The sequence below is a fragment of the Streptomyces sp. NPDC005408 genome, from assembly GCF_040606445.1.
GTDB lineage: Bacteria > Actinomycetota > Actinomycetes > Streptomycetales > Streptomycetaceae > Streptomyces.
Map to the genome: position 1 here is coordinate 1 of NZ_JBEXEX010000033.1, position 56418 is coordinate 56418.

Here is a 56418-nt window from a genome sequence, read left to right on the forward strand (position 1 = left end):
CCCCGTCGGCAGCATGTGCTTGGCCGCCAGGATCGGGGTGACCCCGACCCGTACCACCTGGGCGTGGGGGTCCCCCAGGACGAAGTCTGGGGGAGTTTGAGGCGCGGAGGTCCGGGGGCGGAGCCCCCGGGTCAGATCAGCAGGCGCCCTGGTCGCGCCAGGCCCCCCATTCGCCCGTCGTGCCCGGCTCCTCGCCCTGGGTCCACCACTGGGCCTTCCAGGTGTGGCCCTTGTGCGAGACCAGACCGCCGCCCGTGTAGACCGCGGTGCTGGACCAGGCCGCCGCGGTGCAGCCCGTCTGCGGAGTGCTCGGGGACGGGGTCGGGTTGGACGGGGACGGGGTCGGGTTCGAGGGGGACGGGGTCGGCGTCGGCGTCGGGTCCGGGGTGGCGGAGCCGCCGACCGCCGTCACGATGTCGTTCAGCAGCATCGTGTTCGCGTCCAGGCCGAGCAGCGAGTACATCATCGCGCCCGCCAGGCCGCGGTTGTGCGCGTAGTCCGCCCGCGCCTGGATCGCGCGCTTGTCGAGGCCGGTGAAGAACTCGCCGTCCTTGTAGAAGTACGCCGCCTTCGCCTCGTCGTCCCAGAACGTCGTCGCCGCGTTGTCGACGATCCCGCCGAGCTCCTTGTAGTGCGCGATGCCCGCCTGCTGGCTGACCGGGCGAGCTGTCGACGCACCCGTCGCGGACTGGGCCAGGCCGTTCTTCGCTCCTGCGGGGACGCCCTTCCAGCCGCGGTAGTAGAACTCGTACCCCAGCGTCAGCTTGTTCGCCGGGAAGCCGCCCGCGATGCCGTACGCCGCGTTCCCGTCCAGCCACGAGTCGATGGCGTTGTCGATCGAGTACTTCTGCGTGCCCGGTGCGATCGGGTCCGTCGGGTCGGACGCCGGGGAGTACAGCGGCGACTGGTGGTACGTCGGGCCGTCCGCGTCCCAGGCGCCGTGCATGTCGTACGTCATGATGTTCGCGTAGTCGAGATACGCGCCGATCTTGTCCGTCTCGATGGTCTTGATCTTGTCCTGGCCGGCCGGGAGCGCAGCCGTCAGGAGGTACTTCTTGCCGCCGTGGGCCGTGCCGTACTCGTCGAGCTGCTTACGGAACTCCGCAAGCAGCAGCGTGAAGTTGGCCTTGTCCTCGGGCCCGTAGTGGTTGCCGAGGTGGCCGTTCGCCGAGCCCGGGTACTCCCAGTCGATGTCGATGCCGTCGAAGATCCCGGCGGCGGTGCCGGCGCCGCCGTAGCCGCCCTCGACCGGCAGGTCGCCCGCGATGTACTGCTTGACGCAGGAGGCCACGAACTTCTTGCGGCTCGCGTCCGTCAGCGCCGCGTCGTGGAAGTACTTGGAGTACGTCCAGCCGCCGATCGAGATATTGATCTTCAGCTTGGGGTACTTCGCCTTCAGCTCCTTGAACTGGTTGAAGACGCCCACGATCGGCTGGTCCCAGGTGTCGGCCACGCCGTCGACGCTGTCCGCCGCCGCGAAGGACTTCTGGTAGTCGGCGTACGAATCGCCCGCGCCGTCACCGGCGTTGGGGTTGGCGTCGTCGCCCGCGGCCTTGTTCGTCTCGAAACAGGTCAGGTCCGTGGGGTGGATGTTGCCGAAGGAGTAGTTGATGACATCGAGCTTGCCCGCGATGCCCCGGGTGTCCAGGTGCTTGGGGTAGAAGGCGTTGCCGTACACGCTCCACTGGTCGTAGTACGCGATCTTCACCCCGCCGGACGAGGGCGCGGCAGCGTCGGCCGCCTGGGCCGAGCCTAGGCCGACGGACGCGGCCAGGGCGGCGCCTGCGGCGAGCGCCACACTGGTGAGCGCGGCGATCAAGGGTCTGCGGGAGCGCACGAACTTCCTCCGAGGGGGGTGTGCGAACGGGAGTTGGAGTAGAGATAGCGATCCGGCCACCCCCGCGTCAATGGTCCGAACCAAATGAGGACTAGACCAATTTCTCGACGAAACCGCTTGTCAGGCACCTGCGCCCCGCAGAACGAACCGCTCGCCACCATCGGTGACGAGCGGTTTTAGGACTGCCTTAAGGCCCCTGGAGCGGGCGGTTCAGGAATGAACCACTCCACCCGGCAAGTCGTATGCATCCGCGATCAGTTCGTACGAGCGCAGCCGCGCATCGCCGCCGTGCGCATTGGCCGTGATCATCAGCTCGTCCGCGCCGGTGCGCTTCTGCAGGTCGTCCAGGCCCGTCCGTACCGCGTCCGGCGTGCCGTGGATGACGTTCACCAGCCAGCTGTCCACGAACTCCCGCTCGATGGGGCTGAATTCGTACGCCGCCGCCTCATCGGGCGTGGGGACGAGACCGGGGCGGCCGGTGCGCAGCCGGACCATCGCCAGCGCGCCCGTCAGGACCTGGCGGCGGGCCTCCTTCTCGTCGTCCGCGGCGAGCGCGGAGACACCGATCAGCGCGTACGGGGCATCCAGCACCGCTGACGGGCGGAAGGACTCGCGGTACAGATCGAGCGCCGGGACCGTGTTCTGCGCCGAGAAGTGGTGGGCGAAGGCGAAGGGCAGTCCGAGCACGCCGGCCAGCCGGGCGCTGAAGCCGGAGGAGCCGAGCAGCCAGACCGGCGGGCGGGCGGAGGGTCCTTGAACCGGGCCGGGGACGGCATGGATACGGGCGTACGGATGACCGTCCGGGAAGTCGTCGTCCAGGAAGCGGGTGAGCTCGGCGAGTTGCTGCGGGAAGTCGTCCGCACCCTCGTTGAGGTGGTCCGTGCGACGAAGCGCCGCGGCGGTCGCACCGTCCGTGCCGGGCGCCCGGCCGAGCCCCAGATCGACGCGGCCCGGCGCGAGGGCCTCCAGGGTGCCGAACTGCTCGGCGATCACCAGCGGCGCGTGGTTCGGGAGCATCACGCCGCCCGAGCCGAGGCGGATCCGCTCGGTGTGGGCGGCGAGGTGGGCGAGGATCACGGCCGGGGACGACGAGGCGACGCCCGGCATGGAGTGGTGTTCGGCGACCCAGTGGCGGTGGAAGCCGCGGCTCTCGGCAAGCTTCGAGATGTCCACGCTGGTGCGCAGGGCGTCGCTCGCGGTACGGCCGACGCCGACCGTCACCAGGTCCAGTACCGACAGCGGTACGGGTGCGGTCCCGATCGCCGTGCCTCGAATCTCGTCCACCGGTGGGCCCTCCTGCGCATGAAAATACGTACAGCAGAAGCGAACAGGAGGGCGTCTCCGTTTTATTCCCGCTTCTCGAAGAGCGTGCCGAGCTTCGGGCCGTACACCCATGCCCTGCGCTCCGCCAGCCGCAGCCCCTCCCACACCGTCACCTGGTTCGCCGTGAGCACCGGCTTTCCCACGGTCTGCTCCAGTTCGGCGAGATACGCGGCTGTGTGCAGGGCCGTGTCCGGGAGCAGCACCACCTCGGCGTCCGGGTGGTCACCCGCGCGCGCCAGCTCCAGCACCTCGTCCCGGCCCCAGGTGCCGACCTCGGCCGCCGTGACGATCCCGCTGGCCCGGTCCGCGACCACCTCGGCCCCGGACGCCTTGAGGAACGCGGTGAACAGGGCCGTGATGTCCTCCGGGTAGGTGGCGGCGACCGCAACCCGTACCGCACCCAGCTCCCGCAGGGCGTGCGCGAAGCCGAACGACGTGCTCGACGCGGGCAGCCCCGCCGCCCGGGCGAGGGAGCGGATCTGCTCGTGCGCCCCCTCCCAGCCGTACACAAAGCTTCCGCTGGTGCACGCCCACACCACCGACTCCGCCCCTTCGAGCCGGAGCTCCTCCACGCGCGCCGCGAGCCGGTCCGCCGCGCCCATCCGCAGCAGCGCGTCGACGCGGTGGGCGTCCTCGCCGATGTCGGTGTGGACGACGGGCAGCCTGATGTCGCTGTCGAGCAGCACCTCGAACCGGGGGTAGTCGTCCTCGGCGGAGTGCCCGGGGTAGAGAAGTCCGACCGTGGTCATGTCCAGCCTTCCTGTTCTTCGGGCTGAGCGGGCTGAGCGGGCGGGGCCTGGGGAACGGGCGGCACGTCCGGCTGCGCTTCAGGCTGAAGCAGCAGCCCCTGATAGGGACCTACCGCGTGCACGCCGATCCGGCGCAGCGCCGCCCACATCGTCACCTGATTCGCGGAGAGCACCGGCATCCTCAGTTCCGCCTCCAGCTGCGGGATCGCGTCGTACGTCGGCAGATTGGTGCAGCTGATGAAGAGCGCGTCCGCCGCGCCCACCACCGCCTGCCGCGCCATGTCCACCACCGACCGGTACGGCACCTTCCAGATGTGCCGGGTCAGCCCGAGAAAAGCGCGGCCCGTGACGGTTGCCCCGGCTTCGGCCAGATACTCCTCAAGCGCCTGGGTGACCGATTCCGTATAGGGCGTGACCAGGGCGATACGGCAGGCGCCCAGCTCGTCGAGTGCTTCGAGCAGGGCGCCGGACGTGGTCAGCGAGGGCACTTCCCCCGCCGAGCTCATCGCCTCGCACATGGCCCGTTCACCGGCGAGACCGCCGACGAAACTCCCGGACGTACAGGCGTAGGCGACCACCTCGGGCTCGGACGCGCCGAGCGCCCGTACCGCATCGCGCAGCGTCTCGTGCTCGCTCACCAGGCGTGCCAGATCCAGGGAGACCTCGACGGGCACATAGGGCGTACGGGTCAGACGCAGCGAGACATCGTCGGGGACCCAGCGCCACAGCTCACGGTCCAGCGCGAAGTCGAAAGGGGCGACCACGCCGACACCGCGCTGAGGCTGTGGTCCGCCGAGAAAGGAGACATCCATCGCAGGCCCCCTTCAGGTCCCGTCAGGCAGATGAGGCCGACAGGACCTAGCGTGTTGTTGACGACGTTAGGTTCGGGTGCGAGCGTGGTCAATCCGTACATGTCAGACGTTACGAAACGGCTTCCGCTTGATGTCCGAACCCACTCTTCTGGTGCTGGCGGCCGACCCGCCGCCCCGTCTCGGGCGACTGGCCGGACGGGTCCACGTCCAGTACGCCGACGAACAGACGCTCGCGGCTCAACTCCCACACGCCGACGTCCTGTTGGTGTGGAACTTCACCTCCGACGCGGTACGCACCGCCTGGCCGGGCGAGGGTCCGCGCCCGCGCTGGGTGCACACCCCGAGCGCGGGCGTCGACCGGCTGCTCTGCCCCGAGCTGATCGCTTCCGACACCGTGGTCACCAATGCCCGGGGAGTCTTCGAGGAACCGATCGCCGAGTACGTCGCCGGCCTGGTCCTGGCCATGGCGAAGGACCTCCCCGGCACCCTGGAGCTCCAGCGGCAGCGGCGCTGGCGCCATCGCGAGGGCCTGCGGGTTGCGGGCACCCGGGCCGCCGTCGTGGGCGCGGGCCCCATCGGCCGGGCCGTGGCCCGCACCCTGGAGGCCCTCGGCGTCACTGTGGCGGTCGTGGGCCGGACCCAGCGCCCCGGCATCCACGGCAGCGAGGACCTGGATCCGCTGCTCGCCCGCGCCGACTGGGTGGTGTGCGCCGCGCCGCTCACCGACGCGACGCGCGGCATGTTCGACGCCCGGCGCTTCGGCCTGATGCAGCCGTCGGCGCGGTTCGTCAATGTCGGGCGCGGACCGCTGGTCGTCGAGGACGATCTCGTGGCGGCGCTGAACAACCGCTGGCTCGCGGCCGCGGCCCTCGATGTCTTCGTCTCCGAGCCGCTCAGTCCCGACTGCCCGCTCTGGGACGTGCCGGGGCTGATCGTCTCGCCGCACATGAGCGGTGACACGGTCGGCTGGCGCGACCGGCTCGGCGAGCAGTTCGTGGAGCTGTACGAGTTGTGGGAGGCCGGAAAACCGTTCCCGAACGTGGTCGACAAGAAACGTGGGTACGTCCCCATGCATGACGTCTGAGCTGACTGAGCTGACCGACCTGACCGCACGCCAACTCCTTGCCGGCTACGAGAAGGGTGACTTCACGCCCGTCGAGGCGACCCGCGCCGCGCTGGAGAGGATCGAGGTGGTGCAGCCGCGGGTGAATGCCTTCGTCCGGGTCGATGCCGAGCAGGCACTGGCCCAGGCGCGCGCGTCCGCCGCGCGCTGGCACAGGGGCGAGCCTCAGGGGCTGCTCGACGGGGTTCCGGTGAACATCAAGGACCTGCTGCTGCAGCGCGGCGGCCCGACCCTGCGCGGCTCCAAGAACGTCTCGGAGGACCGCAGCTGGGACGAGGACGCTCCGTCCGTCGCACGGCTGCGCGCCCATGGCGCGGTCTTCCTCGGCAAGACGACAACCCCCGAGTTCGGCTGGAAGGGCGTCACCGACTCCCCGCGGCACGGGGTGACGGGCAATCCGTACGATCCATCGCGGACGGCGGGGGGTTCCAGCGGCGGCAGCGCGGCGGCCGTGGCGCTCGGCGCGGGTGCGCTGTCGATCGGCACGGACGGCGGCGGTTCGATCCGTATCCCCGCCTCCTTCTGCGGCATCTTCGGACTGAAGCCGACGTACGGGCGCGTGCCGCTGTACCCGTCGAGCCCGTTCGGGACGCTCTCGCACGCGGGCCCGATGACCCGGGACGCCGCGGACGCCGCGCTGATGCTCGACGTCATCAGCGGTGAGGACTGGCGGGACTGGTCGCATCTGGGCCCGGCGGACAGTGTGCGCGGCACGCTCGCGGACGGGGTGAAGGGGCTGCGGATCGCGTACTCCCCGTCCCTCGGCGGTCAGGTGGCGGTGCGTCCGGCGGTCGCGTCCGCGGTACGGCGTGCAGTGGGGGCGCTGGCGGAACTCGGCGCGTACATCGAGGAGTCCGATCCCGATGTCGCCGACCCGGTGGAGGCCTTCCACACCCTGTGGTTCAGCGGCGCGGCCCGGGTGGTGCAGCCCTTCGGTACCGGCCAGCGCGAGTTGCTGGACCCCGGGCTGCGGGAGATCGCGGGGCGCGGCGCGCGGTACAGCGCGCTGGAGTATCTGGCGGCGGTGGACACGCGGATGGCGCTCGGCCGGCGGATGGGCCGCTTCCACACCTCGTACGACCTGCTGGTCACCCCGACCCTGCCGATCACGGCGTTCGAGGCGGGGGCGGAGGTCCCGGCGCACTCGGGTCACCGCCGCTGGACGGGGTGGACGCCCTTCACGTACCCCTTCAACATGACCCAGCAGCCCGCTGCGACGGTGCCGTGCGGGCTCGACGAGGACGGGCTGCCGGTCGGGGTCCAGCTGATCGGGCCGCGGCACGCGGATGCGCTGGTGCTGCGGGCGGCGCATGCGCTGTACGAGTCGGGAGCGGCGGCCATCGCCCCGCCGACGCTCCCGTAACCGGGCTTACGTCCGGCGGAAGCTGAGGGTCTCGCCCACCGCGCCCGCCCGCCACAAGTCCTGGCACGCCTCCGCCATCCGGTCCAGGCCGTCGACCACCGTGCCCCAGACGATGCCGGGGACCCAGCCCGTATCGCCGTTGAGCAGCAGGTTGTTGCGCTCGTAGAAGAGGGCAAGGTCGACGGTCACGGGCCGGGAGACGTCGCCGTCGTATCCGTACGCCGCCGTGTTCAACTCCGTACCGGCGAAGGTGAAATAGCACAGATCACCCGGAATCGGGGTCACCGTCGGATTCTCCAGGGGCGGCTCCTGTTCCGCGAACGCCGGGAACAGGGCATAGATCTCATTGCGGGCATACTTCGCGTGATACACGTCCCCCGCGAGGGGCAGCGCGTCCCACACGGCCGCGCAGGTGAGCGGGGCCTTGTCGTCGAGGAGCTTCGCGGTGCAGCGGACACCGCGCTTGTCGAGGGCTACGGTCACATATCGGTCGGCCATCTCGTACGCATACCCAGCGAGGAGCCGGGTAGCCGCGCGGCCATGGCTCGTACAAGACTGACAGGATCAATTCGCAGACGCACAGTGCTGCTCGGCACCGCTGCCGCCGGAGCGCTCGGCGCCGCGGGCGCGGCGGGCTGCAGCCGGGTGCCGTCCGGTGACGCACTGGCCCGGCTCAAGTCCCAGCGCACGGTGCGCCTGGGCATCGCCGGCGAGGTGCCCTACGGCTATGTCGACGACCAGGGCGAGTTCACCGGGGAGGCCCCGGAGCTGGCCCGCGTGATCTTCCAACGGCTGGGCATCGACAGTGTCCAGCCCGTCGCGACGGACTTCGCCTCACTCATCCCCGGGCTCAACTCACAGCAGTTCGATGTCGTCTCGGCCGGGATGTACATCAACCAGGAGCGCTGCCAGCAGGTCATATTCGCCGACCCCGAGTACCAGATGCTCGACTCTTTCATCGTGCGCAAGGGCAACCCCAAGAACCTGCACACCTACGAGGACGTGGTGAAGGCGAAGGCGAAGTTCGCCACCGGCACCGGCTATGCGGAGATCGACTACGCGGTCGCCGCCGGCTACCCGGAGAAGGACATCGTCATCCTCCAGGACCAGGTGGCCGGACTGAACGCGGTCGAGTCGGGCCGCGTCGACGTCTTCGCCGGCACCGCGCTGACCACCCGCGAGGTGGTCAAGAAGAGCCGGAAGGCCGAGGCCACCGAGCCGTTCGCGGCCGTCGTCGACGGTGAGAAGAAGATCGACGGCGGCGGCTTCGCCTTCCGCCCCACCGACACCGAGCTGCGCGACGCGTTCAACGTCGAAATACACAAGATGAAGAAGAGCGGCGAACTCTTCCGCATATTGCGGCCGTTCGGCTTCACCAAGAACGAGATGACCGCGCTCACTGCCGAGGAGCTGTGCCGATGACAGCCGGACTCTGGCAGAACTGGGTACTCCCTGGCATCTGGATCACCGTCCAACTGCTGGTGTACAGCGCGGCGCTGGCCGGATTCGTCGCCTTCGCCGTCGGCATGGCCCGCACCCACCGCTCCCGCTTCGTCCGCTTCCTGGCGGGCTTCTACACCGAGATCTTCCGCGGCACGTCCGCGCTGATCCTGATGTTCTGGCTCTTCTTCGTACTGCCCCCGCTGCTGGGCTGGCAGCTGGTCCCGATGTGGGCCGCCGTGCTGGCACTGGGCCTCTCCTACGGCGCGTACGGCGCCGAGATCGTCCGCGGCGCGCTGAACTCGGTGGCTCCGGCCCAGCGCGAGGCGGGAGTCGCGCTCAGCTTCTCGCCGTGGCAGCGGATGCGGCTGATCCTGCTGCCACAGGCGGTGCCGGAGATGATCCCGCCGTTCTGCAATCTGCTGGTCGAACTGCTCAAGGGCACGGCGCTGGTGTCGCTGCTGGGGGTTGGCGATGTCTCCTTCGCCGCGTACCTGGTACGGCTCGCGACCCAGGAGAGCGCACAGATCTACACCATCAGCCTGGTCATCTACTTCGTGCTCGCGTTCGCCATCACACGCTCCATGAAGGCACTCGAGAAGAAGACCAAGAGCAACATCGGCGTCGCGGTCTCCGGAGGTGGCGCGAAGTGAACTGGGACTGGTCCGCGGTGGCGGACTTCATGCCGCGCTTCTGGGACGGCGTGCTGATCACGCTGCAGATCCTGGCGCTCGGCTCGCTGATCTCCTTCACGCTCGGCCTCGTCTGGGCGATCGGATTCCGCGCGCCCACGCGCTTCGTGCGGTGGCCGGTGAACGTCGTCACGGAGTTCATCCGCACCACACCGCTCCTGGTGCAGCTCTTCTTCCTCTTCTTCGTACTGCCGGAGTGGGGCGTGCAGTTCTCGGCGCTGACCACCGGCACGATCGCGATCGGGCTGCACTACTCGACGTACACCGCCCAGGTCTACCGGGCCGGCATCGAAGCCGTGCCTGCCGGTCAGTGGGAGGCGGCGACGGCACTGAGCCTTCCCGCCCACCGCACCTGGCTCGCGGTGATCCTGCCGCAGGCGATCCGGCGCATCACACCGGCGCTGGGCAACTACGTCATCGCGATGCTGAAGGACACACCCCTGCTCGCCGCGATCGGTGTGCTGGAGATGCTCCAGGAGTCGCGGCTGGAGAGCGCCTCGACGTTCCAGTACACCGAGCCGCTGACCGTGATCGGCATCGCCTTCATCCTCATCGCCTATCCGGCTTCCCTTCTCGTACGAGCCCTGGAGCGCCGCCTTGTCCGCTGACACCACCCCCACCGGCACCACCCCCACCGATACGGCGTCCGCGCTGATCCGCTTCGAGAATGTGACGAAGCGCTTCGGCGACAACACCGTCCTGGACGACCTCTGTTTCTCGGTGAAACCCGGCAAACACGTCACTCTGATCGGCCCGTCCGGCTCCGGAAAGACGACGATCCTGCGGCTGCTGATGACTCTGGAGAGGCCCGACGAGGGCACGATCCAGGTGAACGGGAACCGGCTGTTTCCGGCCGCCGAGAAGGAACGGCGCGAGGCGCGCAAGCAGATTGGCATGGTCTTCCAGCACTTCAATCTGTTCCCCAATATGACCGCTCTGCGAAATATCACCGAGGCCCCGGTGCGGGTGCTCGGCCTGTCCAAGGACGAAGCCGAGGTGCGCGCCAGGGAGCTGCTCGAGCTGGTCGGCCTCGGCGACCGCTGCGACGCGAAGCCGACGCAGCTGTCGGGCGGCCAGCAGCAGCGGGTGGCGATCGCCCGGGCGCTGGCAATGCGCCCGCAGGTGCTGCTCCTTGACGAGGTGACCTCGGCGCTCGACCCTGAGCTGGTGGCCGGGGTGCTGGACGTGCTGCGGGACATCGCGCGCTCGACGGACATCACGATGGTGTGCGTCACGCATGAGATGAACTTCGCGCGGGACATCTCGGACGAGGTCCTGATGTTCGACGCCGGTAAGGTCATCGAGTCCGGATCTCCGGAAAGAATCTTCTCCGATCCGGAGCAGGAACGTACTCGCGAGTTCCTCGGCGCAGTGCTCTGACCTTTTACTCCAGCCCATAAGTGTGACTCTGGCATATGCCAAATGGATGCGCCCCAGCTTATGGGGCTGGGGCGCACCATCAATCTCGCCAACAGCCGCCCCGGAAACGGCTCTTGGCCGCTATCGTGGTACGGAAGCTTGCGGTAACAACCTGCTAGGGGGAAACCGTGGCGCTGAAGCCCGAGCCGACCGCGCCGTTCCATTCGGTGCAATACGTCTTGCGTGTCCTGGAGACGATCTCGAAGCACGGTGGCGGTGTCACCGATGTCCAGATCGCACGCGAGACAGGTCTGCCGACCGGCCATTTGGCTCCCATGCTGGCGATGCTGCGCCGCGAGGGCTATGTGGAGCAGGTCGCGGACGGCGCCTATGTGATCGGCGACTCCCTGATTCTGCTCGGTTCGGGGATCACCCGGCAGCAGGCGCTGGAGGCGAAGATCCAGGAGACGCTCACCGAACTGCGCGACTCCGTCGGTGCCGCCGTCTACATCAGCCGGTACATCGACGGCGAGGTCAGGATCACCCAGTACGCCGACGGTCCGCGCGCCCCGAAGGTCAATGAGTGGGTGGACTTCCGCTCGGCAGCGCACGCGAGCGCGGTCGGCAAGTGCCTGCTGACCCAGCTGGACGTGAACGGCCGCCGTGACCATCTCTCGCGCCACAAGATCGCCCGCCTCACCTCGCGGACGATCACCAGCGAGAAGCTGCTCTTCTCCAAGCTGGACAGCCAGCCCCCGACGGTCCCGATGCTGGACCTCCAGGAGTACGCGATGGGCACGGTCTGCGCGGCGGTCCCGCTGACGGCGGGCGCGTCCGTGGGGTGTCTGGCGCTGTCCATGCCGATCGAGCACGCCCACCGGCTGCGCTCGGCGGCGGACCTGCTGAACCGCAAAGCGGCGCCGGTGGTGCTGTCGCTGGCGATCTAGGCGGGCGTCCCGCGGGTGCCCTCGGGTATGTCAGGGCACCTATCCGGACCAGGTACTATTACTGAGACATCAGCCGCTCCGCGGCGGTGTCACGCGCCGCTAGCTCAGTTGGTTAGAGCAGCTGACTCTTAATCAGCGGGTCCGGGGTTCGAGTCCCTGGCGGCGCACAGACGGAAAGCCCCTCGCGAAAGCGAGGGGCTTTTCAGTAGGTTCTCGCGAGGAACTCCGGGGCTCCAGCCCCGGGAGGAAGTCGCGGGGGTCCGGGGCGGAGCCCCCCACGCGGCGGAGCCGCAAATGTCACAGCGGGCAGGGGCGGGGGAGAAACAAGCTCACCGGCCCAGCAAGTCCTCACGGCCGCGTTCCGCGTACTCGGCCTCCAGGGACGCCAAGCCCTCGCGGCCCAGCAGCCGGTACGCCGAGGACCCCACCGGCCGCCACCACACCGGGTCCCCGCACCCGAAGCCTTCCCTCCGCAGGCCGACCCGGTGGATCTTGTTCGTGGCCGTCACCGGCAGCTCCCGCAGCACCCGCACGAACCGAGGTGCCATCTTCGTCCCCAAATCCGGCTGGGCGGTGAGGAATTCACCGAAACGCACCCCGTCGAACGACGCACCATCCCGCAGCGCCACCGCCGCCATCACCTGGTCGCCGGCCGCCGGGTCGGGGATCGCGTAGACCGCGACGGCCGCCGCGTCCTCCCAGCGGGCCAGGATGTTCTCGATCACCGCGGCGGCGAGGTTCTCGCTGTCGACCCGCAGCCTGTCGTCCGTACGGCCCGCGAAGTACAAGAAGCCCTCCGCGTCGCGGAAGAAGAGGTCGCCCGTCCAGTACCAGCCGCCGCGGGTGCGGGCCGCGTCCGCCTCGGGGTGGCGCCAGTAGCCCTCGAAGGGGTTCGGGCCGCGGTTGACCAACTCCCCTATCGCATCTGTCCCGTTGACCAGCCGCCCGTCTTCGTCCAGCACCGCGGCCGCCCGTTCCTTGCCGGTCTCGGGGTCGACCACCGCGAGGTCGTCGCCGGGACCCGCCCGGCCTATGGCGCCCGCGGGGGTGTCGGGGGTCCGCTGGATCGCCGCGCCGCCCTCGGAGGAGCCGTAGCCCTCGACCAGGCGCACCCCGAAGCGCGCTTCGAAGCGGGCCGCGTCCACGGCGCCCGCCTCGGTGCCGAAGCCGAGCCGCAGCCCGTGCTCACGGTCGTCGTCGCGTTCGGGCGTGGCCAGCAGGTACTGCACGGCCCGGCCGACGTAGGTGAAGTAGGTGGCACCGAAGTCCCGTACGTCGTCAAGGAAACCGGACGCCGAGAAGCGTCGGCGCAGCGCGACGCCCGCGCCCGCCGACAGCGCGGGCGCCCAGTCGGCGATCACCGCGTTGCCGTGGAACATCGGCATGCAGATGTAGTGGACGTCGTCCTCGCGCACACCGAAGTGCGCGACGAGCGACGCGCCCGCCGCCGCCAGCCGCCCTTGCGAGCAGATGGCGGCCTTGGGCGCGCCCGTCGACCCGGAGGTGAAATACAGCAGCATCCGGCTGCCGGGCCCGACCGGACCGAGCGTGGCCTCGCCCGGTTCGGCGGCGGCGTACGGGGCGAGCAGCTCGGCGTAGGCGTCGGTGTCGGTCACCAGCACCCGTGTCCCCGGCAGTTCGAGACCGTCGAGGAGGGGAAGGCGGGAGCGTTCGGTGACCAGCACCCGGCAGTCGGTGTGCAGGATGTCCCGGGTCAGTTCGGGCCCGCGACGGGTCGGGTTGATGCCCGCCACGGCGGCTCCGGCCAGAGCCGCCGCGCTGAGCCACAGGGGAAACTCCGGGGTGTTGTCGAGCAGCACCCCGAGGTGTGGCTCGGCTCCGCGCGGCACCAGGTCCACGAGGAGCGCGGCCCGTGCGGCGGCGCCCGCGGCCACCTGGTGGTGGCTGAGCGAGAGACCGTGGTCTCTCAGCCCCACCCGGTGGTCACCCCACTGGCGCTGTACGAGCTCCGCGACGGTGTCTGCTTCCGCGTTCCTCATGGCGCCGCACGGTAACTGACTACCTGTCAGAACTGAACATCCGAGCAGGCATAGAAGGCGTTGCCGGTGTCGGCCACGGTCCACACCGCGAGGATCAGATGCCGGCCGGACTTCGACGGCAGCGTCCCGGAGTGGCTGAGCGTGGCCGGCGGGCGCTGGCCGTTGTACGGGATGGTGAGGAAGGGCTGCGAATCGAGCGAGGCGCGGGTGAGCTTCTGGCTCGGGTTCCAGCCGTTCTTGGTGACGTAGTACTTGAAGTCGGTCGTCGCGTGCATGGCGGTGAACTGCCACCGGAACGTGTAGTTCTGCCCCGAGGAGACCTTGGTGGTGGGCCAGGTGCCGCCGCGCGGGTCGTCGAGCTGCGCGAAGCGGCTGTTGCCACCGGCGCAGATCGTTCCGTCGGCCGGACCCGCCGCCGGGAAACCCTTGGGGCCCTCGACGCTCTGGGGTTCGTAGATGATCTCGCCGCAGTTGGCGACCGTACGGTTGGCACACAGCTTCTGGCGGCTGATGGGCGAGTCGGTGTAGCCGTGGCTGCTGGCGCTGCCGGTGGCGAGCACAGTGGTGCCCGCCACGACGAGACCGACCACGGCCGCACTTATCTTCTTGCGCATGCTTCGCTCCAGGAGAACGTGGGGGAGTTCGGGCGAGCCGTGCTGCACGCGTGCGGTGGAAGGCGTTCCGGTCTAGACCAAGTTCCAGAGTATTAACGGAACTTGAACATGTCCAGACCAATCACGTACCTTCCACCGGCCCCGAACGCCCGGTGTAGAACGCGATCGTGAGGTCCTTCACCAGAGCCTTGCGCTCGTAGTCGTCGAGCTCGACGAGCCCCCGCTCGGTCAGCCGGCTCACCGTCTCGTCCACCGCGTCCACCACCGACGTCAGCACGCTGTCGCGGTGCTTCGCGTCGATCGCCGCGATCCGCCGGCGCTGCATCGCGGCCGCCACCTCCGGCGCGTACTCGATCCCTGTCGGCTGCGCCGAGAAGACCTCGATGCCCACCGGCGCGCACTCCGCCGACAGCATCCGGGTCAGCGCGTCGCCGACCGCCTCCGCGTTGCGCAGCGTGGGCGCCTCCTCGTGGAAGGCGTCGGCGGGCAGCTGCGACAGCACCCGCGCCATCGCCGCCTCGACCTGCTCGCTCAGATAGTCCTCGTGGTCCTCGACACCGAGCGCCGCCCGCGCCGTGTCCGACACGCGCCACACCACGAGTACGACGACACGCAGCGCGGTGCCGTTGGCGTCGACCGCGGGCATCGGTTCGCTGCGCCAGTGCCGCAGCCGTACGTCGACCCGCCGGCGCAGCACCAGCGGACTCACCCACACCAGTCCCGTACGCCGCACACTGCCCTGGTAGTCGCCGAAGAGCGTGAGCACCCAGGCGTAGCCGACCCGGCCGCGCCCGAGACCGCCGAAGGCGAAGAGCGCCAGGGTCACACCGAGCGCGATCAGGCACCACAGTCCGATCCCGATGCCGTGGTACGGATACGAGGTCAGCCCGAGCAGTCTCGTCACCCGGCCCGGCACCGCCCCCGCGCCCCACAGCACCGCACCGATCCCGCCGAGTGCGCACGCACCCGCGACCAGACCGGTCCAGCCGGGCAGCACGGACGCGGTGCGCTCGCCCAGGTCCGGATCGACGGGCGGCGCGGGCCGCGACGGCACGGCGACCGGGCGCGGCGGCGCGGGCCTGCGCCCGATCTTCGGCTGCTCGCCGGTGCCCTGCCGCCGCCCCACCACGGCGGAGCGCAGGGTGATCGGCTGGGATTCGTCGTCACGGAAGAGGAGATGCACCGGGATCTCGGTGGTCGCCTCCTGAGCGATCACCGGGGTGCGCCGGGGCCCGTCGGACGGCACGCCGCCGTCGGGCTCCGAGGTCGTGGTGTTCATGGCTGCCGCCTCTGCTGAAGTTTTCGGTGCGGGGTCGGGGCGGGTTCGGGGCGGAGCCCCGAGGTGGGCCTCAGGCGAAGAGCCGGCGCCAGGTCTCCGGTCCGGGGAAACCGTCCGCCGCCGCGCCCCGCCAGCCCTGCGCCCGCTGGAAGGCCTCGACGGCGCGCCGGTCCGCCTCGCTCCAGCGGGGACCGGGCCCGGATGTGTAGTGCTTGCCGAAGCCGCGCTCGACCAACTGTCTGCCGAGCCGGGTGACATGGGCGTTGGACCTGCCGGGCCTGAAGTACCCGGTCCCGGGGTACTTGGGCTTCGCCGCGCCCGGGCCGCCCGGGCCGCTCGGGCTGCTCGGGCCCCTCGCGCCACCCGGGCCGCTCACGCCGGCCGCCGGGATGTTCTTGCCCTGCTTGGTGACCAGCAGCCGCCAGGTCGCCGGGCCCGGCAGCCCGTCCGCGTCGGCGCCGCGCCAGCCCTGGGCCAGCTGGAAGGCCTCGGTGGCCAGCCGGTCCGCCTCGCCCCAGGCCGGCCCGGGCCCCTTGGCGGCGTAGAAGCTCTTGGCGCCGCGCGCGATGAGCATCTCGCCGAGCTGGGTGACGTACTTGTTCTTCGCACCGGGGCCGAACGCGGTCCCGCCCGGATACGCATCGGTCGCGACCGGCCCGCTCACGGTGGTCGTCCCGGTCAGGCCCTTGTAGCGGTAGGGCAGATAGCGCTCGGCGTTACTCCAGTACCCCATGGGCGTCACCTGCTTGCGGGTGTGCGGCTTCGTCTGCTCGTACGCCACGTAGTAGGTGTGCGTGTAGTCGGCCCAGCCGCCGAAGATCGTGACGTGGGAGCCCCTGGTCGGATTCTCGGGGTTGTGGAAGAGCAGGATGTCGCCGGGCTCCAGCTGCTCGCGCTTGATCGGGGTGGCGTACTTCGCGAGGCTGCCGGTCCACTCGTTGCCGGCCATGTTCCAGGCCATCGAGACAAAGCCCGAGCAGTCCTGTCGGTACCCGTCCGACCAGTACTCCTCCATGCTGTACGGGACCTTGGCGGCCACCCACTGCTTGGCGCGGTTGATGATCTCGGCCCGGGTGACCGGGCGCAGCGGGGGCGGGGTCGTGGCGGGTTTGCCCGAGGAGCCGGGCAGGGGCCTGCCGTGCAGCGGCCCGGTACCGCCCTGCTCGGTCCCGGGCTCGGGATCCTCGGCCACAGCGGCCGACCCGACCGCCGCGGACCGTGCCCCGGCCGCTCCGGACGCTCCGGACGCTCCGGACGTGGCGGCGGAACCCACCGCCGTCGCCGCGGCCGCGCCTCCGCCGCCTCCGAGGACCACGCCCGCCGCCGTGAACAGGACGAGCGCCCCGCGGCAGCCGCGCGCCGCCGGGTGCTCGCCCGCGGCCAGAGCCCGGCGCTGCTGCGCGCACCCAGCGCAGTCGCAGTCGGCGGCGGGCTCGAACTCCTCGAAAACCGGCACGGTCATGCTTGGCCCCTGTCACTGATCCAACTGTCACGTTTGATCACATTTTGATGGAATCGCGGTAATAAAAGACGATCCGACAGGCCGGAACGATCAGATAATGGTCAGGAGCACCCCCCGCCGTCCGGTAGAGTTCTCCAGGTCAGCAGGCGCCGCTAGCTCAGTTGGTTAGAGCAGCTGACTCTTAATCAGCGGGTCCGGGGTTCGAGTCCCTGGCGGCGCACTTTGCGATTAGGTCGCTGACCTGGGGCTTCTCGGTTTTCCGAGGAGCCCTTTCGCGTTTCTTGATCGTGTGCGGGGCTGGGATGGGTCCGTGTGCCGAGATTGCGTCGGTGGGGGCATCAGCTGGTCGCGAGAGGATGCCCGATATCCGGCATAGATCCGCCTTGCTCCGGTGCCATTCCGTGAGCCACTCCCCGACCGTCATCTGCTCGTCCAGCGGCTGACCGATCAGCACCTTGCGGCGCAGCTGGTCGTAGCCGGGTGGTGCGCCTGCGGCAGGCGGCACCCCGGGCCAGGGGTTTACCGGGACGGTCAAGTAGGTGATTCTTAGCCGGCGTTGAGGCCGAGGAGCGGCCCCACGGGGCGGGGGAGTTGCGGTGTTGAGGGTGGATCTGCTGGGCTCGGTGCAGGCGCACGACGGGGAAGGCCCCGTCGACATCGGCGGCGCACGGCTGCGGATGCTCCTCGCACGCCTCGCCCTCGAAGCCGGCCGCCCCGTCTCCGTCGACCCCCTGGTGGACGGCCTGTGGGGCGAGCAGCCCCCGGCCGACGGGGCCAACGCCCTGCAGGCGCTGGTCTCCCGGCTGCGCAAGGCCCTGCGCGGCACAGGCACGGTGGACTCCGTAGCGGGCGGCTACCGGCTCTCCGTACAAGAGGAGGACGTGGACACGTACCGCTTCGAGGACCTGGCGGGCCGGGGCAGACGCGCCCTCGCGGCGGGCCGTGCCCAGGAGGCTGCGCAGACGCTCACGACCGCGCTCGGCCTGTGGCGGGGCGCGGCCCTCGCGGATGTGCTCGAGGCCCCGTTCGCGGGCGCCGTCGCCGCCCGCCTCGACGATCTGCGGGTGGCGGCCGTCGAGGACCACTTCGACGCGGAGCTGCGAATGGGGCGGTACGCGGACATCCTGGCCGACCTCGAAGCGGCGGGCGCGCAGCGGCCGTTGAGTGAGCGCCTCGCGGGCCTGCGGATGCGCGCACTGTCGGCGGCGGGCCGCCAGTCGGATGCCCTCGGCGTCTACGAGGACCTGCGCGGCAGGCTGGGCGACGAACTCGGCGTCGACCCGTCGGCCGAGGTGCGGGAGATTCATCTCGCGCTGCTTCGTGGTGAGTTGGATCGCCCGGCGGCGCGGCCCACGAGCGCCGCGAGTCGGCTGCCGGCCCGTCTTACCAGCTTCGTCGGCCGCGACGGGGAACTGGACCGGCTCGCGGATCTGATGAGTTCGGCCCGCCTCGTGACCCTGGTCGGCCCCGGCGGCGCGGGCAAGACCCGGCTGTCCCTCGAGGCGGCGACCAGGGACGCCGCACATGCGCGGGACCGCGTCCGCTTCGTGCCGCTTGCGGGCGTGAGCGGCCCCGAGCAGCTGGCCGACGCGGTGCTCGGTGCGCTCAGCTCCACCGACGGGCGCCTGTACGAGGGCGGCGGGACTCAGCAGGCCTCTCAGGTGGAGCGGATGGCCGGGCTCCTCGGCAGCGGCGACGCCCTGCTCATGCTCGACAACTGCGAGCACCTCGTCGAGGCTGCTGCCGAGCTCGCCGATCAACTCCTCGTACGCCTCCCCGAGTTGCGCATCCTCGCCACCAGCCGCGAGCCGCTGGCGATCAACGGCGAGTCGCTGTTCCACCTCGGGCCCCTGGACGTACCCACGGGGTCGCCGGAGCCGGCCGAGGCGATGGAAGCGGCCGCGGTCCGGCTGTTCGTGGACCGGGCCGCCGGTGTCCGGCAGGGCTTCACGCTCGACGAGTCGACCCTGGACGCCATCCTCGAGATCTGCAGACGCCTCGACGGGATGCCGCTCGCCCTGGAGCTGGCCGCGGCCAAGCTGCGCTCGATGGGGGTGGAGCAGATCGCGCGCCGGCTCGACGACCGGTTCCGCCTGCTCGCCTCCGGCAGCAGGACGGCCCTGCCACGCCAGCGCACCCTGCTCGCGATGGTCGAGTGGAGCTGGGACCTGCTCGACGAGCCGGAGCGGATCCTCGCCCGCAGGCTGTCCGCGTTCCCCGGCGGGGCGACGCTCGCAGCCCTCGAAGCGGTCTGCCCGGACCCGGAACTGCCCGCCGACGACGTCCTGTACGTACTCGGCTCACTGATCGAGAAGTCGCTGGTCTCGGGCGTCGACGACGGTGAGGGCGACGAGCGCTACCGGATGCTGGAGACCGTGCGCGCCTACGCGGGCCGCCGGCTCGCCGAGTCCGGCGACGACATCTCCGCCCGCTTCACCGCGTACTTCCTCGAACTCGCCGAGGAGAACGAACCGTTGCTGCGCACGGCCCGGCAGCTGCGCGCCATCAAGGTCTTCGACGCCGAACACGACAACCTGGTGTTCGCGCTGCGGCTGCTGCGCGAAGCGGAAGACCGGGAGACGGCGGTGCGGTTCGGTGCCGCGATGTTCTGGTACTGGGGCATACGAGGCATGAGCAGCCAGTTCGAGACGCACCTGGCTGCCGCCGGCGACTCGCCTCAAGGGGCGGGCGCGGGATCCGCACCCGGTGCGCCGGCCGGCTCGGCGGTGGACCGCGAGTTCCAGCCGGCCGGACTGCTGCTGCGGATGTCCCAAGTGGCCTTCTCCGGCGGAGCATCGGACCAGGGGGTGCCCGGGTTCCAGGAGCTCCTCGACTCGTCCGACCCGTGGGTGCGGGCCAGCGCCCATCTCGCCAGGGACTTCGCCCTCACCGAGCAGGGCGACCTGGAGACCGGCGTGCAGTCGCGCATCGAGGCCCTGCGCGGCTTCGAGGCAGTGGGCGACCGCTGGGGGATCGTCCTCGCCCTGATGCCGATCGGTCGTGACCACTCCCTGCGCGGCGAGCACGCCCCGGCCATCGCGACCTTCGAACGGGCCGTCGCCCTCAGCTCCGAACTGGGCACCGAGGACTACCTCTACCTCAGCAAGGCCAGACTCGCCCGCGAGCGCCGGCGCAGCGGAGACCTGGAGGGGGCCTTCCGCGATCTGCACGCCGCACACCGCCAGGCCAGGGAACGCGGCCAGTTGCGCCTCGAGGCCAACATCCTGGTCGGCCTCGCCAACGTGCACCGGTTGTCCGGGGATGTGGACCAGGCGAACCGGACCCTGGACCACCTGGAGGCGCTGTCCCGCCGTCGCCCCGATCTCGCGGAACTCGCCCACGACCTGATCGTCAGCACCCGGATCGAGAACCGGATCGCCGAGCAGCGGGCAGCCCAGGCGCGTGCCCTGCTGCCCGAGGCGGCCGGCGCCCTGTTCGCGCTGGGGGCCGGGGCCGGGCTTGCGTGGGTCGCCGAACTCCTGGGCGGGCTACGGACGTTGGAGGGTGATCCGGTCGCCGGAGCCACCTCCTTCGGGATCAGCCAGGTCATGCGCGGCGCCTTCGACGCCGGGGAGCCGGAGCTCCAGGGCCATCGGGTGCGGATGGTCGAGGCGCTGGGCGAAGAGGGCTATCGCACGGCGTACGAGAAGGGAGCGGCGATGCCCCGGGCCGAGGCGCGCGACTGGCTGGAGCGGGAGGCATCGGGCGTCTGACGCTGGTGACGGTGGCGCCCGCGGCGTTTTGCGGGTCCGCCGCGTGGGGGGTCCGCCCCGGACCCGCATCCGGCCGTGGCGTACAACGCCCACGCCGCGCAAGCGGGCGGCACCACCCACCGGCCTGCACACGCCGAACCGGCCGGCCACAGTACGTGGTCGACCGGTTCGGGGTGGGTCGGGTGGTCAGCCGTTGTTCTTGCGGTAGGCGCGCATCGCCAGCGGGAGGAAGACGATCACCATGCCGGCCATCCAGGCGAGGCTGCCGGTCAGCGGTGAGGCGATCGCGCCGTCGCCGAGGAGGCCGCGGGTGGTGTCGGCCATCAGGGACACGGGGTTGACGTCGGACCAGGCCTGCAGCCAGCCGGGCATGTCCTCGGCGGGGACGAAGACGTTGCTGGCGAAGGTGAGGGGCAGCACCAGGATGGTCATCAGGCCCTGCACGGAACCCGGGGTCTTGGCCAGCATCCCGAGGAACACCGAGATCCAGGAGAAGGACATCGCGAAGGCGATGAGCAGACCGGTGGCGGCGAGCGCGGCCGGCACGGTGGTGTCGGGGCGGTAGCCCATCACCAGCGCGAGGACGACCAGGGTGCCCAGGCACACGGCGTAGCGGACGAAGTCGGCGAGCACGGCGCCGATCAGCGGGCTCGAGCGGGCGATCGGCATGGAACGGAACCGGTCGAAGATCCCGGTGGCGGCGTCCGCGTTGAGGGAGACGCCGATGCCGATGCTGGCCTGGAACACGGTCATCACCATGACGCCGGGGACGATCATCTGCAGGTAGGCGTCCTGGTTGCCGTGGGAGATCGCAGTGCCGAAGAGGTAGACGAACATCAGCAGGGAGATGACCGGGGTAAGGACCACATCGACCAACTGGATCGGGGACCTGAGGAACTTGGTGGCGCCCCGCCCGGCCAGGGCCAGGCTGTGGTTGATCGTCTGCGCGAGCCCGATCCGGCCGGTCGGCTCGGCATGTGCGGGCATCGAAGCGGTAGCGGGGGTGAGGGTGTCGGTGGCCATGACGGTGAGGTCCTTCCGGGGAAGAGCGGGGCAACGGGCGAGGGGAGGGGCGGGGGTTCAGGCGGCGACGGGTTCGGCGTCCGGGGCGGGCGCGTGGCCGGTCAGGGCGAGGAACACCTCGTCCAGGCTGGGCAGGCGCAACCCGAGCTCGTCCGCGCTGATGCCGGCGCTGTCCAGGTGGCGGGCCACGGCGGAGACCAGCAGCGGGTCCTCGACCGGCACGGTCAGCACCCCGCCATGCTCGGCCGGGGCGTGCCCGGACAACTCGGCGAGCAGTCCGGTGACTCGGGGGACATCGGCCGGCAGGCTGGGGCGGACCTGCAGGATCTGCCCGCCCACGCGCCGCTTGAGCTCCCCGGGCCGGCCCTCGGCGACCTTGCGACCCTTGTCGAACACCGTGATGGAGTCGGCGAGTTGGTCGGCCTCCTCCAAGTACTGCGTGGTGAGCAGGACCGTGGAGCCGTCCGCGACCAGCTGCTTGACCACGTCCCAGACCTCCTGTCGGGCGTGCGGGTCGAGTCCGGTGGTCGGCTCGTCCAGGTAGAGCACCTGGGGCCGCCCGACCAGGCTCGCGGCCAGATCGAGCCGGCGGCGCATACCGCCGGAGAAGGTGGCGATGGGGCGCTTCGCGGCCTCGGTGAGCGAGAAGTTCTCCAGGAGCTCCGCGGCCCGGGCCTTCGCGTCCCGCCGGGACAGGCCGAGCAGCCGGCCGATCAGGACCAGGTTCTCGGCGCCGGACAGCGTCTCGTCCACCGAGGCGTACTGGCCGGTCAGGCCGATCAACTGCCGCACCTTCACCGGGTCCTGGACGATGTCGTGCCCGCCGATGGTCGCGTGGCCCGCGTCGGGTCGCAGCAGCGTGGCCAGGATGCGCACGATGGTGGTCTTGCCGGCACCGTTGGGGCCCAGGACGCCGACGACCTTGCCGGCCGGTACCTCCAGGTCCACCCCGTCCAGGGCGGTGAAGTCCCCGTACTTCTTGACCAGTCCCTCGGCCCGGATTGCGTAAGACATTGTCAACTCCTTGTCAGCTGCCTGCCGTTCTCGATGGGCAAGACTCTGCCGGGGGGAGCTGACAGCCCACGGACAGCACGCTGACAGGGCTGTCAGGTGCGCTGACAGGACGTACGAAAACTGTCAGGAGGCAGGGAAACCACAGGTCAAGACAGTCAGGCCCGTCAGGGCGTGATCTTCAGGGTCCACGCCCCGGAGGGCGACCGGCCCACCACCTGGATCAGGGTCCGCTCGCCCGGCAGCTTGAACGCGTGAGCATCTCCTGGAGCATGGACGTGTCGCGGGCGCGTCGGTGATGGGGCCGGATGCCCCGGAAGGGCGGCGCACGCACCACCGGGGCCCCCTCACCGCGATTGAGGGGGCCTCGGTCGTTTCTACGGCCATTTTCGGCCGCCCGGCACCCCGATACTTGTCTCACGCAAGGCCGCCTTAAATCGTACATATATCCGCTTATAGGTTCGATTCACCCTTGCGATCATGGCTGGGGTCGGAGAACCTATCCATGAGCCAATGCCTCCAATGGGGCATCCGTTTTGCGTAGTTGGGGGTAGGAAAGGAGCATCGTTCCGTTGCGGAAGTGCGGGGAAGGGGACCCCATTCACGATCCGAACACATGACGGGCATGATGCAACCGGCGAGTGACTGTTTCGTGTCTACACGGACGGTGGCCCGCCCACTGATGTGTCCAGGGCAACTGGTCGAGGGGGACCGGGGTCAGGACGTAACGACCGACCACATCACACGCAGCCAGCATGCGTGCGGGGGGATGACTCATGACGTCGACGCCGAACGGCGCCGGGCAGCACCACGACCCTTCCCGAACCACTCAACTCCGGGTGCCTGCGCATCTGCGCACCGGAGGCCACCGGCTGCGCCCGAAAAAGGCGGCGCTGCCCCGTTACGACTACGAGCACTACAGCCGGCTCGCCGGCCCCCTCACCCAGCCCGATCCGACCAAGCCGTACACCGTGCAGTACCGCTCCCTGCTCTCGCAGGAGCCGCACCGCATCCGCGCCGCCCTGCTGCTGGGAGCCGCGCCCCTGGTGTCGCTGGGTCTGTTCGCCTGGCTGATGCAGCCCGAGCACTGGACCGAGCGCGACCCGAACCTCAAGAACGACACGCTGCTCATCCTCGACATCGTCATGCTCGTCTCGATCGGTCTGATCGAGCTCTTCCGCACGATGAACGTCCTGTCCAACGCGCACGCGACGCTGGTGGCGCGTGACCCCGTCCCGGTGGTGCCCGAGTCCGGCACCCGGGTCGCCTTCCTCACCTCCTTCGTACCGGGCAAAGAGCCCCTGGAGATGGTGACGAAGACCCTGGAGGCGGCCGTCAGGATCCGCCATCGCGGGCTGATGCACGTCTGGCTGCTCGACGAGGGCGACGACCCCGCCGTGAAGGAGGTGTGCGCGCGCCTCGGCGTCCACCACTTCTCCCGCAAGGGCGTCCCGCACTGGAACCAGGCCAAGGGTCCGCACCGGGCCAAGACCAAGCACGGCAACTACAACGCCTGGCTCCAGGCGCACGGCGAGGCGTACGACTTCTTCGCCTCCGTCGACACGGACCATGTGCCGCTGCCCAACTATCTGGAGCGGATGCTCGGTTACTTCCGCGACCCGGACATCGGTTTTGTCATCGGCCCGCAGGTGTACGGCAATTACGACACCTTCGTCACCAAGGCCGCCGAGTCGCAGCAGTTCCTCTTCCACGCCCTGATCCAGCGCGCGGGCAACCGCTACGGCGCGCCGATGTTCGTCGGCACCTCCAACGCCGTACGCATCAAGGCGATCAAGCAGATCGGCGGCCTGTACGACTCGATCACCGAGGACATGGCGACCGGCTTCGAGATGCACCGCGCGCGCAACCCCGAGTCGGGCAACAAGTGGCGCTCGGTCTACACCCCGGACGTCCTGGCCGTCGGCGAGGGCCCGTCCGCCTGGACCGACTTCTTCACGCAGCAACTGCGCTGGTCCAGGGGCACGTACGAAACGATCATCAAGCAGTACTGGAAGGGCTTCTACTCCCTGCCCGCGGGCAAGCTCTTCAACTACACGATGATGATCATCTTCTACCCGATGTCCGCCCTCAACTGGATCCTGGCGGCGCTGAGCTGTGCGCTGTTCCTGGGCATGGGCGCCTCGGGTGTGCAGATCGACCCGGCGATCTGGATGATGCTCTACGGCAATGCATCGGCGCTCCAGATCGGCCTCTACATCTGGAACCGCCGCCACAATGTCTCGCCGCACGAGCCCGAGGGCTCCGGCGGACTCGCGGGCATGGTCATGTCCGCGCTCTCCGCGCCGATCTACGCCCGCTCGCTGATGGACGCCGTACTTCGCCGCAAGAGCAAGTTCGTGGTGACTCCCAAGGGCGACTCGTCCAGCCCGGACACCCTCTTCGGCACCTTCCGGATCCATCTCTTCTTCATCCTCGTCTTCGGTGGATCGCTGGGCTCCTCCTTCTACTTCGGGCACAACCATCCGGCGATGATCACCTGGGCGACGCTGGCCCTGCTGATCACGGCGGCGCCGATTTTCGCCTGGCGGCACGGCATCCGCGCCGAGAAGAAGAAGGGAAGAGGGCGGCACGGTGGCGGGCAGCCGCCGGCCGCCCGGCCCGAGGCCCATGTGCCGCAGCAGCGGCCCAGTGCCGCCGCCGAACAGACCATGCAGATCGCCCTTGGGGGACGTAAGAAATGAGCACGCTGCCCGTCCGGCCGAACCACCGCAAGAACCGGGCCCGCCGGATAGCGATTGGCGCCGCGGTGATCGTCGCGGTGGCCGGCTTCAACGGGCCCGCACTGTGGCGCTTCGGCTCGGAGCAGTACCACGACTACGAGATCAACAAGCCCGAGTACAAGGCCGCGAACGGCCACTGGGACTTCCTCGACGTCCCCTCCGAGTACCGCATCAACACCATCCACGCGGCGCTGCTGCACACCGGCAAGGTGCTGCTGATCGCCGGATCGGGCAACAACCAGAAGAACTTCGACGCGAAGAAGTTCGAGTCGGTGCTGTGGGATCCCAGGACGAATGAGTTCAAGAAGATCCCCACGCCCAAGGACATGTTCTGCGCCGGGCACACCCAGCTGCCCGACGGGAAGCTCCTGGTCGCGGGCGGCACCAAGCGGTACGAGAAGCTCAAGGGCGACTCGACCAAGGCCGGCGGCCTGATGGTCGTGCACAACGAGGACCCGGACGATCCCAAGACCCTTCCCGCCGGTACCAAGTTCACCGGCAAGGGGAGCGGCAAGACCTTCGTCTCCAAGGACCCGGTCCTGGTGGAGAAGGCGAAGAAGATCTTCGACCCGGCCACGGGCAGGTTCCTGCGGACCGAGCCGGGCCTCGGCCGGATCTATGTCGAGGCCGAGGAGTCCGGCAAGGACTACGAGACCGGCACCGAGGACAACTACCGGGTGCAGGGCCTCAAGGGCTCCGACGCCCGCAATGTCTACGGCATCGCACAGAAGCTCGCCCTCGACAAGAAGGATTTCCAGGGCATCAAGGAGGCCTACGAGTTCGACCCGGTGGCGGAGAAGTACATCACCGTCGACCCGATGAACGAGAGCCGCTGGTACCCCACGCTGACCACCCTCAAGGACGGCAAGGTCCTCGCGCTCTCCGGCCTCGACGAGATCGGGCAGATCGTCCCCGGCAAGGACGAGATCTACAACCCGAAGACCAAGAAGTGGGATTACACGGGGATCATCAGGAAGTTCCCCACCTATCCTGCGATCTTCCTGATGGACAACGGCAAGCTCTTCTACTCAGGCTCCAACGCCGGGTACGGGCCCGCCAACGTCGGCCGCGCGCCGGGCGTCTGGGATCTGAAGACGAACAAGTTCGACAAGATCCCCGGGCTGAGCGACCCGGACAGGATGGAGACCTCGGCGACGGTCATGCTGCCGCCCGCCCAGGACCAGCGGTTCATGGTCATCGGCGGCGGCGGGGTCGGCGAGTCCGAGAAGGCGAGCGAGAAGTCCCGCCTGGTCGACCTCAAGGCCGCGAACCCCCGCTTCAAGGACGGCGCTTCCCTGGAGAACGGCACCCGCTATCCGAGCGCCTCCCTGCTGCCGGACGACTCGATCCTGGTCACTGGTGGCTCCTCGGACTACCGGGGGCGCGGCGGGTCGAATGTGCTCCAGGCGCGTACGTACGACCCGAAGACCGGCACGTACAAGCGGGTCGCCGACCCCGCGGTGGGGCGCAACTACCACTCGGGCTCGGTGCTGCTGCCCGACGGGCGCGTCATGATCTTCGGCTCGGACTCGCTGTTCGCGGACAAGGCGAACACGAAGCCGGGCGTGTTCGAGCAGCGCATCGAGATCTACACGCCGCCGTATCTCTACCGGGATTCGAAGCCGGTGGTGAGCGGCGGACCGAAGTCGATCAAGCGCGGCGAGTCGGGGACGTTCAAGGTCAAGGACGCTGTGTCCGTCAAGACAGCGAAGCTGCTGCGGCCGAGCGCCGTCACGCATGTCACGGACACCGACCAGCGCTCGATCGCGCTGGACATGAAGAAGACGGCGGACGGGATCGACGTCACCGTGCCGGAGAACCGGGCGCTGGTGCCGTCGGGCTGGTACATGCTCTTCGTGACGGATGAGAAGGGAACGCCGTCGGAGGGCGTCTGGGTCGAGGTCCCGTAAACCCCGCACCTCAATCGCCGACGGGCTCCAAAGGAGCCCGTCCGGCGATTGAGGACTACTTCGTGGCGCGGGCCAGCCCGAGCGCGTACTCCGCCCACCATTCGCCCGCCCGCGGCCCGCCCCTGCACTCGCCGTCCGACTCCCCCGGCCGCTTGACCCACAGATACGCGTCGACCAGCGCGTCGCCCGTCTTCGTCGTCGGTGTCTCGCCGAGCGCGCGGCCCGGCGGATTGCACCAGGGGTCCTGGCCCTCGGTGTACCGGCCGTTGCCGTTGCGGCTGGTGTCGATCACGAAGTGCTTGCCGCCGACCTTCGCGGACAGTTTGCGGCCGAAGTCCTTGCTCGCCGCGGTCGGATAGAAGTTGGAGACATTGACGGAGAACCCGTCCGCCTTGTCGATACCGGCCCGCTGCAGCGGGCCGAACAGCGCGTCCGGCTGGGACCAGCCCGCGTTGCCCGCATCCACGTACACCTTGGTGTTCGGCTGCTGCTTCAGCCGCTCGACGGCTCCCTTGAGCAGATCGAACCGCTCTTCGTGGAACTCCTGCGGAGTGCACTCGTCCACGAGATGCAGCACCGCATCCGGCTCCAGGATCACCGTGGCCCGCCGGTCACCGATGCCCGCCGCGACCTTGTCGACCCACGCCCGGTAGGCGTCGCCGTCGGCGGCGCCGCCCTTGGAGAACTGTCCGCAGTCGCGGTGCGGGATGTTGTAGAGCACCAGCAGCGCATCCCGGTCGGACTTCGCGGCCGCCTCGGTGAAGCCCTTGGCCTGGGCCTCCGGATCGTCCGCGCCGATCCATTCGCCGGTCGGCTGTTCGGCGATCTTCTTGATCAGCTCGGCGTTCTTGTCGTCGCCGTCCTTGCGGTACGCGGCGGCCTGCCGCGCGGCCTTCCCGTCGGGATTGACCCAGAAAGGATCTTTCTCCTTGGGCTGCTGGCTCACCGCCGGCTTCCGGCCATCGCCGTCGTCGGAGGAACAGCCTGCGAGCAGCAGCACCGCCGCCCCCGCCGCGGCCACGCACACGCGGGCGCGCCCGGTGGAACTCCCGTACATCCACTCCCCCTTGGGTGCACTTGCCGGTGTCCGCCCCCCAGGCTTTCTCCCGGACAAGACAGGTCGAATCCATCCTGGCACACCCCCGCAGAGGGGCACGAGTCCCGTGACTTTTGCGTGGAAGAGACGTGACAGACATGTGGGGATACGCTGTGCTCGCTGTTCAGCCATTCTTTGGAGGAGGGCGTGGTCAGTGATCGTATGGCCGCGCTGCTCGACGAGCTGGCGGTGCGTCGCACCGACGGGCTCGACGCCTCGTTCGCCGGGCGATGCTGCGCTGTCCTGGGCGTGGACGGCCTGGCGGTCACACTCTCCAGCAGCGGCTACGAGGGCGAGCTCGTATGGTCTGGCGACCCGCTGAGCGCCCAGCTCGACGACCTGCAGTTCACTCTCGGTGAGGGACCGAGCACGGACGCCGCGCGGGGCGGGGTGCTGATCCTCGAATCCGATCTGCTGCTGGTGCCCGCCGTCCGCTGGCCCGGCTTCCTCGATGCCGTCCGGTCACTGGAGATGCGCGCGGTCTTCGCCGTACCCCTGCAGATTGGTGCCATCCAGGTAGGGGTCTTCACCTGCCGGCGGAGCGAAGCGGGTCCTCTCGGCAATAGTGCGCTGACCGATGCCCTGGTCCTCGCGGATGCCCTGACTCTGGTCCTGCTGGGGGATGTGGCCATCGGTTTCGCCGAACTGGCGGCACTGCACCGCGCGGAGGTGCACCAGGCCACCGGCATGATCTCGGTCCGCCTGGGGGTCGCCCCCGCCATCGCGCTGGTCAGGCTGCGGGCTTACGCATTCGCGGCGGAAAGGCCGATCCTGGATGTGGCGAAAGATGTGGTGGCGAGGAAACTGCACTTCCCCGCGGACGGCACCGCGCGGGGCGAAAATGAAGACAACGGGACGCAACGCCCAGACGGATGTGGGTGACAGGGATGGACAACACCTTGCGCGAACAGAGGATCGCATCGGCATTCGTCGAGCTGGCCGACACGCTTGTCGACGATTTCGACGTGATCGAGTTCCTGCAGAGGCTGTCGGTCCGGTGCGTCGAGCTGCTCGATGTCGGGGCCGCAGGCCTGATGCTCGTCAACGGACGGGGGCAGCTGCAGACCGCGGCCTCCTCCGACGAGCGTGCCTGGTTGCTGGACCTGCTGGAGATCCAGCACCAGGAGGGCCCCTGCCTGGACTGTTTCCGCAGCGGCGCGGCCGTCGGGCCCATCACGCTGGACTCCGCGGAGGCCGTCGAGCGCTGGCCGCAGTTCACCGAACAGGCCCGCAGCTATGAGTTCGCGGGCACGTACGCCGTACCGATGCGGCTGCGCGACACAGTGATCGGCGCGCTGAATCTCTTTGTGACGACCGTCCCCGAGGAGCACGACCCGAGCGAGGTGGCGCTGGCACAGGCACTCGCGGACGCCGCCACCATCGGGATTCTGCAGCAGCGGAACCTCCGGCAGAGCGAGTTGCTGGCCGGCCAACTGCAGTCGGCGCTGACCAGCAGGGTCAGGGTGGAGCAGGCCAAGGGCGTGCTCGCCGAGCGGTGGGACGTCTCCGTGGACGAGGCGTTCGAGACCATGCGGCGCTACGCGCGGACGAACCGCGAGCCGCTGTCCGGTGTCGCTCAGCAGATCGTCCAGGGCTCCTTGCCCACCGACAGGCTTCGACCGTCCACCGATCGGCACTGAGGGCGACGACTTCACGACATGGCGTCATCCACCCCCTAGGCCCGGCCCGCGGTCCGCTCTAGAGTGTCCGGCAACGGCCCCGGCCCCAGGCCCGAGCGCAACCGGACCCACCAGAACCTCCCGTGCCGGTGCCGGGCTTCTCCCGCAGCCCGGGCGCCCGCGGTCGAGGACCGGCTCGGCCGACGGCTCTGGGGGGAGCATGTCGTCGGTCGAGCCAGGTTGGCCCCAGAGCCCCGCTCCCCGCTCCAAACGACTACTTCTCAACCGCCGCGGTGAGATAGGCCGAGACGACGACATTGGCGTTGTACGTGCCCGTCGCGCGGTCGAATCTGCCGCCGCAGGTGATCAGCCGCAGCTCCGCGCGCCCGTCCTTGCGCGGCCCGTAGACCTTCCGGGCATCGAAGCGGTCCCGGCCGAAGACCTGCACGTCGTCGATGGTGAACTCCGCCACGGAGCCGTCGGTCCTGGTCACGCGGACTTTCTCGCCAGGGCGGGCGGAACTCAGAGCGTAGAAGACGGCCGGTTTTGTCTCTGTATCGACATGACCCACGAGCAGCGCCGCGCCGGATGCGCCCGGCTGCGTACCGCTGCCGTACCAGCCCACCGTGTTCGGCATCGCGTACGGCGGAGGGTCAACCGCACCGTCGCTGTCCAGACCGCGCGGAACGACAGGGGCGGCTATGCCTATCGACGGTATCTCCACCCGGTCGGGCCGCGCGGGGCTCAACGGGTCGAGGGCGGGCGGCAGGGGCACACCGAGCGGCCGTCCCACCGCCGCCACATCGCCCGTGGTCGGCGCGGAGGTGCCGCCGGAGCCGTCGGCGATCCCCCGGCCCCAGAGCCACAGCCCGAGCAGAAGTACGGCCCAGGCCACACCGGTGAGCAGCCGACCCGTCCCCGCCGAGCGTTCGGCGGAGGACATGTCAGTCCGATTCCGTCTGCCGCCGCCGTGAGCTGCGGAAGGCCACGGCGACCGCTGCCACGCCCGCGAGGACGAGGCCGATCACGGCGTGCGGGGTGCCGGGGCCCTGGCCCTCGACCCGGTCCGTCGCGGCCACGGCGACGAGAGGGGCCGTGCCACCACCGCCCGCGCGGACCGGCGCGACGGGGCTCTTCTGGTCCGTCGGCGATGTCGTCGGCGCCTTCGTGGACTGGTTCTGTACGACCTTGATCTGCCCCGATCGCGGATGGTCCTGGCCGTCGCAGACGACGCTGACCTGGTACGTAGCGAGGCTCACGCCCACTTTCACGGTCGTGTCCCCGACGAGCTGGGAGCCCTTCCGTCCGGAGAGCTCGACCTGCCCGGCGAACGCCTGGGAGGTGACGGCGGCTGTCGTGCCCCCGCATCCCGAGACACGGATCTCCACCTCGTCACCGGGGACGACCGCGGCCGGAGCGACGGTGACCTTCACGGAGTCATCGGCGTACGCCGCGGTGGCGGCGGGCGCCAGGACCAGTACGGTGGCCGCCCATGCAGCACGGAGAGCAATCAACCCTGAACGCATCGTGAACCTCCTGATACGGAAAGATTCACGCGTCTGGGGCGTTTTCGCATCCGCAGGAGCGGCCCAGTGGGCCGTTTGGGCCCCCTGACGTGCCCAAATGCGTCAGATCTGGCAGATCCGGTCTGTCAGATCCGGTCCACGAGATCGGCGATCGAATCGACGACCTTGGACGGGCGGAAGGGGAACTTGTCGATGCCCTCGGGACTGGTGAGCCCTGTGAGCACCAGGAAGGTCTCCATGCCCGCCTCAAGACCGGCCAGCACATCCGTGTCCATCCGGTCGCCGATCATGGCGCTGGTCTCGGAGTGCGCGCCGATCGCATTCAGCCCGGTCCGCATCATCAGCGGATTCGGCTTGCCCGCGAAGTACGGGTCCTTGCCGGTCGCCTTGGTGATCAGCGCGGCAACCGACCCGGTGGCGGGCAGCGGACCCTCGGCCGACGGACCGGTCTCGTCGGGGTTGGTGCAGATGAACCGGGCGCCCGCGTTGATCAGCCGGATCGCCTTGGTGAGGGCCTCGAAGCTGTACGTACGGGTCTCGCCGAGCACCACGTAGTCGGGGTCGTGGTCGGTGAGGACGTAGCCGATGTCGTGCAGCGCGGTCGTCAGACCCGCCTCACCGATGACGTACGCCGTGCCGCCGGGCCGCTGGTCGTCCAGGAACTGCGCGGTGGCCAGCGCCGAGGTCCAGATGTTCTCGACCGGCACGTCCAGGCCCATACGGGAGAGCCGTGCGTGCAGGTCGCGCGCGGTGTAGATGGAGTTGTTCGTCAGGACCAGGAAGGGCTTCCCGGTCTCCCGCAGCTTCTTGATGAAGGCGTCGGCGCCCGGGATCGGAACGCCCTCGTGGATGAGGACACCGTCCATATCGGTGAGCCAGGATTCGATCGGCTTGCGCTCTGCCATGCGGGCGGACTCCTGCCGTACAAGAAACTCGCTGTGCTGGGGACGCCGCGACAACAGTGTGGCGGCGCCCCCAAGACTAATCAGGAAGCTGTGACCTTGACCCCGTCGACCACCCAGTACCAGTTGTTGGAACCGGTGTAGCGGAAGCGGAAGCTGACGCTGGACGCCCCGGAGGGGACGTTCACGGTCAGCGACTGCGGCTGGGAGATCACATCGGCGGTGTAGCTCTTGACGAGCGTGGGCGTACCGCCGTTGAAGGAGGCCAGGACCTGGGCGGTCTGGCTGCCCTCCTGACGGTAGAAGGTGGTGAAGTCCAGCGTCACTTTCGTCGTGCCGCTGACGCTGTACGCCGGGGTGACGAGCGTGGAGTCGTAGCCGCCCGAATGCGCCTTGTCGTCCCACTCGTCGGAGTCGGCGACCGCGAAGACGCCGCGGGAGCGGACGTTGAGCTCACGCGACTGGTCGCGCTGGGCCCTGGACCAGAACTCGTCGGTGGCGAAGGCCCAGCCGCGCCACTCGGTCACCCCGCCGGTGCCCATCGCGCTGTTGATCACCGACCAGCCGCTGGGTGCGGTGTGCGTGAAGCCCAGCACTCCGGCCGGGATTCCGGCCTCGTCGACGCGCCCGCCCAGCTGGGACTGGAGTGTGTCGAAGGGGTCGGTCGACCGCTCCTGAACGGGCTTGCCGTCGAGGCCCCAGGCCGGGTCGGGGGTGATGCCGAGCTGCTTGAAGACGGTGGCGGCGACATCGACGAGCCGGGTGTCGGCGGGCCGGGCGCCGGCGGCGATACCGGGGCCCTGGGCGAGTACGAACGTACGCCGTTCCTCGATGGAGCTGCCGCCGTGGCCGCCCGCGTCGACATGCCCGTGGTCGGTGGCGACGATGACGGTCCAGCGCTCGGTCGCGTATGTGGGGCGGGCCTTGACGGCTGCGAGCAGCCTGCCGAGATATCCGTCCTGGACGTCGATGGCGTCGAGGTATTTCTGGCTGGCGGCGCCGTAGGTGTGCCCGATCTCGTCGGTCTCGCCGAAGTAGACGAACAGGACGTCCGGGTTCTGGTTACGGAGGATGTCCTCGGTCTGGTCGGTGATGACCTTGTCGTTCACCGCGTAGTTGTTGTTGAACACGAGCTTGGCGTCGGCGCCCGGGGTGACGGTGCCATGGGTGTCGAGCTCGGGCCAGTCGACGGCGGCGAAGAGGGAGAGCTCGGGCCGGATCTGGTTCAACCGGGCCAGAAATCCGGGGTACTTGGCGTAGTTCTTACCGGTGAAGGTGTTGTCCTTCACTCCGTGCTTGTCGGGCCACACACCGGTGGAGATGGTCGACCAGCCGGGTCCGGACGAGGTCTGTGCCATGGGGTTCGCGTACAGCAGCGACGTGCCGTACGTCCCGTTCGCCATCAGGGACTTGAGAGTGGGCGCCTTGGCGGCGTCGATCCTGTCGTACCGCAGTCCGTCCATGCCGACGAAGAGCACCTTGTCCTTGCTGGTGCCGTTCGGGAGTGCGGGGGCTGCCTGGGCGGGGGCGGCGAGGCTGCCGGCGGCGGCGACCGCGGCGGTAGCGACGCCGGCGGCGAGTACGGAGCGCCGGGATATGCCGTTGAGCGGCATCTGTTCCTCCGTCAGAGGTCTGAAGTTGTGTCGGCGGGCAGACCGACGCCCCCGATTTCTCGGGGGCGTTGGTTCATACCCGTTATCATTCCGCGACGGACCGGCGCGCAACAGAAGGCGCCGGTGAACTCTTAGCTGCCAGTCGCGGACTTCCACGCGTCGACGTACGACTGGAGGTTCGTGTCGATGTCCTTCCAGTCCGGCTCGAAGACCTCGACGCCCTCGAGCAGCTTGGCGAGGTCGATGGCATTGGCGTCGGTGGCCTTCACGTCACTGCGGGCGGAGAAGCCGCCGCCGATCGCGCTGACCTCCTTCTGGGCCTTCTCGGTGAGCATGAAGTCGAGCAGCTTCTTGCCGTTCTCGCTGTGCGGGGCCTTGGTGACCAGGCCCGCCGCGTACGGCAGGGCGAAGGTGGTGGGCTTGCCGCCGTCCTTAGCCGGGAACCAGATGCCCAGGTTCGGCATGGACTTGGACTGCGCGAAGTTCATCTGCACATCGCCGTTGGCGGCCAGGATCTCGCCCTTGTCGACCTTGGGGGCGAGCTTGGAGGTGGAAGAGGACGGGCCGACGTTGTTGGCCTGGAGCTTCTTCAGATACGCCATCGCCGGCGCCTTGCCGCCGAAGTCGTGCATGGCCTTGATGACCACGGCGGTGCCGTCGCCCGCGACGCCGGGCGTGGAGTACTGCAGCTTGTCCTTGTACGACGAGTCGAGGAGCTCTTCCCACGTCGTGGGCGCCGTCTTCAACTCCTGCTTGTTGTAGATGAAGCCGAAGAAGTTGTTGACGACCGAAGTCCACTTGCCGTCAACGGACTTGTCGGCGCCGTTGACCTTGTCGGCGCCCTGGGGCTCGTACGCCTGGAGCAGTCCCTTGGAGTCGGCCTGCTGGATGAAGGGCGGGAGGGTGACGATGACATCGGCCTGCGTGTTGGACTTCTCGCGGGCGGCGCGCTGCACCATCTCGCCTGAGCCGCCCTCCACGTACTTGACCTTGATGCCGGTCTCCTTCTCGAAGTCCTTGAAGACCTGGTCGTACCAGCCGTCGCCCTTCTCGCCCTTGAGTCCGTCGGCGCTGTAAACGGTGACGACCTTCTCGTCGGCAGCGGCGGAGCCGCCGCAGGCGGTGAGGGAGGCGGCGATGACGAGGCTGCCGGTGACGGCGGCGATCGGCTTGAGGTGGCTGTGCATGGCGTGTGCTTCTCCTAGCGGTAAGAGGCTCTGGTGCGGATACGGGAGAGCGCGAGCAGGACGAGGAGCGTCGTGCCCATCAGGACGACCGCGAGGGCCGATCCGGTGAAGAGGGACCCGCGGTCGGTGGCGGTGAAGATCAGCACCGGCAACGGCATCCAGTCGGGCGGGTAGAGCATCATCGTGGCGCTCAACTCCCCCATGGACAGGGCGAAGCAGAGCCCTGCGGCCGCGTTCAGGGACGGCAGCAGGAGCGGGAGTTTCACCCGGAACAGGACGTACGAGGGGCGGGCGCCGAGGCTCGCCGCCGCCTGCTCGTACATCGGGTCGAGACGGATGATGGCGGCGGCAACCGACTGGTGGGCGAACGCCGTGACAAGAACGGTGTGCGCCAGGATCACGATCCAGCGGGTGCCGTTGAGCAGCATCGGCGGCTTGGAGAAGGCGACGAGGATCGCCAGGCCGACGACGACGGAGGGGACGGCGACGGGCAGCATGAACAGCGCGTCGAGCATGCGCCGCCCGCGCTTTTCGAGCCCGGCGGCCGCGAGGGCGGCCCAGCTGCCGACGGTCAGCGCGAGCAGACTGGCGCTCACTGCCGTGATCAGGCTGGTGGTGAGCGCCTGAAGGGACTCACCGCGCACGGCCGCGCTGTAGTGCTCGGCCGTCGGCCCGGAGGGGAACGCGCCGGACCAGTGCGTCGAGAAGGACGCGGTGACGATGACGAGCAGCGGCAGCGCGAAGAGCGGCAGGAAGAGTACGAGGAAGAGCGCCCAGGCGGCCCACTTCCCCTTGCGGCTATGCACCAACACGGCGGCTGACCATTCGGTAGAGGCTGTAAAGACCCACGGAGATCGCGATGTTGACGACGGCGACGACGCAGGCGGCCGGGTAGTCGGATCCGAGGATCGCCTTGCCGTAGACGAGCATCGGCAGGGTGGTGACGCCCTTGGCCCCGGTGAACAGGACGATGCCGAATTCGTTGAGGCACATGACGAGTACGAGACTCCCGCCGGCGGCGAGCGCGGGCAGCGCCTCGGGCAGGATCACCCGCCGCACGATCCGCGCGGGCCGCGCACCGAGCGAGGAGGCGACCTCCAGCTGCGCGGTGTCGAGCTGCGAGAAGGCGGCGAGGAGGGGACGCATCACGAAGGGCGTGAAGTAGGTGATCTCCGCGAGGAGTACGCCCCAGGGGGTGGTGAGGAAGTGGAACGGGCCCTCGGCCGCGCCGGTGACGTCCGTCCACAGCCCGTTGGCCATCCCGACGGTGCCGTAGACGAAGAGCAGCGCGAGGGTGATGAGGAAGGAGGGGAAGGAGAGGAAGACGTCGATGGACTTCGAGACCGCCTTGCCGCCGGGGAAGGGCACGAAGGCGATGACCAGGGCGAGGACGAACCCGAGGACGAGACACCCGACGGTGGCGCCGACGGCGAGCCAGACGGTCGTGGTCAGCGCGTCGCGGAAGGCTTGGGAGGCGAAGACGTCGGAGTAGGCGCCGGGTGAGAGGGACTCTTGAATGACGAGCCCAAGTGGATACAGGAAGACGAGCGCCAGGATGGCAACGGGCGGCAGGACCCAGAGCACCGTTGTGGGCATACGTTCCGCAGGGGCGATGGGGGCACCCCCCAGGCCCGGAGGGCTCTGGGGGAGGGTGGGCACAACCCCCGGCGCCGGGTGCGCTCTACTCACCGGTCACCCCGCCCGCCAGCAGCACCGCGTCCTCCGGCGCGAAGTGCACCGTCACCTCGTCCCCCAGCTCCGGCGCATCCCGCAGCTCGCGGACGTCCGCCTTGACGCGATGCCCGTCCACATCCACGTACAACCGGTGCGTGGCCCCCCGCCACTGAACCTCCGCGATCGTCCCGCGGAGCGCATTCGGCCCGGCCCCGATACCGACCAAGTGCGGGCGTACGCACAACGTGGCGCTCGTGCCGGACGGAACGCGGTCCGTGGACACCTTGAGTTCGGCGCCGCCGAAGGACACGGATCCCGCCCCCACTGTCACCGGCAGCAGATTCGCGTTGCCGACGAACGACGCCGTGAACTCCGTACGCGGCCTCCGGTACAGCTCCTGCGGCGTACCGCAGTCCCGCAGCCTCGCCCTGTCCATCACCGCGATCCGGTCCGCGAGCGTCAGCGCCTCGACCTGGTCGTGCGTGACGTACAGGATCGAGACGTCCGGCAACTCCCGGTGCAGTCGGGCCAGTTCCGCGAGCATCCCGGACCTGAGCTGCGCGTCCAGCGCCGACAGCGGCTCGTCGAGCAGCAGCACTCCCGGCCGGATCGCCAGCGCCCGCGCGATCGCGACGCGCTGCTGCTGACCGCCGGAGAGCTCACGCGGATAGCGTTGCGCGTACGCCGCCATCCCCGTCATCTCGAGGGCTTCGCCGACCCGCGCCGGTATCTCGCGCTTCGAGACCTTCTGCGCCTTCGACCCCCTCTGCGCCCGGAGCCCGAAGGCCACGTTCTCCGCGACCCTCATGTGCGGGAAGAGCGCGTACTGCTGGACGACCATCCCGATCCCCCGCCGGTACGGCGGCAGCCCGGTGACATCGCGCTCGCCGATGAAGACGCGCCCGGAGACGGGCTCCACGAATCCGGCGACGGCCCGCAGCGCCGTGGTCTTGCCGGAGCCCGAGGGCCCGAGCAGCGCCATGACCTCGCCCGGCTCGACGGTGAGATCGAGGGAGTCGAGCGCTGTGCTCTCACCGTGCCTCCCGTACGCGACCGAGACGTTCTCGAAGCGGATGCCGGTCATCGGTCCGCCCCGGCGAGCAGCCCCGGCAACTCGGCGACAGATCCCAGCACATGGGTCGCGCCGTGCGTCTCCAGCTGCTGCTTGTCGTGCGCGCCGGTCAGGACGCCCGCGACGACGCCCGCCCCGGACCGTACGCCGCTGAGCATGTCGTACGAGGTGTCCCCGACGACCGCGATCTGCTGGACGCCGTCCACCGCGCCGGTGCGCAGGAAAGCGGCGAGCACCATGTCGGGGTAGGGACGCCCGCGGCCGCCCGCGTCGGCCGGGCAGAGGGTGAGCTCGACCAGGTCCTGCCAGCCGAGCGCGGCCAGGATCGCGTCCTGGGTGGTGCGGGCGAAGCCGGTGGTCAGGGCGACCGTGCGGCCCTGGGCGCGCAGCTCTTCAACGGCCTCCCGCGCGCCGGGAACCGGTGCGATGCGCCCGCCGTCGACGAGTTCGCCGTACGCCTCCTCGAAGGCGGCGTTGGCGGCCTGCGCCTTCGTCTCGTCGCCGAAGAGATGACGGAAGACGGAGATCTTCGACTCGCCCATCGTGGCCCGGACGTAGTCGATCATCGCGGCGGGGTCCTCGCCGAGCCGCGCGGCGGCCGCGGCGAAGGCCTGCTCGACAAGGCCCCCGTCGGCGACGGTCGTCCCCGCCATGTCCAGTACGACAAGGTTCAGCTTCGTCAACTTCCTCACCAGCCCAGTTCGTTCGCGGTCGTCTCGGCGATGGCGGGCGAGCACGTCATGCCGCGCCCGCCCGGCCCTGTCACCAGCCACACGCCGTCGCGCACCTGCTGCCGGTGCACGACACGGCCGGTGTCGGTGCACTGCGCGTACACCCCGGCCCAGCGGCGGCGGATCGTCGGCAGCGGCCGGCCGAGGAAGGACTCGACGACCTCGGTGAGGTGCTCGTACGGGTCCTCGACCGTGTCGAAGGCGAAGGGATGCTCGTACTCGTGGGTGTCACCGATGGTCAGCCCGCCGTCGCGGCGCTGCACCATCAGCAGCTGCATCTTGTGCACGGCGGCTGTCGCGGTCTGGTCCTGCCCGGAGTTGAGGGCGTCCAGGGCCTCGCTCGCGTACGCCGGGTAGTAGCGGAAGCTGTCCGCGTCGGCGACCGAGGTGGTGAGCGGCTCACCGAGCGGGTCGGTCTGCATCATCTGCAGGCGTACTCGGCGTACGGGCAGGTCGGGGACGAGTTCGCGAACGAGACCGGAGAGCGCTGCGCCCGGGCACAGGACGACGGCGTCACCGGTGTGTACGTCACCGTGGTCGTCGCGGACGGATCCTTCACCGACCACGTCGCGGATCTCGCGCCCGCCGAGGTAGGTGTAGCGGCCGGAGGCCAGCAGGGCTTGCTTGAGGGCGAGTTGGGCGGGCCGGGGCTCGACCGCGGCGTCCCGCTCGCACCACAGGGCAGCGGTGAAAGCCCCACGCAGGGCGGGGTTGATCCGGCGCGCCTCGTCGGCGGTGACGAGCTTGTAGCCGCGGGCCGCGGCATCGGGCCGCGCGACGGCGGCCTCGGCCACGGCCAGCTCCAGTTCACTGCGTACGGGAGTGAGCGAGCCGATGGCCCGGAAGCCGAGCCCGGGAACGCGAGCCCCGATGGACTCCCACAACTCACGGGCGCGCAGGGCGGTTTCGAGCTCCTCGCCGCCCGCGCGGCCGCTGACCCATATCTGGCCGAAATTGCGCAGACTCGCGCCTCGCGCCTCCGTCTCGCGCTCGATCTGAACGACCTCGTGGCCGCGTTCCACTGCGTGCCAGGCGTGCATGGTTCCCACCACGCCGGCTCCTACGACGATGACTCTCACGACGGCAACGCTCCTGGGAGTTGGTGTCCCGTTCGGGGCCGGTCGGCAACGGGACGGTGAACGGGCCATCAAGCTTGGCCCAGACCCGTTACCTTCTCGTTACCGACGTGATGCGTCCAGAGCGCGTCGTGACGTTTGAGTCAGCCGCCTTGCCGAGGTGAGCGGTGCCGCATCTCCCGGGGGACAACCCCTGGCCCCCCCGCAGAAACCCTCGGCGTTCAGCCCTCAGTTCTGATTGCCCAGGTGCGTGGTGAAGCTGAAGCGGTCACCGCGATAGAGGGTGCGGACCCGCTCCAGCGGCTTGCCCGCCGTGTCCCGCGAGACGCGGTGGATCAGCAGCATCGGCAGAGCCGGGGGCGTGCCGATGAGCAGCGCCTCGCGCGGGGTCGCGAGCACCGTCTCGATCCGCTCGTCCGCGTCGCCGAAGGCGATCCCGAGCCGTTCGCACAGATAGGCGTAGAAGGACGATTCGGGGTCGAAGTCGGCGTCCAGGCGCGGCACTCGGGCCACGGAGACGTACGTACTCTCCAGGCCGACGCGTTCGTCGTCCGCGAGCAGGACCCGCTCCATGTGCCATACGGGCTCGCCGCGCGCCGCGCCGATGTCGGCGGCGAGCGCGTCGTTGCAGGGGAAGCGGTCGAGGCTGATCAGGGTCCGGCCCGGGGTGCGGCCCTGGCGGCGTACGCCCTCGGTATAGCTCGCCAGCGAGAGCGGCTGCTCCAGCTTGGGGCCCGCGACGACGGTGCCGCGGCCCTGGCGGCGCAGCCGGCCCTCCAGGAGGAGTTCGCGCAGTGCCTGCCGCACCGTCTCGCGCGAGACCTCGTACCGTACGGCGAGATCGCGCTCGGTCGGCAGCAGTCCTCCCTCGCCCAACTCCTCGATCAGGAGGGAGATATGGGCCTTGACGGCGTAGTACTTGGGGATGCGTCCGTGCTCCGGAATGCCGGAGCGGACAGGGGCGCCGGGCGCCTGGTCGTTCGGGTAGTCCACCAGGGGATGCTCGCAGACGTATGTGAACGATCAACGTCGGGCTTTACGCATCAGCGCCGGCCGGTGCGCGTCAGCGTCGGCCCCCACGCATCCGGCGCTGCGCGAGCAGCAGGATGCCCGCCCCCAGCAGGACCACACCGACCGCGGCCCCGAGGCGGATGAGCGAGCCGGTGCCCGTGGTGGCGAGTTCGTCGAGGGTGACCGTGGCGCCGGAACCGTCGTCGTCGAGGACGGCGAAGCGGTAGTCACCGGACTCCCCGACCCAGTCGCCGTCGTCGCCCTGACGCTGGACGACCGCGGCGTTGACGGTGACCTGGTTGGGCGGAGTGTCGGCGCCCAGCGCGAGGCGGACCTTGACGGTGAGGGACTTGCGGGCGGGCACGACGAAGCCGGAGCGGCCGTCGTCGAGTACGCCGACGATCTCGTCCTGGGAGGTGGTCTCCAGGGTGACGGGACGCCAGTGGCCCGCCGCGTCGTCGTAGAACTCCAGCGTGAGCCGGGCCGGGGTGAGACCCGGGTCGCGTCCGGTGAAGACGATCACCGGGTGGATGTTGCCGCAGTTCTCGCCGGTGGTGTTGGCGAGGTCCACGGACCACTGCTCGAAGCCGCCGCCCGGGTGGTGGACGGTCGGGCCGCCGTGGATACGGGTGTCGATGGGGAAGTCGGGGTCGGACACCTTGCCGCAGGTGGGCAACTGGTCGTCGGCGCGTGCGGGAACGGGCGCCGCGGCGGGCCCCGCGAGGGTCTCGGTGGCGGTGCGGGCGGTCACTGCGGCGGCCATCGCGGCCGAGCCGGTGAGCACGGCGGGCGCGATGGTGGCTGCGGTGACTCCGACGGCGAGGGCATTGCGCAGTCGCATGGGGGACCTTTGCTGCTCGGCTGCGTACGAACCCCGGGGGGATCACCCGGTTGTGCAGCGAGACCCTGCCACGCGCGCGCGGCGGTGCACGGCCGCCACGTCCGGACAGGGCCGATCAGCCGGGCAAGTCCGCCCTATCAGCCTATTTTCGGTGCGGTCGGCGAGGGGGTGCCTTGGGGATCAGGCCGGATCAGTGAGCGGGGTCTGGCGATGGGGGCACCTCCCGTGCCCGAAGGGCTACGGGCGAGCACCCCAAGGCGGAGGAAGTAGCCCACGCGGAGCGCCGGCGACTGACGACAACGCAGCGAGGTGCCGTGCCAGGGCACCCAAACCGGCAAGATCCGAAAGAAACCCCCTAGGCCTCGGCACGCCCGAACACGGGGGCGAGGACCAGCTGCCCTGCGCCTTCCGCGACGACGTGCGCGCCCCCTTCGGCGAGCGTCACCGGGACGCGGACCCGCTCGCCGACGCCCCGTACGAACGGCTCGGCGTCGGCGGCCACGACCCGGCCGCCGAGGAGCACGCGGTCGATGTCGAGGAGCTCGACGAGGTTGGCGGCACCGGTGCCGAGGACGCTGGCGGCCCGGTCGAGATCCCCGCGCCCGACGGCACCGAGACACAGCGCCTCGATGCACCCCCGCTTGCCGCACCCGCACTCGGGCCCGTCGAGCTGGATGACCTGATGCCCGAACTCGCCCGCGCCGGTGCGCGCTCCCCGGTAGAGAGCCCCACCGAGCACGAGCCCCGCGCCGAGCCCTGTCCCCAGATGGAGATACGCGAACGACTCCCCGGCCCCGCGCAGGGCGAGCCCGAGGGCGGCGGCGTTGGTGTCCTTGTCGAGTACGACGGCCAGGCCGAGCCGCGCGGCCAGGGCGTCCCTGAGGGGAAACCCGTCCCACTGCGGAAACCCGGTGACGCGATGGGCGATGCCGGTGGTGTGGTCCAGGGGCCCGGGCATGGCAACGCCGACCCCCAGAACGCGCCCGCCCGCCGTGGACAGTGCCTCCACCTCCGCCGCCACCCGCTCCACGACCGCGGCCGCCCCAGCCCCGAGGTCCAGCGGAGCAGTGCGCACCGCGACCGTGGTGCCGGACAGGTCCAGCAGGATCGCCGTCAGCTCGTCGCGGTCCAGGTGCAGGCCGACCGCGTGCCCCGCCGAGGGGACCAGGCGCAGCGCCGTGCCCGGTCTGCCGCCCGTGGACGCGCGGCGGCCCGCATCCGCCGCCAGGCCCTCTTCCCGCAGCCGCGCGGTAATCTTGCTGACCGCCTGCGGGGTCAGCCCGGTGCGCTCGGCCAGCTCCATGCGGCTAATGCCGCGCTCACCCGCCGTACGCAGCAGATCCAGCACCAGCGCGGCGTTGTGGCTGCGCAGCGCAGGCAGATTCGCTCCGTTGATGCTTCGGTTCAGGGGCTTCACGGTCCCCATTGTCCCCTGCGCTTGCACTTTGGCAACACCGTTGCTTAAGTGGAAGACATGACTGGTACCGGCACCCGCAGCCCCCTCCGCGTCGGACTCGTCGGCTACGGCCTGGCGGGCTCCGTCTTCCACGCCCCGCTGATCGCCACCACCGAGGGCCTCGCCCTCGACACGATCGTCACCTCGAACCCGGAGCGGCAGCAGCAAGCCCGCGCCGAGTTCCCCGACGTACGCTTCGCGGCCTCGCCCGACGAGCTGTGGGAGCGCGCGGACGAGCTCGACCTGATCGTGATCGCCTCCCCCAACAAGACCCACGTCCCGATCGCCACCGGCGCCCTCAAGGCCGGTCTCCCGGTCGTCGTCGACAAGCCGATCGCCGGCAGTGCCGCCGAGGCGCGTGAGCTCGCCGCCCTCGCCGGGGAGCGCGGCCTGCTGCTCTCCGTCTTCCAGAACCGCCGCTGGGACAACGACTTCCTCACGCTCCAGCAGCTGATCGCGGACGGCGAGCTCGGCGACGTACTGCGCTTCGAGTCCCGCTTCGAGCGCTGGCGGCCCGAGCTCAAGGGCGGCTGGCGCGAGTCGGGCGACCCGCAGGAGATCGGCGGCCTGCTGTACGACCTGGGCAGCCATGTCGTCGACCAGGCGCTGACCCTCTTCGGCCCGGTCGTGAGGGTGTACGCCGAGGCGGATGTACGCCGCCCGGGCGCCGAGACCGATGACGACACCTTCATCGCGCTCACGCACGCGAACGGCGTCCGCTCGCACCTGTACGTGAGCGCCACGACCGCGCAGCTCGGTCCCCGCTTCCGGGTGCTCGGCTCGAAGGCCGGATACGTGAAGTACGGCCTCGACCCGCAGGAGGCGGCCCTGCGCGACGGCGATCGCCCGACCGGAACCGCCGCCTGGGGCGTCGAGCCCGAATCCCTCTGGGGCCGGATCGGCGCGGGAGAGTCCCCGCTGACCGGCGGCGGACGCCCGGTCAGGACGACGCCGGGCGACTACCCGGCGTACTACGCGACGATCGCCACCGCCCTGCGCGACGGCACACCCCCGCCGGTCACCGCCGATGAGGCCGCCGCCGTGCTGGACGTCCTGGAGGCCGCCCGCCGCTCCGCACGCGAGGGCATCACCGTGGAGGTATCGGCATGACCGCGCCCACTCCCGCCCCGCTCGGCGTCGACGAGATCGTCGCCCAGGAACGCAAGCTGACGCTGCGCCGGTTCACCCATGACGACGCCTGGGCACTGGGCAGCCTGCTGGTCGAGATGGCCCATCTGCGCGATGCGCCGGTCGCGATCGACATCCGCCGCGGAACGCAGCAGCTGTTCCACTGTGCGCTGGAGGGGTCGAGCGCGGACAACGACGCGTGGATCGACCGCAAGCGCCGGGTCGTCGAGCGTTACGGCGAGAGCTCGTTCCTCGTCGGCGCCCGCCACCGCGCCAAGGGCACGACCTTCGAGGACTCCTCGCGCCTGGACCCGGATCTGTACGCCGCTCACGGCGGTTCGTTCCCGATCACGATCGAGGGCGTGGGCGTCGTCGGCACGGTCACGGTCTCGGGCCTGCCGCAGGCGGAGGATCACGCGATGGTGGTGGAGGCGCTGGAACGCTTCATCTCGGCACATCGAGGCGGGCACTGAGTCTCGGGTCACCGAGTCCGGCCCGGGGTACGGGACCGGTCCCGTACCCCGCGCCGCCGGACGAGCAACGAGCGGGCTACGCGTCCTTGAGCTCCTGGCGCTGCCGCCCGAGTCCGTCGATCTCCAGCTCCACCACATCGCCCGCCCGCAGGAACGGCTTCGGCTCCGGCTGCCCGAGGGCCACGCCCGCCGGCGTTCCCGTGTTGATGACGTCGCCGGGGTACAGCGTCATGAACTGGCTGACGTACCGCACGACCTCCGCGACCGAGAAGATCTGGTCCGCGGTCGTGCCGTTCTGCTTGAGCTCGCCGTTGACCCACAGCTTCAGGCTCAGCGCCTGCGGGTCCGGGACCTCGTCCGCCGTCACCAGCCACGGGCCCAGCGGGTTGAACGTCTCGCAGTTCTTGCCCTTGTCCCAGGTGCCGCCGCGCTCGATCTGGAACTCGCGTTCCGAGACGTCGTGCGCGACCGCATACCCGGCGACGTACGACAGCGGGTCCTCGTCGTCCTCCAGGTAGCGCGCCGTACGTCCGATCACCACCGCGAGCTCGACCTCCCAGTCGGTCTTGCGGCTGCGGCGCGGTACCAGCACGGTGTCGTTCGGCCCGACCACGGTGTCGGCGGCCTTGAAGAAGACGACCGGCTCGGCCGGGGTGTCCGCGCCGGTCTCGGCCGCGTGGTCGTGGTAGTTCAGCCCGATGCACACGACCTTGCCGATACGGGCGATCGGCGCCCCGATCCGCAGGCCGTCGGCCTCGAGGACGGGCAGCTCGCCCGCGTCCGCCGCGGCCCGTATCCGGGCAAGGGCGGAGGCGTCGGCGAGCAGCTCCCCGTCGATGTCCGTGACAAGGCCGGACAGGTCCCGCAGGGTCGTACCGTCCTGGTCGAGCAGGGCCGGTCGCTCGGCGCCCGCAGTGCCGACACGCAGCAGCTTCATGGTCTGTCTCCCCTGGTCGAGTCTGAGCCCCGACGATGGGTAGCGGCCATCGGAGGATCCGGGGGTTGGCTGATCCTCCAAGACATCGGACCACTCCGCAAGACCCCGTTCACAACCTGGACCATTACGCGGCAGTAGCAAGCGCGCCGGCGACCGGCATGTCCCGGTAGAGGAACGCCCGCTCCACAGCCGTCCAGGTCGTACTGGTGACGACATAGAGCGCCGCCGCGAGCGGCACCCACGCCACGGTGAGGAGCGTGAAGAAGGAGAACAGCGGCATGACCTTCGTCATCGCCCCCATCGCACCCATGCCGGGCATCTGCTGGTCCGAAGCGAGAGGCGCGGCCGCCATCTGCCGCTTCGTACGCCGGTAGTTGTACGTGGCCACGGCGGCGACGATCGCGAAGAGCGCGACGTACACAAGACCCGCGCCGCCGAAGACCCCGCCGTGCGCGAGGGCATCGGACCAGCGCTCACCGAGGGGCGCGGCGCCGAGGGTGTGGCTGAGCAGGCCGTTCGGCTCGCCGCCGATCCGGGTGCTGGAGAACAGGTGGTACATCAGGAAGAAAGCGGGCAGCTGCAGCAGGCTCGGCAGGCAGCCGGAGAAGGGCGAGACCTTCTCCTTGGCGTGCAGCTCCATGAGCGCCTTCTGCATACGGTCCGGGTTCTTGGCGTGCTTCTTGCGCAGCTCGGCGATCTGCGGCGAGAGCCTGGCCTTGGCCCTCTGGCCGCGGGCGGCCGCCCGCGAGAGGGGATGGACGGCGAGCCGTACGAGCGCGGTGAAGAGGATGATCGCGGCGGCGGTGGCCGATGCGTGGAACAACGGCTGGAGCAGGTCGGCGAGGTTCGCGACCAGGCTGGCGAAAAGGGACATGGGTGAGCCCTCCGGGGGTCTCGTCGTGCCGGGATGAGGACATGGCGGCATGACGACCCGCGCGGGGTGTGTACGAGAGTGGGTTCCCCTACGCGGCCGTCAGGAGGGCACGGCCGGGCGCTCGGGGCCGGCTCCGGCCCTTCGCATCGGGATCGCGCTGCGGCAGGAAGGCGGTGCGCTGCTCGCGGTCGCGGATGGCGGTGCGGACCCGCGTGCGCGGCACGACGGGCGCACAGCGCGCGCTGATCACGGAGCAGACGACGAGCGCGGAACCGGCGGCAGCGGTGGCGGTCGCGGCGAGCGCGACCGCGGCGGAGAGGCTGCCGCCGTCGATGAGCAGGACTTCGACGAGGAGAAGAAGCAGGAGCGCGGCGGGGCGCAGCGACTGCAGCAGCCGACGGTTGTCCATGCCCGCCCCTCTCTCAGATCGGTCGATCGCTCCTCAAACCCTCCAGCCGTTATACACGACGGCTGCTAGCTCTGACGGGGCCGCATGGACTTCAGCTTCCCCCAGACGACGAGCCGGTATGTGGAGGTGAACTCGGGCGTGCAGGTGGTGAGGGTGAGGTAGTAGCCGGGCTCGCTGTACCCGGCGGAGGACTTCACGATGCTGCGGGGCACGCGGGCGATCACTCCCGTGTCGCGGGGCGAGGTCTGCGCCAGCGAGGCATCGATCACATAGAGGTACACCCCCTCCCGCGTCTCGACCTGGACCTCGTCACCACTACGGAGACGGTTGATGTAGCGGAAGGGCTCGCCGTGGGTGTTGCGATGCCCGGCGACGGCGAAGTTCCCGGCCTCGCCGGGCTGGGCGGTCTGCGGGTAGTGCCCGATGTAGCCCTTGTCGAGGACTCCCCGCTTAGCGATGCCCTGGGCGACGGGTGCGACAACACCGAGGCGGGGGATGCGGAGGACGGCGTAGGCCTGGTCCCAGCGGGGGGTGGTGTTGGGCCGGGTCGACGGGGCGGCGCCGGGCTTTGCGGATTCGCCGGCCGCGGCGGGCTCGGGGGGTACCTCACTCCCGCTTCCTCCCGATTCATCCCCTTCATCCGCTGGAAGTCCACCCCACTCCTGCTCCAGGGCCTGGACCTTGTGCTCGGCGCCCGCGCGGGCCTGCCGGTTGGTCCACCACAGCTGATGGACGACGAGGAGGAGCACGACGACCCCGAGGGTGACGGCGACCTCGGCGCCCGCCCACAGCCCATGGGCGAGCGTGGCCCGCCTCCGCGAGCTGCGCCCCTGCACGACGACCGCCATCCGCTCTCGCACGGCCGCACGATAGGTGCTGATCGCCGAAGTCACCAGAGCCGTACGGGGGCGCGTACGTCGAGGCTCATCAGCACTCGCGTAAGCCGTCTCATATGGGCTTCATCCCGCCGAACCTCCGTACAGCAGTACGGTGTCCACCATGCGCCCCGACACGCCTGCCGATCACATCGCCGAAGCCGAGCGCCTGCTGCGTACCGCGGCGCAGTACCCCGAGGACGACGAGCAGTTGCTCCTCCAAGCCGCGGCCCACCTTGAGCTGGCGGGCGACCGAGAAGGCGCCTCCACCCTCTACGACCGCCTCCTCGCGGCAGAGGCCGAGCACACCCTGCTGATCAAGGCCCTCCAGGCGGCGAACCTCTGGGAATACGGCCACGAGGCGGAGGCCCGCGCCCTGATCAACGGCATCCGCACGTCGGCCCCGGCGGACGCCGCACCCTGGGAGATCATCGCGGAGACGCTGGAGTCCCACGACGAGCTCGAGGCGTCCCACGACTGCTTCACCACGGCACTGGACCTGCTGCTCCCCCCGGACGACGACGAGGTCCCGTACGCCACCCAGTCCCTCCTCGCCGGCCGCCACCGCGTCCGCCGCCTCCTGGGCCTCCCCCACGACGACCGCGACGCACTGGCCGACCGGGTCCACCCGGGAGACATCTCCCTGGACGAACTCCACGACCCCAAACGCCTATGGGCACTTGGCTCGGACAACCCGGCCGAACTCCAGGCAGAAATCGCCCGCCTCCGCTCCGAGTTGGGCTCCTACCGCTCGGCCCTGTCCCGCCCGTTCCCGGTGGCGGTCCTCCACTGGCCGGAACCCGAACTGGACGAACTACTCGCGGCCTACCCCGAGTTGGAACGCGAATACCCGACCCACGAGGCCCACCTGACGGACCTCGAGGCGTCGCTGAGGGACCTGTCGTCGACGGGCACGGAAAACCTGGGCATCGTGACGGGCACGGTCCCGTCGTACGAGGCCTTCGCAGCCTCGGAACAGTCCTCCCCGTCGAACACGGACCTGCTCCCGCAGTACGCGACGACGCTGGCGGCGAGGGGGCGTGCGGTGGCGTGGCCGCCGGCTAGGGGGGCGGCTTGCTGGTGCGGGTCGGGAGTGGCGTACAGGGACTGCCACGGCACGGACGAAATCTGACGCTGCTGTCAGTGACGCCTGCTACCACTGGGAGGGTCTGAACGGGGAGGGAAACGCGATGACGGGTTCCATCGATGCCCATCAGCCGGTCGCTGGGCTGTACGAGCAGCTGATCACGCTGCGGCTTGAGAACCAGCTCAAGATTCTCAGCGCAGGTAGCGGCTGGCACGCCATCGACGACGAGGTGGGACCGGAGTCGTCGCCTCATGTCATCGCACGGCACGTCGCGGAGACCATGAAGCGCGTACTGGAGAGGCTGCCTGCGGCGGAACGTGTTCACGCGGCCAACCACATCCTGGAGTCGATGAACACCATCGAGGGCGCGCGGGAGTGGGTGGACCTGGTCGCTGATGGCCCACGTCAGCTGCTCGCTATCGCCGAGCAGCAGGCGAAGGGCGTGTACGCGATCCGACCCGCGACGCCTTTGTCCGACACCGCGCTCATCACCAACTCCCCAGAAGACCCAAGCCTCGGCTTTGAATTGCGCGCCGAGCTAGCGACCGCAGACCGTGTTGACCTGCTCTGTGCCTTCGTGAAGTGGCATGGGCTTCGCGTCCTCGAGCAGTCCCTCGAGTCGGCGCAGGCGCGAGGCGTTCCCATTCGCGTCATCACGACCACGTACATCGGCGCTACCGAGCGACGAGCGCTGGACAGGCTGGTCCAGAAGTTCAACGCCGAAGTGAAGGTCAACTACGAACTGCGGTCAACGCGCCTCCACGCCAAGGCATGGCTCTTCCGTCGCAACAGCGGCTACGACACCGCGTATGTGGGAAGCAGCAACCTGTCAAAGGCCGCACTCCTCGATGGCCTGGAGTGGAACGTCCGCCTCTCCTCCATCGCCACTCCCGACGTCCTGCGCAAGTTTGAAGCGACATTCGACTCCTACTGGAGCGAGTCCGCGTTCGAGCCGTACGACCCTGATCGAGACTCCGCCCGCCTCGATGAAGCGCTTCAGTTGGCGGGCCGTGGAACCAACAACCCCACGGGGCGCCACATCACCCTGTCTGGGCTGGAAGTTCGTCCGTACGCTCACCAGCGCGACATGCTGGAGCGGCTTGAGGTTGAACGTACGGTCCACGATCGGCACCGCAATCTGTTGGTCGCCGCAACGGGCACTGGCAAGACAGTCATGGCTGCACTCGACTACAAGCACTTGCGGCAGAAGTACGGGCGGGACCTTCGGCTCCTGTTCGTCGCCCACCGCCAGGAGATCCTCCGGCAGTCACTCCGCACGTACCAAGACGTGCTGGTCGACGCCAATTTCGGCGAGGAGTTGCACAGCAGCATCGTCCCCGAGGAGTGGACACACGTCTTCGCGAGCGTCCAGTCCCTCAATGCGCGGGCGCTAGAACGCTTCGCACCCGATCACTTTGACGTCGTCGTCATCGACGAGTTTCACCATGGTGTGTCACCCACCTATCGCAAAATCATCGACCACTTCGCTCCCCTTGAGCTGCTGGGTCTCACCGCCACGCCCGAACGCATGGACGGTCGCAATGTCCAGGACGAGTTCTTCGATGGACGCATCGCAGCGGAGTTGCGCCTGTGGGAGGCACTCGAGAACGACCTCTTGAGCCCCTTCCACTACTTCGGGGTTACCGACAACACCGATATGAGCGCCATCACCTGGAAACGGGGCTCATACGATACCTCGGCGCTCAGCAACCTCTTCACGGGGAATCAGGCTCGCGCTCGCCTGGTCGTGCAAGCGGTCATGGACAAGGTCACCGATCCCGGCGCCATGCGTGCCCTTGGGTTCTGTGTGTCTGTCCCACACGCCCACTTCATGGCCGACTTCTTCCGTCGTGCTGGCCTCAACGCCGTCGCGCTGTCTGGCGAGACACCCCGAGATGAACGCAAGGTCGCACTCGATGCCCTGACGTCGGGCGAGTTGCAAGTCATCTTCTCGGTAGACCTCTTCAACGAGGGTTTGGACATCCCGGACGTCGACACTCTGCTCCTACTCCGCCCGACATCGAGCGCCACAGTCTTCCTTCAGCAACTGGGGCGCGGGCTGCGGCGATGCGAAGGCAAGGCGGTACTCACTGTCTTGGACTTCATCGGCCAGCACCGCAAGGAGTTCCGCTTCGAGGAGCAGTTCCGAGCCCTGACCAATCTGACGCGTAACCGTCTGCTGGCCAACATCGAGCACGACTTCCCCCAGTTGCCATCCGGCTGCCAGATCGTCCTTGAGTCCAAGGCCAAGGACCTGATCATCGACAACATCCGCAACCAGATCAGCGTCAACCTCACGCAACTAGCCCGCGAGGTAGGTCAGTACGGCGAGCCGCGACTCTCGGCCTATCTCAAGGAAAGCGGACGCGAACTCAAGGAGATCTACCGCGGCAACGGCAACTCGTGGACGGGCCTGCTGCGCCGGGCCGGGCTACTGTCCATCTCAGCCCCCGAAGGTGAAGACGCCTTCCTGAAGCGCGTCGCCGCGTTCCTCCACGTCGACGATCCTCAGCGTGTGGCCGCGTACACGAAGCTCCTCGAAGACGAAGCGCCCGCGTACGAAGAGCTCGATGACCGCGAGCAGGCGTATGCGCGCATGCTCTACTTCTCGCTCTGGCCTCTCGGCGGCTTCGCCACCTACCAGGAAGCGTTGGACTCTCTCAGGCCGCAGCATGCCTTCCGCGACGAGCTCCGCCAGGTCCTGGCCCACGCCCTTGACCGCGCAGACCACGTCCCGGTCCCTCTCCTCGAAGACCTCGCCAGCCTCCCCCTCACGGTGCATGCTTCGTACAGCCGCGAGGAGATCCTTCCCGCTCTGGGCCAGTCCTTCATCGGGGGCTTCATGCCAGGCCACTTCCGCGAAGGCGTGAAGTGGTGCGAGAACATCCGAACCGACGCCCTGCTGATCACCCTTGAGAAGGACGAGAAGGACTTCTCCCCGCAGACTCGGTACAAGGACTTCGCCATGAATGAGGTCCTGTTCCACTGGGAGTCCCAGAACCAGACCTCCGAGACCTCCCCTACCGGCATCCGCTATCAGAGCCATGAGGAGATGGGCTCCCATGTCCTCCTCTTCGTCCGCCGCTACAGGAAGACGGACATCGGTGGCCCCCAGCCTTGGATGCTGCTGGGCCCTGCCGAGTACGTCGAACACAAGGGCAGTAAGCCCATGGGTATCACCTGGAAGCTGCGTCATACGCTTCCGGCCGACGTCTGGACCTACTCAGCGATTGCCGCAGGCTAGGAGCTCCCACCTTCGATCCCCCAGAAGCGTCGATGCGCCCTGATGAACCTCTGCTGTATGCGGTGCTCGTCCACGGTCAGCAGCCTCACTCGAGGGGATGCTGCGCCGTCGGCAAACCGTTCCACAACCTCCAACTCGTCAGTCAGGTAGATCGCACCGCGATCCAGCCTGACGTGGCAGTTAGAGCAGAGGCAGAGAACGGCCCGCTCTCCGTCACCATCACGTCCCCACGAGATCCCGGCTCGCTGCTCCTTGTGGAGCTTCGCATCCTTGACGTCCTGCCGGGATTCGAAGCGCGTACCGGGAAGGATGTCGCCGACGTGACCGAAGACAGCTCTATATACAGCCACGCGAACATGTTGCCGATTCGGCAATCATGTTCGATCAGATCTGCCAGATCGCGACCGTGGCGGCCGGAATTGATCGAGATATGACCTGATCCGGGCCATCAACACCAGGAGAGACCGAGGTGCACGAAAACTCGCGAGCCGCCGTGCGGCACGAGTTGCGTGCCCTAAGCCAGTTGGCCAGCCTCGGACTCGAAGCGGATCTGAGCACGATCCATGGCCTCGTCCGGGTCGCGGCCATGCGCGCAGAGCCAGTGAAGAAGGTCGGCGATCAGATGCACCGAGACCTCTTCGGCGGCGGCGAGGCTGAGCAGTGAGGTGCCCTGCCTAGGCGCCGCCTCACTGTATCCGTAGAGGGCTAACACGGCTTCAGCCTTCGAGACCCGCGGATCACTCACGTGCCCATTAGCGGCAGACAGCTCTGTGGCGAGCTCGACCCAGGTCGTCTTGCCCGAGGCAGTGAGCATGACGCCCCAGCGGTCGGCCACCGAGTCCACGAGCGACAGCCCTCTGCCAGCTTCCTCTTCTGAGTGCGCAGAGAGCAAAGTTGGAAGCGACCTAGAGTCGGGGTCTTGGACTTCCAGACGGAGATGTGTGCCCTTCATCGAGACAGTGAGCGTCGTGGGCGTTCCGGCCCCAACGTGCGTGATGACGTTGGCGACGAGCTCGCTGACGCAGAGCTGAGCAGCCTCGACCGCGCCCGGGAGCCCCCAATGGTTCAAGTGCAGGCGCATGATTCTGCGCAGTCCCGCAACCTCCTCGGGCTCCGCCAGGAAAGGCAACTCCCAGCTCTTCCTTTTGACTTCGTAGCGGCATGCACTCATGGGAATCAGCCCCTCCGGCAGTGTCGCGGCGATCGCGCTGTGTAGTGGTTCATTCTCCAGAGTGGCAGTGGAACTCTCAATATGGAACTCTCACTGACAAGTTGGAGGAGCACTCACTCTCTCTACGCGCCCCCGGCGTGCGCTGTCTTGTCTGTTGCTCACCACACCGTGCACGCTCAGGCTGATCGATACGAAGGGTCTCGACCATGGCAGTTGGACCAACCACCCGCAGGCGCCAACTTGGGGCCGATCTACGCCGCCTGCGCGAGCGCAAGGGCCTCACGCTGGAGGAGGCCGGGGCGTTGGTTGGCGTCTCCAAGGCCACCTTGAGTCGCTACGAGAAGAAGGAAGGCGCGGTCAAGTGGCCTGCGGTCGACGCGCTGTGCCGCGAGTACGGGGCGTCAGACCAAGAACGCGAGACGCTGGTCGAACTGGCCAAGGGCGCGAAGATTCAAGGCTGGTGGCGATCGCTCGCTGACCCGATCCCTGAGTCGATGAACCTCATGCTGACTCTCGAGGATGAGGTTGTACGCGAGGACCACTACGCCTGCATGTATGTACCCGGCCTACTCCAGACCCGCGCTTATGCAGAGGCAGTGCACCGCGCCTCCGAGATGCGATGCACGGATCAAGAGATCGCGCACATGGTCGACATCCGCATGAAACGGCAGGAGCTCCTAGATCGAGAGGAGCCCCCGCACATCTGGGCCGTGATCGACGAAGCGGTCATCCGGCGCATGGTCGGCGGCCGCGAGGTGATGCGAGAACAGCTACGCCACCTACTCACACGGGCGGAAGAGCCCCAAGTCACCGTACAGATACTGCCGTTCACCGCCGGGGCACATGCTGCCGCAGTCGGCAGCTTCGTCATCCTGGGCGGATCGACCGCAGAACTCGATGTCGTTTACGTGGACATCATCGGCGGCGGCCTGTTCATGGAGAAGCCGCAGGAACTGGAGCGCTATAAGTTGGCGTTCGAGTACCTGCGCGCGCAGGCGCTGGACATTGGCGCGTCAGCCGCGCTCCTGGATCGGGTCTGCAGGGAGCTGTGATGGATCAGGAAGACGTCCGCTGGACCAAGTCTTCGTACAGCGGAGGCAGCGGCACCGAATGCGTCGAGGTCTCGGCGTCTGCCGTGGACATCGCCGTGCGGGACTCCAAGCTTCCACAGGGTTCGCATCTCGCCCTCCGACCCGCCGTCTGGGCGGAATTCGTGGACGCTCTGCGCGACGGACACCTGAGCCAAGGGCACTGAACGCCCCTCCTGCCTTCGGGTGGGCGCTAGAGCAGTTCGCTGGCCGCGACGGGGGCGGCCGTGTGGTCGGGCGGTTCGTCTGTCGCGCATCGGCGGAGTTCTTTGCTGCTGTGAGCGTTGGCGGCTCAGCCGAGGTAAGGGTAGGTGCCAGCGAGGAAGTCGCCGATCTGCTGGCGCATGCTGGGGTGGATGTCGTACTGGTCCAGGTCCGCCGACTGGACGAAGCGATCCCCGTCGGCTTCATCGTTGATGGTGGACTCGCCGCCGATGGGGCGGCCGATGTACGTGTTCTCGTACTGCTGGGGATCTCGCCGTCGGTGTAGGCGACGATGTGCTGGGGGTTGATGTAGACCCCTAGGAAGCCGGTGATCTCGGCGACGATGCCGGTCTCCTCCAAACACTCGCGGACCGCGCTGCATGTCAGTGAGTTTCGGCCCTACTTGGCGATCGTTCGGGCATGATCTCTCAGAGCGATTTTGGCCCCGCGTGGGTGTCACTGGTGCTGTTTGGACACGGCCGCGCCCAGGACGCGGGTACTGACGATGAAGTGGGAGAAGCGTGTGATCGTCTGGGTGAACGGTGCGTTCGGCAGCGGGAAGAGCACGCTGGTGGATGAACTGCGCACGCGCTGGCCCGAGGCGCTGGTCTATGACCCTGAGATGGTCGGGTATGTGCTGCGAGAGATCGTCGAGGTGCCGACCGGCGATTTCCAGGATCTGCGACTTTGGCGGCGGCAGGTCGCGGACCTGGCTGTGGGCCTCGTCGAGGAGTATCAACGCCCCGTGCTGGTCCCCATGACGTTGGTCAACCCCGGCTATGTCGGCGAGATCTTCGGTGCGCTGAAGGACGCGGGCATCGCCGTCCACCACTTCTTCCTCAAAGTCCCTGCGGAGGTCTTGGTGAAGCGGATCGACGGACGGAGCTTCACGCCCGATGATCCCGAGAAGGATGAGCAGGTCCGGCGGTGGTGCAAGGCCAAGATCGAGCCGTGCATGGCCGCGGCCGACGCCTTGCCCACTGACACCGTATTCCTGGACGGTGAGTTGGCTCCGCAGGAGCTGGCCGACGACGTGCTTGCCAGCGTCGGTGCGAGTCCGAAGGGTTAATCCGCCTTCGCTCACCCGCCTTGCCCAGGCAAGCCACAGCAGCTGATCATTCGAGGATGAGACCTGAAGTCCAAGCCTTCGTCGAGGACGGCCCGCTCCCTGACTGGGACGCGAGCGAAGAGGAGATCGACAGGCGCGTCGCGCAGCTCGACGCGATCTCCAAGCCGGTGACGGCGGAGGAGGCGAAGTCGCTGGTCGACTGCTTCGGTCCCGACGACTGCTACGGCGTCGCCTGGACGCTGATGCACCTCATCGAGACTGGCCCGAACCCGGTCCTGACGATGCAGCCCGCTCCGGACGCCAACGAGTGGCACCACCGGCTGTATGACCGAGCTGTGTTCGGGGGGCTCATCCCGGCACCTTGACGGGTTAGCCAGCGTCTGGCGCGCGGGCATCCCACGTCGCTTTGGCGGCCCAATGTGTCGCCCTCCGCGTCTGCGGAAATCGGGAGGCCGTGAGGGTGAGGCATGCGGCAGACTCCCCGGAGTGATTGTTGTGCAGCCTGTCCTTGAGATCTACGCCTCCGACGGCTTCGCCCTTTGGCCGGTCGCCGAGTTCGAGACGTATGGCTTCCTGCCGCTCAGCGGCGTGCTCAGTCCTGCCGAGGTCGGCACGGCGGTGATGCGCATCGCCGACTACAACGACATCGATCCCGAG

General features: G+C 69.0%; 52 protein-coding genes, 2 tRNA genes and 1 pseudogene (1 of these 55 only partly in view). 24 read left to right on the top strand and 31 right to left on the bottom strand.

All coding sequences use genetic code 11. The features are described 5' to 3' along the window. Positions 1 to 136: 136 nt before the first annotated feature. The 4 genes from ABZS64_RS26365 to ABZS64_RS26380 all read right to left on the bottom strand — a co-directional run bounded on the left by ABZS64_RS26365 (position 137) and on the right by ABZS64_RS26380 (position 4721). Positions 137 to 1837 carry a glycosyl hydrolase family 18 protein gene (locus tag ABZS64_RS26365; protein WP_355834469.1) on the bottom strand — a complete coding sequence of 567 codons (1701 nt, stop codon included), beginning with the start codon at positions 1835 to 1837 and terminating at the stop codon, positions 137 to 139. Between the two features lie 210 nt (positions 1838 to 2047). Then, the gene (locus ABZS64_RS26370) at positions 2048 to 3121 is read right to left on the bottom strand and encodes an LLM class flavin-dependent oxidoreductase (protein ID WP_355834472.1); all 1074 of its coding nucleotides are present in this window, start codon (positions 3119 to 3121) and stop codon (positions 2048 to 2050) included. Between the two features lie 62 nt (positions 3122 to 3183). Further along, on the bottom strand, positions 3184 to 3909 hold the full coding sequence (locus ABZS64_RS26375) for a decarboxylase (RefSeq protein WP_355834475.1): 726 nt from the start codon (positions 3907 to 3909) through the stop codon (positions 3184 to 3186). Then, positions 3906 to 4721 carry a decarboxylase gene (locus ABZS64_RS26380; RefSeq protein WP_355834478.1) on the bottom strand — a complete coding sequence of 272 codons (816 nt, stop codon included), beginning with the start codon at positions 4719 to 4721 and terminating at the stop codon, positions 3906 to 3908. The genes ABZS64_RS26375 and ABZS64_RS26380 overlap by 4 nt, the downstream gene beginning before the upstream one ends. A gap of 130 nt (positions 4722 to 4851) precedes the next feature. Between ABZS64_RS26380 and ABZS64_RS26385 the strand changes: the two genes are divergently transcribed. Continuing rightward, on the top strand, positions 4852 to 5805 hold the full coding sequence (locus ABZS64_RS26385; RefSeq protein WP_355834481.1) for a D-2-hydroxyacid dehydrogenase: 954 nt from the start codon (positions 4852 to 4854) through the stop codon (positions 5803 to 5805). Further along, positions 5795 to 7207 carry an amidase gene (locus ABZS64_RS26390; protein WP_355834483.1) on the top strand — a complete coding sequence of 471 codons (1413 nt, stop codon included), beginning with the start codon at positions 5795 to 5797 and terminating at the stop codon, positions 7205 to 7207. Before ABZS64_RS26385 ends, ABZS64_RS26390 begins: the two co-directional genes overlap by 11 nt. 6 nt (positions 7208 to 7213) lie before the next feature. On the opposite strand, the gene ABZS64_RS26395 is transcribed toward ABZS64_RS26390, so the two are convergent. Continuing rightward, a complete protein-coding gene (locus tag ABZS64_RS26395) occupies positions 7214 to 7705 on the bottom strand; it encodes a DUF3830 family protein (protein WP_355834486.1) in 492 nt (163 codons plus the stop codon). A gap of 42 nt (positions 7706 to 7747) precedes the next feature. Here ABZS64_RS26395 and ehuB point away from each other — a divergent pair, with 42 nt between their 5' ends. The 6 genes from ehuB (at position 7748) to ABZS64_RS26425 (ending at position 11812) form a co-directional block, all read left to right on the top strand. Then, complete coding sequence (gene ehuB / locus ABZS64_RS26400; RefSeq protein ID WP_355834489.1) at positions 7748 to 8629, top strand: ectoine/hydroxyectoine ABC transporter substrate-binding protein EhuB; 882 nt, start codon at positions 7748 to 7750, stop codon at positions 8627 to 8629. Beyond that, positions 8626 to 9300 (top strand): ectoine/hydroxyectoine ABC transporter permease subunit EhuC, encoded by a 675-nt coding sequence (gene ehuC, locus ABZS64_RS26405; protein ID WP_355834492.1) that lies wholly within the window; start codon positions 8626 to 8628, stop codon positions 9298 to 9300. The genes ehuB and ehuC overlap by 4 nt, the downstream gene beginning before the upstream one ends. Continuing rightward, positions 9297 to 9947, top strand: coding sequence for an ectoine/hydroxyectoine ABC transporter permease subunit EhuD (ehuD, locus tag ABZS64_RS26410; RefSeq protein WP_355834494.1), 651 nt, complete (start codon positions 9297 to 9299; stop codon positions 9945 to 9947). The genes ehuC and ehuD overlap by 4 nt, the downstream gene beginning before the upstream one ends. After that, entirely contained in the window at positions 9937 to 10719 is a 783-nt protein-coding gene (gene ehuA / locus ABZS64_RS26415; protein ID WP_355834498.1) for an ectoine/hydroxyectoine ABC transporter ATP-binding protein EhuA, read from the top strand. The genes ehuD and ehuA overlap by 11 nt, the downstream gene beginning before the upstream one ends. A 167-nt stretch (positions 10720 to 10886) precedes the next feature. Further along, positions 10887 to 11645, top strand: a complete 759-nt coding sequence (locus tag ABZS64_RS26420) for an IclR family transcriptional regulator C-terminal domain-containing protein (protein WP_355834501.1) — start codon at positions 10887 to 10889, stop codon at positions 11643 to 11645. A 93-nt stretch (positions 11646 to 11738) separates the two neighbouring features. Beyond that, positions 11739 to 11812: transfer RNA gene (locus ABZS64_RS26425), tRNA-Lys, on the top strand. 162 nt (positions 11813 to 11974) lie between these two features. Here ABZS64_RS26425 and ABZS64_RS26430 read toward each other — a convergent pair. The 4 genes and pseudogenes from ABZS64_RS26430 to ABZS64_RS26445 all read right to left on the bottom strand — a co-directional run bounded on the left by ABZS64_RS26430 (position 11975) and on the right by ABZS64_RS26445 (position 17000). Next, a complete protein-coding gene (locus ABZS64_RS26430; protein ID WP_355834504.1) occupies positions 11975 to 13645 on the bottom strand; it encodes a long-chain-fatty-acid--CoA ligase in 1671 nt (556 codons plus the stop codon). Between the two features lie 26 nt (positions 13646 to 13671). Beyond that, complete coding sequence (locus ABZS64_RS26435) at positions 13672 to 14259, bottom strand: lytic polysaccharide monooxygenase auxiliary activity family 9 protein (protein WP_355834507.1); 588 nt, start codon at positions 14257 to 14259, stop codon at positions 13672 to 13674. Positions 14260 to 14380: 121 nt separating this feature from the next. Further along, positions 14381 to 15475, bottom strand: a pseudogene (locus ABZS64_RS26440) (SPFH domain-containing protein); the annotation flags it as partial. Between the two features lie 133 nt (positions 15476 to 15608). Beyond that, entirely contained in the window at positions 15609 to 17000 is a 1392-nt protein-coding gene (locus ABZS64_RS26445; RefSeq protein WP_355834510.1) for a peptidoglycan-binding protein, read from the bottom strand. 146 nt (positions 17001 to 17146) lie between these two features. Between ABZS64_RS26445 and ABZS64_RS26450 the strand changes: the two genes are divergently transcribed. Further along, positions 17147 to 17220: transfer RNA gene (locus tag ABZS64_RS26450), tRNA-Lys, on the top strand. Between the two features lie 376 nt (positions 17221 to 17596). After that, positions 17597 to 20713: a BTAD domain-containing putative transcriptional regulator gene (locus ABZS64_RS26455; RefSeq protein WP_355834513.1), complete on the top strand. Its 3117-nt coding sequence runs from the start codon at positions 17597 to 17599 to the stop codon at positions 20711 to 20713. Between the two features lie 186 nt (positions 20714 to 20899). Here ABZS64_RS26455 and ABZS64_RS26460 read toward each other — a convergent pair whose 3' ends face one another. Next, on the bottom strand, positions 20900 to 21736 hold the full coding sequence (locus ABZS64_RS26460; protein WP_355834515.1) for an ABC transporter permease: 837 nt from the start codon (positions 21734 to 21736) through the stop codon (positions 20900 to 20902). Between the two features lie 57 nt (positions 21737 to 21793). Continuing rightward, a complete protein-coding gene (locus tag ABZS64_RS26465; protein WP_355834517.1) occupies positions 21794 to 22750 on the bottom strand; it encodes an ATP-binding cassette domain-containing protein in 957 nt (318 codons plus the stop codon). A 773-nt stretch (positions 22751 to 23523) separates the two neighbouring features. Here ABZS64_RS26465 and ABZS64_RS26470 point away from each other — a divergent pair. Next, on the top strand, positions 23524 to 25449 hold the full coding sequence (locus ABZS64_RS26470) for a cellulose synthase catalytic subunit (protein ID WP_355834520.1): 1926 nt from the start codon (positions 23524 to 23526) through the stop codon (positions 25447 to 25449). After that, positions 25446 to 27398, top strand: coding sequence for a galactose oxidase-like domain-containing protein (locus ABZS64_RS26475; RefSeq protein ID WP_355834523.1), 1953 nt, complete (start codon positions 25446 to 25448; stop codon positions 27396 to 27398). Before ABZS64_RS26470 ends, ABZS64_RS26475 begins: the two co-directional genes overlap by 4 nt. Positions 27399 to 27453: 55 nt before the next feature. Here the strand turns inward: ABZS64_RS26475 and ABZS64_RS26480 are convergent, their stop codons facing one another. Continuing rightward, positions 27454 to 28455 carry a glycoside hydrolase family 6 protein gene (locus tag ABZS64_RS26480; protein WP_355834526.1) on the bottom strand — a complete coding sequence of 334 codons (1002 nt, stop codon included), beginning with the start codon at positions 28453 to 28455 and terminating at the stop codon, positions 27454 to 27456. Between the two features lie 186 nt (positions 28456 to 28641). Between ABZS64_RS26480 and ABZS64_RS26485 the strand changes: the two genes are divergently transcribed. Continuing rightward, positions 28642 to 29376, top strand: a complete 735-nt coding sequence (locus tag ABZS64_RS26485; protein ID WP_355834528.1) for an ANTAR domain-containing protein — start codon at positions 28642 to 28644, stop codon at positions 29374 to 29376. Positions 29377 to 29381: 5 nt separating this feature from the next. Further along, positions 29382 to 30134, top strand: a complete 753-nt coding sequence (locus tag ABZS64_RS26490) for a GAF and ANTAR domain-containing protein (protein WP_355834531.1) — start codon at positions 29382 to 29384, stop codon at positions 30132 to 30134. Between the two features lie 253 nt (positions 30135 to 30387). Here ABZS64_RS26490 and ABZS64_RS26495 read toward each other — a convergent pair whose 3' ends face one another. From ABZS64_RS26495 to ABZS64_RS26555, 13 genes are all read right to left on the bottom strand, one after another. Further along, on the bottom strand, positions 30388 to 31056 hold the full coding sequence (locus ABZS64_RS26495) for a class F sortase (protein WP_355834533.1): 669 nt from the start codon (positions 31054 to 31056) through the stop codon (positions 30388 to 30390). A gap of 1 nt (position 31057) precedes the next feature. Beyond that, positions 31058 to 31639, bottom strand: coding sequence for a hypothetical protein (locus tag ABZS64_RS26500; protein WP_355834536.1), 582 nt, complete (start codon positions 31637 to 31639; stop codon positions 31058 to 31060). Positions 31640 to 31764: 125 nt separating this feature from the next. After that, positions 31765 to 32544 (bottom strand): HAD-IIA family hydrolase, encoded by a 780-nt coding sequence (locus ABZS64_RS26505; RefSeq protein ID WP_355834539.1) that lies wholly within the window; start codon positions 32542 to 32544, stop codon positions 31765 to 31767. An 80-nt stretch (positions 32545 to 32624) separates the two neighbouring features. After that, on the bottom strand, positions 32625 to 34154 hold the full coding sequence (locus ABZS64_RS26510) for an alkaline phosphatase family protein (RefSeq protein WP_355834542.1): 1530 nt from the start codon (positions 34152 to 34154) through the stop codon (positions 32625 to 32627). A gap of 131 nt (positions 34155 to 34285) precedes the next feature. Further along, positions 34286 to 35341, bottom strand: coding sequence for a 2-aminoethylphosphonate ABC transporter substrate-binding protein (locus ABZS64_RS26515; RefSeq protein WP_355834544.1), 1056 nt, complete (start codon positions 35339 to 35341; stop codon positions 34286 to 34288). A 14-nt stretch (positions 35342 to 35355) separates the two neighbouring features. Further along, the gene (locus ABZS64_RS26520; RefSeq protein ID WP_355834547.1) at positions 35356 to 36153 is read right to left on the bottom strand and encodes an ABC transporter permease subunit; all 798 of its coding nucleotides are present in this window, start codon (positions 36151 to 36153) and stop codon (positions 35356 to 35358) included. Further along, positions 36140 to 36937: a 2-aminoethylphosphonate ABC transporter permease subunit gene (locus ABZS64_RS26525; protein ID WP_355834550.1), complete on the bottom strand. Its 798-nt coding sequence runs from the start codon at positions 36935 to 36937 to the stop codon at positions 36140 to 36142. Before ABZS64_RS26525 ends, ABZS64_RS26520 begins: the two co-directional genes overlap by 14 nt. An 85-nt stretch (positions 36938 to 37022) precedes the next feature. Further along, the gene (locus ABZS64_RS26530) at positions 37023 to 38099 is read right to left on the bottom strand and encodes an ABC transporter ATP-binding protein (RefSeq protein ID WP_355834552.1); all 1077 of its coding nucleotides are present in this window, start codon (positions 38097 to 38099) and stop codon (positions 37023 to 37025) included. Next, positions 38096 to 38770 carry a phosphonatase-like hydrolase gene (locus ABZS64_RS26535; protein WP_355834555.1) on the bottom strand — a complete coding sequence of 225 codons (675 nt, stop codon included), beginning with the start codon at positions 38768 to 38770 and terminating at the stop codon, positions 38096 to 38098. The genes ABZS64_RS26530 and ABZS64_RS26535 overlap by 4 nt, the downstream gene beginning before the upstream one ends. A 5-nt stretch (positions 38771 to 38775) precedes the next feature. Continuing rightward, positions 38776 to 39897 carry a TIGR03364 family FAD-dependent oxidoreductase gene (locus tag ABZS64_RS26540; RefSeq protein ID WP_355834558.1) on the bottom strand — a complete coding sequence of 374 codons (1122 nt, stop codon included), beginning with the start codon at positions 39895 to 39897 and terminating at the stop codon, positions 38776 to 38778. Between the two features lie 225 nt (positions 39898 to 40122). Continuing rightward, positions 40123 to 40887, bottom strand: a complete 765-nt coding sequence (locus ABZS64_RS26545; protein ID WP_355834561.1) for a GntR family transcriptional regulator — start codon at positions 40885 to 40887, stop codon at positions 40123 to 40125. A gap of 70 nt (positions 40888 to 40957) precedes the next feature. Next, a complete protein-coding gene (locus tag ABZS64_RS26550; RefSeq protein WP_355834562.1) occupies positions 40958 to 41746 on the bottom strand; it encodes a hypothetical protein in 789 nt (262 codons plus the stop codon). 355 nt (positions 41747 to 42101) lie between these two features. Next, a complete protein-coding gene (locus tag ABZS64_RS26555; RefSeq protein WP_355834672.1) occupies positions 42102 to 43154 on the bottom strand; it encodes an ROK family transcriptional regulator in 1053 nt (350 codons plus the stop codon). Positions 43155 to 43220: 66 nt separating this feature from the next. On the opposite strand from ABZS64_RS26555, the gene ABZS64_RS26560 reads away from it, so the two are divergent. Together ABZS64_RS26560 and ABZS64_RS26565 are read left to right on the top strand one after the other, a co-directional pair. Then, positions 43221 to 44312, top strand: a complete 1092-nt coding sequence (locus tag ABZS64_RS26560) for a Gfo/Idh/MocA family oxidoreductase (RefSeq protein ID WP_355834675.1) — start codon at positions 43221 to 43223, stop codon at positions 44310 to 44312. Beyond that, positions 44309 to 44803 carry a heme-degrading domain-containing protein gene (locus tag ABZS64_RS26565; RefSeq protein ID WP_355834565.1) on the top strand — a complete coding sequence of 165 codons (495 nt, stop codon included), beginning with the start codon at positions 44309 to 44311 and terminating at the stop codon, positions 44801 to 44803. The genes ABZS64_RS26560 and ABZS64_RS26565 overlap by 4 nt, the downstream gene beginning before the upstream one ends. Positions 44804 to 44879: 76 nt before the next feature. Here ABZS64_RS26565 and ABZS64_RS26570 read toward each other — a convergent pair whose 3' ends face one another. From ABZS64_RS26570 to ABZS64_RS26585, 4 genes are all read right to left on the bottom strand, one after another. Beyond that, positions 44880 to 45740 (bottom strand): fumarylacetoacetate hydrolase family protein, encoded by an 861-nt coding sequence (locus ABZS64_RS26570; RefSeq protein WP_355834568.1) that lies wholly within the window; start codon positions 45738 to 45740, stop codon positions 44880 to 44882. 124 nt (positions 45741 to 45864) lie between these two features. After that, positions 45865 to 46614 carry a YidC/Oxa1 family membrane protein insertase gene (locus tag ABZS64_RS26575; protein ID WP_355834571.1) on the bottom strand — a complete coding sequence of 250 codons (750 nt, stop codon included), beginning with the start codon at positions 46612 to 46614 and terminating at the stop codon, positions 45865 to 45867. Positions 46615 to 46702: 88 nt separating this feature from the next. Continuing rightward, positions 46703 to 47023, bottom strand: coding sequence for a DUF6412 domain-containing protein (locus ABZS64_RS26580; RefSeq protein WP_355834573.1), 321 nt, complete (start codon positions 47021 to 47023; stop codon positions 46703 to 46705). 65 nt (positions 47024 to 47088) lie between these two features. Continuing rightward, positions 47089 to 47871 (bottom strand): class E sortase, encoded by a 783-nt coding sequence (locus tag ABZS64_RS26585; RefSeq protein WP_355834678.1) that lies wholly within the window; start codon positions 47869 to 47871, stop codon positions 47089 to 47091. 151 nt (positions 47872 to 48022) lie between these two features. Here ABZS64_RS26585 and ABZS64_RS26590 point away from each other — a divergent pair, with 151 nt between their 5' ends. Beyond that, positions 48023 to 49030: an SEC-C domain-containing protein gene (locus ABZS64_RS26590; protein ID WP_355834575.1), complete on the top strand. Its 1008-nt coding sequence runs from the start codon at positions 48023 to 48025 to the stop codon at positions 49028 to 49030. Positions 49031 to 49088: 58 nt separating this feature from the next. Further along, positions 49089 to 52229: a DUF3427 domain-containing protein gene (locus ABZS64_RS26595; protein ID WP_355834577.1), complete on the top strand. Its 3141-nt coding sequence runs from the start codon at positions 49089 to 49091 to the stop codon at positions 52227 to 52229. On the opposite strand, the gene ABZS64_RS26600 is transcribed toward ABZS64_RS26595, so the two are convergent. Further along, positions 52226 to 52579, bottom strand: coding sequence for a hypothetical protein (locus tag ABZS64_RS26600; protein WP_355834580.1), 354 nt, complete (start codon positions 52577 to 52579; stop codon positions 52226 to 52228). The genes ABZS64_RS26595 and ABZS64_RS26600 overlap by 4 nt on opposite strands. Positions 52580 to 52743: 164 nt before the next feature. Beyond that, positions 52744 to 53400 carry an ATP-binding protein gene (locus ABZS64_RS26605; protein ID WP_355834582.1) on the bottom strand — a complete coding sequence of 219 codons (657 nt, stop codon included), beginning with the start codon at positions 53398 to 53400 and terminating at the stop codon, positions 52744 to 52746. A 206-nt stretch (positions 53401 to 53606) separates the two neighbouring features. Between ABZS64_RS26605 and ABZS64_RS26610 the strand changes: the two genes are divergently transcribed. The 6 genes from ABZS64_RS26610 to ABZS64_RS26635 all read left to right on the top strand — a co-directional run. After that, the gene (locus ABZS64_RS26610) at positions 53607 to 54452 is read left to right on the top strand and encodes a helix-turn-helix transcriptional regulator (protein ID WP_355834584.1); all 846 of its coding nucleotides are present in this window, start codon (positions 53607 to 53609) and stop codon (positions 54450 to 54452) included. Further along, positions 54452 to 54655, top strand: coding sequence for a DUF397 domain-containing protein (locus ABZS64_RS26615; protein WP_355834588.1), 204 nt, complete (start codon positions 54452 to 54454; stop codon positions 54653 to 54655). The genes ABZS64_RS26610 and ABZS64_RS26615 overlap by 1 nt, the downstream gene beginning before the upstream one ends. 110 nt (positions 54656 to 54765) lie before the next feature. Continuing rightward, on the top strand, positions 54766 to 54978 hold the full coding sequence (locus tag ABZS64_RS26620; protein ID WP_355834591.1) for a hypothetical protein: 213 nt from the start codon (positions 54766 to 54768) through the stop codon (positions 54976 to 54978). 237 nt (positions 54979 to 55215) lie between these two features. Beyond that, positions 55216 to 55761 (top strand): AAA family ATPase, encoded by a 546-nt coding sequence (locus ABZS64_RS26625; protein ID WP_355834594.1) that lies wholly within the window; start codon positions 55216 to 55218, stop codon positions 55759 to 55761. A 56-nt stretch (positions 55762 to 55817) separates the two neighbouring features. Further along, complete coding sequence (locus tag ABZS64_RS26630; protein WP_355834597.1) at positions 55818 to 56126, top strand: hypothetical protein; 309 nt, start codon at positions 55818 to 55820, stop codon at positions 56124 to 56126. A gap of 121 nt (positions 56127 to 56247) precedes the next feature. Beyond that, positions 56248 to 56418: the beginning of a hypothetical protein gene (locus tag ABZS64_RS26635; RefSeq protein WP_355834600.1), read on the top strand. The gene runs 468 nt beyond the window's last position; only the first 171 of its 639 coding nucleotides appear in the window; it begins with the start codon at positions 56248 to 56250; its stop codon lies off the right edge, out of view.

Excerpts from the sequence above, each read along its gene's own strand:
- ABZS64_RS26590 (WP_355834575.1), top strand. The coding sequence starts at position 48,023 with ATGCGCCCCGACACGCCTGCCGATCACATCGCCGAAGCCGAGCGCCTG.
- ABZS64_RS26435 (WP_355834507.1), bottom strand. The coding sequence starts at position 14,259 with ATGCGCAAGAAGATAAGTGCGGCCGTGGTCGGTCTCGTCGTGGCGGGC.
- ABZS64_RS26385 (WP_355834481.1), top strand. The coding sequence starts at position 4,852 with ATGTCCGAACCCACTCTTCTGGTGCTGGCGGCCGACCCGCCGCCCCGT.
- ABZS64_RS26550 (WP_355834562.1), bottom strand. The coding sequence starts at position 41,746 with ATGCGACTGCGCAATGCCCTCGCCGTCGGAGTCACCGCAGCCACCATC.
- ehuB (WP_355834489.1), top strand. The coding sequence starts at position 7,748 with ATGGCTCGTACAAGACTGACAGGATCAATTCGCAGACGCACAGTGCTG.
- ABZS64_RS26610 (WP_355834584.1), top strand. The coding sequence starts at position 53,607 with ATGGCAGTTGGACCAACCACCCGCAGGCGCCAACTTGGGGCCGATCTA.
- ABZS64_RS26530 (WP_355834552.1), bottom strand. The coding sequence starts at position 38,099 with ATGACCGGCATCCGCTTCGAGAACGTCTCGGTCGCGTACGGGAGGCAC.
- ABZS64_RS26500 (WP_355834536.1), bottom strand. The coding sequence starts at position 31,639 with ATGCGTTCAGGGTTGATTGCTCTCCGTGCTGCATGGGCGGCCACCGTA.
- ABZS64_RS26395 (WP_355834486.1), bottom strand. The coding sequence starts at position 7,705 with ATGGCCGACCGATATGTGACCGTAGCCCTCGACAAGCGCGGTGTCCGC.
- ehuC (WP_355834492.1), top strand. The coding sequence starts at position 8,626 with ATGACAGCCGGACTCTGGCAGAACTGGGTACTCCCTGGCATCTGGATC.
- ABZS64_RS26560 (WP_355834675.1), top strand. The coding sequence starts at position 43,221 with ATGACTGGTACCGGCACCCGCAGCCCCCTCCGCGTCGGACTCGTCGGC.
- ABZS64_RS26470 (WP_355834520.1), top strand. The coding sequence starts at position 23,524 with ATGACGTCGACGCCGAACGGCGCCGGGCAGCACCACGACCCTTCCCGA.
- ABZS64_RS26525 (WP_355834550.1), bottom strand. The coding sequence starts at position 36,937 with ATGCCCACAACGGTGCTCTGGGTCCTGCCGCCCGTTGCCATCCTGGCG.
- ABZS64_RS26375 (WP_355834475.1), bottom strand. The coding sequence starts at position 3,909 with ATGACCACGGTCGGACTTCTCTACCCCGGGCACTCCGCCGAGGACGAC.
- ABZS64_RS26495 (WP_355834533.1), bottom strand. The coding sequence starts at position 31,056 with ATGTCCTCCGCCGAACGCTCGGCGGGGACGGGTCGGCTGCTCACCGGT.
- ABZS64_RS26585 (WP_355834678.1), bottom strand. The coding sequence starts at position 47,871 with ATGGCGGTCGTCGTGCAGGGGCGCAGCTCGCGGAGGCGGGCCACGCTC.
- ABZS64_RS26605 (WP_355834582.1), bottom strand. The coding sequence starts at position 53,400 with ATGAGTGCATGCCGCTACGAAGTCAAAAGGAAGAGCTGGGAGTTGCCT.
- ABZS64_RS26465 (WP_355834517.1), bottom strand. The coding sequence starts at position 22,750 with ATGTCTTACGCAATCCGGGCCGAGGGACTGGTCAAGAAGTACGGGGAC.
- ABZS64_RS26390 (WP_355834483.1), top strand. The coding sequence starts at position 5,795 with ATGACGTCTGAGCTGACTGAGCTGACCGACCTGACCGCACGCCAACTC.
- ABZS64_RS26475 (WP_355834523.1), top strand. The coding sequence starts at position 25,446 with ATGAGCACGCTGCCCGTCCGGCCGAACCACCGCAAGAACCGGGCCCGC.
- ABZS64_RS26480 (WP_355834526.1), bottom strand. The coding sequence starts at position 28,455 with ATGTACGGGAGTTCCACCGGGCGCGCCCGCGTGTGCGTGGCCGCGGCG.
- ABZS64_RS26505 (WP_355834539.1), bottom strand. The coding sequence starts at position 32,544 with ATGGCAGAGCGCAAGCCGATCGAATCCTGGCTCACCGATATGGACGGT.
- ABZS64_RS26445 (WP_355834510.1), bottom strand. The coding sequence starts at position 17,000 with ATGACCGTGCCGGTTTTCGAGGAGTTCGAGCCCGCCGCCGACTGCGAC.
- ABZS64_RS26595 (WP_355834577.1), top strand. The coding sequence starts at position 49,089 with ATGACGGGTTCCATCGATGCCCATCAGCCGGTCGCTGGGCTGTACGAG.
- ABZS64_RS26510 (WP_355834542.1), bottom strand. The coding sequence starts at position 34,154 with ATGCCGCTCAACGGCATATCCCGGCGCTCCGTACTCGCCGCCGGCGTC.
- ABZS64_RS26630 (WP_355834597.1), top strand. The coding sequence starts at position 55,818 with ATGAGACCTGAAGTCCAAGCCTTCGTCGAGGACGGCCCGCTCCCTGAC.
- ABZS64_RS26380 (WP_355834478.1), bottom strand. The coding sequence starts at position 4,721 with ATGGATGTCTCCTTTCTCGGCGGACCACAGCCTCAGCGCGGTGTCGGC.
- ABZS64_RS26490 (WP_355834531.1), top strand. The coding sequence starts at position 29,382 with ATGGACAACACCTTGCGCGAACAGAGGATCGCATCGGCATTCGTCGAG.
- ABZS64_RS26565 (WP_355834565.1), top strand. The coding sequence starts at position 44,309 with ATGACCGCGCCCACTCCCGCCCCGCTCGGCGTCGACGAGATCGTCGCC.
- ABZS64_RS26575 (WP_355834571.1), bottom strand. The coding sequence starts at position 46,614 with ATGTCCCTTTTCGCCAGCCTGGTCGCGAACCTCGCCGACCTGCTCCAG.
- ABZS64_RS26515 (WP_355834544.1), bottom strand. The coding sequence starts at position 35,341 with ATGCACAGCCACCTCAAGCCGATCGCCGCCGTCACCGGCAGCCTCGTC.
- ABZS64_RS26615 (WP_355834588.1), top strand. The coding sequence starts at position 54,452 with ATGGATCAGGAAGACGTCCGCTGGACCAAGTCTTCGTACAGCGGAGGC.
- ABZS64_RS26460 (WP_355834515.1), bottom strand. The coding sequence starts at position 21,736 with ATGGCCACCGACACCCTCACCCCCGCTACCGCTTCGATGCCCGCACAT.
- ABZS64_RS26570 (WP_355834568.1), bottom strand. The coding sequence starts at position 45,740 with ATGAAGCTGCTGCGTGTCGGCACTGCGGGCGCCGAGCGACCGGCCCTG.
- ABZS64_RS26430 (WP_355834504.1), bottom strand. The coding sequence starts at position 13,645 with ATGAGGAACGCGGAAGCAGACACCGTCGCGGAGCTCGTACAGCGCCAG.
- ABZS64_RS26580 (WP_355834573.1), bottom strand. The coding sequence starts at position 47,023 with ATGGACAACCGTCGGCTGCTGCAGTCGCTGCGCCCCGCCGCGCTCCTG.